The organism is Methylomagnum sp. (assembly GCF_054333355.1).
Genome location: NZ_JBTEKS010000001.1, coordinates 1 through 57,671 on the forward strand (window position 1 = coordinate 1; position 57,671 = coordinate 57,671).

Below are 57,671 nucleotides of genomic sequence, written 5' to 3' on the forward strand. Positions count from 1 at the left end.
CTATGCCGATATTTACAATCACGCCATCCCCCAGCGGGCGCTGGGTCATGTCGCCCCCATTAACGCCCTCGCCGAATGGCGCGAGAGAAAGCCAGAATTATTCGTTTCGGCGGTAGACAATCTCACGGGTCTTGACAGCTACGAAAGCCCCGCATCAGGGGGGAGGCTTTGCTGAAAGGGTTATTCCAAGCGATGGCGCAAGGTGGGGCGTTCGGGGTTGAGGTTATCGACTGCTTCAACGGCGGGTTATTCAATGATGCGGATACTTTGCCGTTGACCGGGGCGGAATTCAAACAGCTTTTGGCGCTTTCGCATTTGGATTTGAGCAATATCGAACCGGCGATTTTTGGGATATTATTCGAGCGGGGTTTGGACCCGGCCAAGCGTTCGCAATTGGGGGCGCACTATACCGACCGGGAATCCATTATGCGCTTGGTTGATCCGGTTATCCGGGAACCGTTGTTAGCCGAATGGGAAGCCGCCAAGATTCAAATTGCCAAGTCCCGTAGATCGGGCATGTACCCATGCCCGACGCCATCGTTCCGTCCCCGAGAATGTTGGGCATGGAATACATGCCCAACCTACGAACTGGGGAAAACCGGCTGAAGCCTGTCCTGAACGGAGTCGAAGGGCCGGGACCACGAGCGACGGCCCGCCAACCCCTCAACTCAATGCTCATCCTCCGGCAGGAAGGCGTTCTGCAAAACGTAGTCCCCGACCTGCTCCCCCAGGGTAATTCCATTGGTGGCGTCGAACGACCAATGAACGCCCAGGAAAATCCGGCTCCGGGCGTTCTCCCACTCGATCTCGGAAATCGACGCATAGCTGCGCGGGATCAAGGGCCGGACCCGGCCCGTGTCGCTCGGCGGCTCGACTGGCAAAGCCGGCGGGAAGGGCGGCGCGAAGTCCAGGGTCTTGCCGTTGAGTTCCGCCGACACATGGCCTATCGAGACCCTGTCCGTGTCATAAAAATCGCGGAGAACCTGGGCCATGGCCGCCCCCAGCGTGGCGTGCCCGGACGGATACGACGGGAACGGCGGGGTGAAATCCGGCGTGTTGGGAAGGTTGCTGGCCTGGGCGCCGAGCGGCGTGTAGTTCGGGTCTTTGCTGGTCTGGCGGTTGCCATCCTCGTCGGCGGCGCGTATCCCTGAGACCGGGCGCCAGAATCGGTAGTAGTACTTTGAATCCCAGGCCGCGATGGCGGCGTCGGCCATCGCGACATTCGCCAACGCCAGCAGGCGGGCCAGCGGCGCCGCCTCCGTGCCTTTTTTATCGGCGATGCGGACGATGATCTGATTGTACTCACGGGGCGGCGTACCCACGTAAGGCGTGCCGTCGTAGGACCAATAAACCCCCACCAAGGTCTGCGGGAGGGTCCGCGAGGTCGGCGTGATGGGCCAACCGACCCCGCCCAGCAGCTTAACCTCCTTGAAGGCGTCGGCGTAGGCTTCACTCGTCAACGCGGGCGGCGGCGGCAGCCGGAACTGGCGGCCCGACCTCATCACGAACGGCTCCACTTTCCCCCAATAGGCGCCCAGCGCGATGGGGTTCATGCTGACCGGGTCCCGCCGCCATTTGCCCGGCCTATCGCTCTCGAACCCCTCGGCGGGCGGATCGGGAATCTGTGACCCGTCATCCTCCCGCAGGGCCAGAATCTCCGCCGCCGCTTCCTGCCCCAGTTCAACGCCCCGCGCCCGCGCCTTCTGGGGGATGCCACGCAGGTCTTCGGCCAGCCAGCGGTCGAAGCGGGTTTCCTGGGAAGGGTAGAGCGCCACCAGCGTATCGTGAGCGGCCTGCGCCACGGCGGCCTCGAAAGACGCGCCGGGCCGGGCAGGTTCCAGGTCCGTGTAACTTTGGTAGCCGCCGACGATGGCGTTCACCGCGTCGAAGACGGCGATCTGTACGATGGCCAGCGCCCGGCTGGTCCGCGTCGGCCCTTCTTGTTCCAGATACCGGGCGTGGTCGATGGCACCAGCATCAATGGCGATACTGTTCCAGCGCCGGACGATGTCAAGGCCGGACTTGGGCTGACTATCCAACAACTCCGAGCGCGGTACGGCGTCGGGATCAAAACTACCGGCGGGGCTGACGATGCTCGATGCCCAGGCCGAGACCGGCGGGGCTAGTCCTAGAAAGAAAGCGGTCAGCATCAACACAACAAGCTTGCAATCTTGTTTCAGGCTCATGTCCTCTCCTCCTGTGAGAGTTGTTATTCCATTATTGAAAATGCGGATGAAACAGAACTCGGGGGTATAGCGGCCAGGCTGATTTATGCTGGGCGGACCTCGGTATCGTTGCTGAATTTTGGGGGTTTCAAATAAGCAACAAAAATCTGGCTTTCATAATATTAACAGGGAGCTGTATAAGTTATTTACGCCCATTAAATCTATACATCGGCGGAGAAGTTAATTCTGACCTGTCAAGCTGTCAATATATTTCCGGCAGCGTAGGGAATACCACTCATGAATCCAGTATCTGACGATTGGATTTTGTTAGGATTTTGGGTGTCGATAACAGCGCGATGGCGCACATGAATACCGATTACCAAGAATGCGCCGGTGCCCGGATAAATCGGGCACATCCGCACGGAGGGCATGGAGCTTGGGATATGGATTCGCCAAACAAAGCGTGGAACGGCGATAAGCGTAAAAATGCGCTGCCACCCCCGCCGCCGCTCATTTAAAATCCCTTCCCCCAATTCAACCGAGAGATTAGCGATGACACACACAGTGCAGTGCGCCCGCTTGGGCGTGGAAGCCGAGGGGCTGGACAAGCCGCCATTCCCCGGCCAGCAGGGACAAAGGATTTACGAGAACGTTTCGAAACAGGCATGGCAGGAATGGCTCAAGCTGCAAACCATGCTGATTAACGAACACCGGCTGACGCCGTTCGAACCGGAGGCCCGCAAATTCCTGGCGGAGGAGCGGGACAAGTTCCTGTTCGGCGGCGCCAGCCAGATGCCGGAGGGCTATAAGCCCCCCGCCAATTAGTTGGTCGGCTCCTCGTCGTCCGGCGCGTAGGGATCGGGTGCCTCGGGGTCCGGGGCGCCTTCTTGGTCGGGCGAATAGGTCTGGGCCGGGGTGGCTTCCGGCGCGGTGCCGTAAGGCTGGGGCGGGTAAGTCCGGGAGGGCGGTGGCGTGGACCCGTAAGGGGACTGGGCCGACGGCGTGGCCGGACGGTTTTCGTAGCGGGGCGCCGCCTGGCCCGTCCCGTAGGGGTATTGCAGCGTTTGGCCGGGCTGGGCCGGGGGCGGCGCGGGCCGGGGCGTTTGGACGCCGCCATAAGCGCCGGGCACAGGTGGCCGGGGCACGGGCTGCCCCGCCCCGCCATAGGGATAACGGGGCGGGGCGGACGGATACTGGCTCGCGGGCGGCGTCGGTGGCGGGCTGACCTGGGTCGGCGGATAGGTCTCGGGGAGGGCTTCCATGGGCGGAGGCGGCGGAGGCTCCGCCTTGCCGATTTCCACGGGCAGGCCGGTCGGACTCGCCACGGCCTTCCGCACCGCTTCCCGGTCCAACAGGATGGGCCGCTTGGCGTGCGCCTTTTGAATCAGGTCCAGGGCCAGCCGTTGCAGGTAAACGGCCCGGATTTGATCCTTCCGCTTCTCTTCGGCCTTGATCTGCTCGGGCGTCTTGGCGTCTTCCCGCGCCAGCTCCGCCTCGGTCATGTCCTCTTCCGGCTTCTCCGGGGGAATGCCCGAGTCCTCGTCCAAGGGGCGGCTGACTTCCATGTACAGCTTGTCGCCCTGCCAACCCAGCTTGACCGGCTGGTTCACCAGATAAACCGGCGTGCCCACGGACACCATGGGGAACAGCCGGGCCACGTCCTCGTTGTACATCCTCATGCAGCCGTGGGTAACGCGGAGGCCAATGCCGAAGGACTTGAAGTTGGCTTCCGTGCCGTGGATCAGATAGCCGGGCACGCCCAGCCGCATGGCGAAGCGGCCCAAGGGATTCTCAGGGCCGGCGGGCACCACGGCGGGCAGGATGTCGCCCTTGGCGGCGTGTTCGCGGCGGATGGATTCGGGCGGCGTCCAGGTCGGGTCTTTCACCTTGGCGGCGATGCGGGTCTTGCCGACCGGCGTTCGCCAGTCCATCCGGCCCATGCTGATGGGGAAGCTAATCACCTCCCCCGCCGGGCCGAGCGGCTCGCCCACCTCGGTGGGTTCGACGGGCTTGGGCGGCGGGGGCGGCGGCGCCTTGACCACGACGGCGGGCTTACCCTTGTCGCCGGGTTTGCCTTTCGCGCCGGGCTTGGCCTTGGCGACGGCGGGCTTGGGCTTCGGGGGCGGCGCTTTCTTCACGATGGGCGCGTACTTGACGGGGTAGAAATACAGCCGCATTTCCGGGATGTTCACCACGATGCCGGCGCGGGGGGCGTCCGGCAGGACGAAGTGCTGCGGAATCAGAACCTTGGTGCCATCGCCCGGCAACCAGTGGTCGATGTTCAAGGGATCGTTGGCGAGGAAGATTTCTTCCACGCCGACGTTGTAGCGGCAGGCGATGTCGTACAGGGAGTCTTTGGGCAGGGCCGGGATGAAGCGGTTTTCCCCCACCAGGTCGCTGCCCGGAAAAATGGTCAGGGACCGCGCCCCGCCATGGGTGCAGAGGGAGTCGCCGCCGTTGGAGAAGGGCTGGCTGGCGGGGGTGTCGTAATCCACGGCGGGCGCGTCCCCTTCGATGGGCACGACCTCGTTGAGCGGGACATCCGCGTAAGTGAACGGGGTGCCCAAGGCCAGCAGGGCGACCGCCCATCGGACTGATCCCCACCAAGCGGCGTGTGTTGGTTGTTTTTGATTCCGCGACATCGTTGGTTTTACCTGCGTGAGATTATTTCGTCGGCGCGTTCTCGCCACCGAATATTTCCACCAGTTTAGGCAAGAATTCGGCCACTTCCAGGCTCATGACGGCGAAGTCGGCGTCGAAGCGCTCCACCGCGTCGCCCGCCTCCACGTCCGCCGCCTCTTCCTGCACCAAATCGAGGAACCGCAGCCGCTTGATGGTCAGGGCTTCGTCCAGCACCAAGCTGACGCGGTCGTTCCAGGTGATGGCGAGTTTGATGACCTCCTTGCCCACTTCCAGATGGTTCTGGATTTCCGGCGCGGAGAGGTCGTGCTTGCGGCAGCGGACGATGCCGCCATCCTCCTCCGGGGAACGTAGCTCGCACTCGCTTTCAAGGGTCACGCCGGGGGGCGGGCCTTCCTCCGTCAGCCATTGGGTCATCAAGGCGCTGGGCCGCTCGCGGGTGGCGAGGGGCGTCACCGGCAACGATCCCAAGACCTGCCGCAGCACCGAGGCGAATTCCTCGGTCTTCTTGGCGCTGGCGCTGTCCACCACCAGCCAGCCGCCCTTCGGGTCAAGGTAGCCGTAGATACGTTTACTGAAGCTGAACGCCCGGGGCAGCAGGTCTTGCAGCACTTCGTCGCGGATGCCGTCCCGCTCCTTCTTGCGCACCTGTCGGCCCTGCGCCTCCTCGATCTCCGCCACCCGCTCGGCCACGATCTCGTTGATCACCTGGCCCGGGAGGATTTTTTCCTCTTTCTGGAGGCAGAGCATCATGAAGCCATTGGTCGTGTGGACCAAGGGAAAGGTGTCCTTGCCCAACGGCGCGCTCCAGCCGACGCTGACCGGCTCCAGGCTGCCGCAGTGGCGGAAGCGGCGTTGTTCCAGGCGCTCCTCAAGTTCCGGCGGGGTCAGGGTGAACGGTTCGGTGATGCGCAGTAAGGCTAGATTTTTGAACCACATAGTGTGCTTAGGGCTGGGTGAAAAAGGGCGGAATTATGGCGAGTGGTGGCGGCTTTGTCATCCGGCGCTGTTGCGTCCCACCGGCTACTTCAGGCGCCATGCCGTCACCGCGAGCATCAGCCAGGCGGCCAGGAAGGCGGTCCCGCCGAAGGGGGTAATCATGCCCAGCCAGGTCGCGCCGGTCAGACACAACACATACAGGCTGCCGGAGAAGACCACGATGCCGCCGAACATCAGCCAGCCCGCCCAGCGGAGCAGCCGGGCGTCCGGGTGCCGCTCCGCCAGCAGGCCCACGAGGCCCAGCCCCAGGGCGTGCCACATGTGGTATTCGACGGCGGTTTTGTAAACCGCCATTTGCGCGTCGGTCAGGAGGTGCTTGAGTCCATGGGCGCCAAAGGCGCCGAAGCCCACCGCGAGGAAGGCGCTCACGGCGGCGAGGGAAAGGAAATGTCGGTGCATGGGGGTAGGGTGGCTTGCCGAAAAGCCGTAGTTTACCGGCAAGCCACCCCGTTGGGCGGGGCCATCACTTCGTCGTGCTGATGAACTTCGCCACGAATCCACCCACGTTCAGTTCCGTGGTCACGGAGGTGCTGCGCTTGGTGGCGCTGCGGTGGCGGACGCAGAGCTTCTGGTTGTTTTTAATGACCCCGTCGGCGGTGGTGAATTTCTTGTTCAAACAGCCGATTGAATATTCCCCGTCGCTGATAAAGACCGGCGCCTTGCCGACCTTGATCTTGGTGATGGTGACCGTGTTGGATTTGACCTGGGCGTTGAGCGCGGCCTTGGCCTTGGCTTTGAACTTGAACGCCTTGGGCAAGGTGTCATTGGCGCTGCCGCCACCCCCGCCACCGCCACCGCCACCGCCACCGCCTCCACCTCCACCTCCACCGCCGGGGGAGGCCACGGTGGTGCTGGAGAACACGGCGGCCAGGCCCGCCACCGTCAGGGTGGTGTCGGTTCGGGTGGCGGGCGTCGAGGCCGCCGTGTGCCGCACGCAGACCGTCTGGCCGTTGCCGATGGTGGCCTCGGCGCTGCTGAACTTGCCGTTGCAGCCGATGGAGTACGAGCCGCCGACCACGCCGATGGGCACCGGGGCCTCGATGCCGTTGATGGTGACGGGGTCGGAGGTCTGCACGGAGGATGTTCCAACGTTGGTCCTGGCCGCGAATGAGAACTCATCGGGCAGGGTGTCCAGGTTGCTGATGTCGTGGGTGGTGTACTGCGCCACGTAAATATCCGGGCCACCGGCGGCGGGTTTGTCCTGATAGCCGCCCTTGGTGCCGGGGTAGAGGGGCGACGGAGTGCTGGTCGTCACGTTGCCGAGGACGTACAAATCGCCGGTCTTGGGGTCCACGGGCGCGATGGCGTAGGCGACGCCTTGGTGTTCCGTGTCGTTGCCGGCGAACAGCGCGGCCTTGCCAGCGAGGCTGCCCAGGTCGGCGGAGAAGCGCAGGAGGCCGGGGCGGGCCATCCTGCCGTCGATGGCGAAGTCGCCAATGGCGAACACATCCCCGGAGATTGGGTTGCGGAGCATGTCGAACCGGGTGGGCGACGCGGCCACGGCGATCCGCGACTGGGTCAGCCGTTTCAAATCGGGGGAGAGCGTGGCCAAGAAGGGCTGGCTGGCTCCCTCTGTGCCCGCATAGCCGGGTCCGGCCAGGACGGGGAAGTCCGTCGAGGCGGTGTCGCCCCACAGGTATAGGATGGAGCCGTCGGTATTGAACAGCAGCTTGCGGCCTTGGTCGGTGCCCGCGCCGCCCAAATAGGTGGCTTGCTTCACCGTGCCGAGGTCCGCCGCCAGCGAGGCCACGAAAGCGTCCGGCTTGGTTTCGGAGGCCGCGCCAGCGGCGAGGGCGGGCTGGAAGCCACCCTCGGTGCCGGTAAAGCCGGTGAAGTCTGTTTGCCCGGTGACATAGACATCGCCGCTGCCGGGATGGATGGCGAGGCTGTTGGCAACGTCCGCGCCGGGGCTGCCGAAGGTCTTGACCTGTGCGAAGACGGTCAGGGATTCGGTCAAACGGACCAGCAGCGCGTCGGCGGTGCCCGGCGCCGGGGCCGATTCCGCGCCCGCGAAATAAAGGTCGCCGCTGCCGGGATGGATGGCGATGCCGTTAATCACGCTGGATTTGGAATCCGCCTTGTCGGGCGGCGCGTGGGCCGCGATGTGGCTGGATTGCTTTAGGCGTCCCAGCCCGGCGGAGAGCCGGGTGACGAAATACACGCTGGCCTCGTCGTTGAGCGCCCGCGCACCGTTCTGCATGGCGGGAATCGCCAGGGGGCTGCCGGTGCCCCACAGGTAGATGTCCTGGGATTTTGGATGAACGACCACGCCTTTGATGTGCAGGGGCGAGCCGTCCGCGCTATCAAAGTAGGTGGCCTGCTCCAATTGCTGCAAGGACTGTATTTGCACGCCGGGGTCGTCGGGATCGGGCCGGGTGATGCTCAATTTGGCGATGAAGGCGGCGTTCTCGTTTTGCTGATCTTCCTGGACGCCGCCATTGGTGCCGGGAAAGGTGTTGGTGAGTCCCGCCGTGTTGCCCAGCACATAAACCCCGCCCAGTTCCGGGTCGCTGTTGATGGTGATGGCGCTGGCCGTTTCCGCGCCCTTGCCTCCCAGATAAGTGGCTTGCAACAGGGGGTCGATGATGACCGGGCGGCGCTGGTCGTAACCACCCAGCGCATAGCCATAGCCATAGCCGGCGCCGTCCAGTCTGTAGCTCACCTTGACCGGCGTCCGGTGGCCGTCCCTTTCCTGCCAGGCCAGCGGGGGGCTGAATCGCACCGGGCCATTGCCCGTGCTGACGAGCAGGCCGCCGTCCCGCGCCACGCTCAGCGATCCCGCGCCATCCACGCCCATGCGGATGCGGGCCGGGTCGGCACCGGGCGCCACGGTGTAAATCTTCTCCACGTTCTTGCCATGGGCGCGCAGTTCCACCCGCACGCCGGGGAAGACCTCGCCCAGCGCCACGCCGCCGAAGGTGTCGGCGTTCCGCGTCACCGCCTCGCCGTTCTTCGTCTTGATGTAGCTCACATGGCTGACGCCGGGCGCCACGCCCGCGGGCCGGGGTTGGCCCCGCTCAAAGCGTTCCACCAGGGTCCAGCCGCGTCCACCCGGCTGGGTCGGCGGCAGTGAGTAGACCATTTCGCCGTTCCGGGTGACGTACACCGTGCCGGCGAAGGTCTGGGCGTAGAACCCCACACGCGGGTCAGTCTGCCCGGCGTTGGCGATGAAGGGTAGGTTCAGGCCATCCAACTGGACGGTGGCCTGGGGGGGAGTGAATTGGGCCTGGCCCGAGCCGGGCGTCAGGGCGGTCAGCGCGGCGGTCGATAGCGCCAGCACCAGGGGTTTAATCCGTCGGATCGGGGGACGGCGAGTGATTGCGGGCATGGTGTGTGATTCCTCGGAATTAGGTAGGAGTGATTGCTGTGGTATCCAAGGTTTAAAGGCACCGCCCTTGTTTATCAGCCGTGCGGTCCCGGTACGAAGCCCCCAGGGATGCATGGATTGAGTGGCGGTTGTTTTTCTTATCGTGGCGGCGCTCAATGGCGCAATCGCCGTGCCCCGGACCCTGTGGGTAATGCCGTTGGCGTCAAGGATGCGCCCGGAGCTGCCGTTAAGAATAGCTTGTGTGACGGGGCAGTGACTACCAGGGTCAGCCGTTCTCGCATCAGTTCGAGCAGCCGGACGGCGTCAGTTGGCTATCCGAATCGGGCCTGACTGATTCAGCAAACTCAGTGTTTTGTATTGGGTGGGGTTCGCTGGGATGGATGGCCCGGCGGCCACCCGCTAGCAGCGAGAGGATTAGGGTGAGGGTCATAAGGATGGGGCCGAAAACAATTTCCCGGAATTAGGCGATTTCCGGGAATAGCTCCCCCAACCAAAAGCCGAAATTTATGGCTCGTAGTCCCGGCTTCGGTCAGTGCTGGACCGGCTGTGGACGTGCCGCCATCCAAGCGGAGAAGCCTTCCGTAGCGCGGCAGCGTATGACGCTCCCGCTCAAGACAAGAAGTTGATGTAATTCAAATCCCCCGCCGAATCCACCAGCAGCACCCGGTCGGCCTTCTTCCGCAGCGCGTCGCTCAGCATGGCGGACGAGGACACCACCGTCACGACCTTGCCCTTCTGATGGACGATCTCCACCGCCGGCACGTAGTCCTCGTCGCCGCTGACGATCATGGCGATGTCGTAGGCGTTCTCGTAGGCCAATGCGACCACCTGGGTGGCGAGATACACATCTACCTGTTTCTCGCGCTGCTCGCCGTATTCGTTGGCCCGCCGCTCGAAGTGCTTCACGTAGAAATATTCCTGACCGTCCAGCCAGTCATAGAAGCGCTGGAGTCCCGAACCGCTGCCAGCGGCACTGGAACAAACGAAGTAGACCTTGATGAGGTCCATGTTCCGCGTCAGGGCTTGGACGAACTTCTGGAAGTCGAAGCGGGCGCGCTCGGGAAACGCCCCGTCGGTGAGCTTCGTCAGGGATTGGTGAAAATTACTGTAATCAAGGAAAACGATGACCCGCTTCATGCTCATTTCTTCTGTAGGCGGAGGGAGTTCATCACCACGGAAACCGAACTCAAGGCCATGGCGAGGGAGGCGATCATGGGGTTGAGCTTGCCGAAGGCGGCAATGGGGATGGCGAGGGTATTGTAGCCGAAGGCCCAGAACAGGTTCTGCTTGATGACCTTGAGGGTGTCGGCGCTGAGTTCCATGGCGGCGGCAACCTTGGTGATGTCGCCGCTGACCAGGGTGAGGTCGGCGGTCTCGATGGCCACATCGGTGCCGGTGCCGATGGCGAAGCCCACGTCGGCGGCGGCGAGGGCCGGCGCGTCGTTGATGCCGTCGCCGATCATGCCCACCTTGGCGCCCTGGGCTTGCAATTCGCGGACGATTTCCAGCTTGCGCTCCGGGCGGGCGTGGGCGATGACATCGGTGATGCCCACGAGTCCGGCGACGAATTGGGCCGTGGCTTCGGTGTCGCCCGTCACCATCAGGGTCCGCACGCCCAGCCGGTTGAGTCGGGCGATGGCCTCGGCGGCGTCGGCGCGGGGCCGGTCGGCGATGCCGAACAGCGCCGCCGCTTCGCCATCGAGGGCGCAGAACACCGGCGTCTTGCCTTGTTCGGCTAGGGTGTTGGCGCGGCCTTGCAAGGGTTCCAAGTCGATGCCGGATTCCTCCATCCAGGCCCGGTTGCCGATCAAAATTTCATGGCCGTCCACTTTCGCCTGCACGCCCCGGCCCGGAATGGCTTCGAAGTTTTCGGCGGCGCGGGTGGCCCCGCCCTGCTCCTGGGCATAGGCCACTACGGCTTTGGCGAGGAAATGCTCGGAGTTCAACTCGGCGGACGCGGCCAGGGCGATGAGTTCCGCGTCGTCCAGCTTCGACACGTTGCGGAAGTCGGTGACGTAGGGTTTGCCCTCGGTGATGGTGCCGGTCTTGTCGAACACGATGGTGTTGAGGTGGGTCGCCATTTCCAGGCTTTCGCCGTTGCGGATGTAGATGCCGCGCTGCGCCGCTTGCCCGGTGCCCACCATGATGGCGGCGGGCGTGGCGAGTCCCAGGGCGCAGGGGCAGGCGATCAACAACACCGTGATACCGGTGGCGAAGGCGACGGTGAAGCCCGCCCCGGCCAGCAGCCAACTGGCGAAGGTTAATGCGCCAATCGCCATGACGCTGGGGACGAACACGGCGGAAATCCGGTCCACGGTTTTCTGGATGGGCAGCTTGGATGACTGGGCTTGGTCCACCATGTGGATGATGCCGGCCAGCACGGTGTTGGCGCCGACGGCGGTCACGCTCACCTGCAAGGCGCCGTTGCCGTTGAGGCAGCCGCCGACCACGCTGTGCCCGGCTTCTTTCACCACCGGCAGGCTTTCGCCGGTGAGCATGGCCTCGTCCACGGTGGACAGGCCATCGACCACCACGCCGTCGGTGGGCACCTTCTCGCCGGGGCGGATCAGGATCACGTCGCCAATCACCAAATCGTCCACCGGCACGGTGACGACTTCCCCGTTCCGCAACAAATTGGCGGTGGCCGGTTGCAGGTCGAGCAGGCGGCGGATGGCGGCGTGGGCGCGGCCCGTGGCTTTTTCCTCCAGGTAACGGCCCAGCAGCACGAAGCAGACGATGCCAGAGGCCGCGTCGAAATAGAGATAGGGGCGGCGGAAGAACAAGGCCGTGGTGCTGTAGACATAGGCCGCGCCCACCCCCAGCACGATCAGGCTGTCCATGTTGGCCGAGCGCTGCTTGGCGAGCTTGATGGCCTTCTGGAAGAACGGCTTGCCCGACCAGAACACGATGGGCGTACTCAGAACCAACTGTGCCCAGCGCCACACCCAACCCTTCCATTCCGCCATGGCGATGATGGTCACGGGCACGCTCAGGACAGCGGCCCAGATGGCCCGGCGCTTGGAATCGGCCAGACGCTTTTCCTCCCGCTCGACGAGGAGCTTGCGCTGCGCCACGGTGTCCAGGGGCAGGGCGCGGTAGCCGAGGCTTTCCACGGCGGCGTAGACCTCCTCCTTCGGTAGGGCGCCGCGCACGGTGGCGGACTCCGAGGCCATGTTGACCACGGCGGAGCGGACGCGAGGGTCGCGCCGCAGCACCAGTTCGATCAGTAGGGCGCAGGAGGCGCAGGAGATGCCCTCGACGGCGAAATTGATGTCCTTCTCCACGCCCTCGCCGTCCACCTCGCCGATATGGCGCGGCTTGGCGCGGGCACGGCCTAGGTTGGGAATCACCGCATCCAGCAAGGCGTAGAGATTGGTCCTGGGCAGGCGGGCCGGGTCGAAATGGATGGTCATGGACCCGATGTCCGGCACCACCCGGATGGCTTTAATGCCGCTGCGTTTCCGCAGCAGGATTTCCAGGATGTAGAGGCGCTCCGCGTCCTTGCGGAGGCTCTGGGCGACGACGCGCACCCGCCGCCGGAGTTGGTGTTCGATGCGGAAATGGCGCGGTTCGAAACCGACCGGCGCGGCGGGGGCGGCGTGCATGGGGGACTCCTAAGAATCAGGCGGGCTTGGGCAAGCGGGCTTGCACCGACAGGTAGATCAAGTAAAAGGTCGCCATCCACTCATAGCGGTGCTGCCAGGGATTCGGCAGCCACAGATAGAGGATGTGGTGCCAGTGGAGCTTGATGAGGTAGAGCATCAACAGGTCGTTGAAGAACTCGGTCATCCAGCGGGGCTTTTGGCTGACGGCCTTGAAACCGCCGCCCGCGAGGATGCCCAGCGCCGTGACGGTCTCCCGCGCTTCTTGCAGCTTCTCGCGCACCCATTCGGCGAGTCCTGAGGCGGCGGCTTGCGGTTGGAGCGAGCGCGATTCTTCCGCGCAGCAAGCGCCGGTCGAGGCGTTGGGTTTCGCGGTCCCGGTGGCTTTGCCCGCCAGTTCCCCGATCAGGGCGTACAGGCGTCGGACCACGGCGGCGAAGTCGCACACGGTGTCGAGGAAACGGATGGAGAGCTTGTTCTGCCGGGCGTAGAGGTCCACCCGGTAGATGCCTTCCATGGATTGCAATCCCGAAACCAGCCGCTCGCCCAGGCCGGGCGTACACAGCACGGCGGGCAGGGCGAAGCGTAGGTGGCCTTCGGATTGGTGGCGGAGTAGGACGTGTTGTTGAAGCGACATGGGCGTGTCTGCAACGGTCAGGGTTTACGAGATTCGCACCCTGTCATCCGGGGGGAAGGTTTGGGCGGGGGCAAAAAGAGCAGAATCCTTTTGGTTCCCGCGCCCCAACCCTCTCCCGGAGGGAGAGGGGGATGGGTTGTCCGGGCGGGCCTTGGCTAACCGCTGGTTAATGGGTCAAGCCGCTCCGGGAGCGTCGTCGGCCAGGTCGGCTTCGTGCGAGCCTTCCGCGCAATCCTTGCATTCGGCCACCAGGTCTTCCAGATTCTCGCGCTGTTGCAGCACGAAGTCCTTGCCCTTTTCCGTGGCGCGGGTGGCGTTCTCGATGATCTCCTTGCGGTACTTGTGGGCCAAATAGCCGACGGCGATGCCGGCGCTGAAAATGAGTAGCGGATGTCTGGCTAATATGCTCATAAGGCTTTTCCCCGATTGTGTGGTGGCTGCAACAGTGGCGGCGCCGACGACGGCGCCCGTGGCGGCGTGCTTGGGCGCGCTCGCCAGCATGTGCCCGGCGTGTTCCATCATCGCGCCCATATTGCTGGCCCCATGGGCGGCATGGGCGGCGTGATGCGCATGGGCGGCATGGGCACCAGCGGTTTTGGCGGCGGCGGCCGCCCCGTGTACGTGTGCCATGGTTCTCTCGTGAATGAGTGGTTAGGGTGAAAGAAACTTGGCCGGATCAGTCCGGCTGTCCAACCGGCGGGATTCTAGTAGAAAGCGCTAATGTACGGCAATCAACCGGGGTCCGGCGTGGGTGGCTCGTCGCGAATCTCGTCCTCGTGCAACATGCGGAAGATGCCCTCGCATCCCTCGCAGCAAAAACGCTTGCGGCCTTCGACGGTGAACAGTTCGAAGCCGGTGGACTCCACGGGCAGTTGGCAAAGATCGCAGTGATAAATCGTGGCGTTCATGGCTTTTGGTGGTGGCAGAAAACACGCCCCTAAGGATAACCGCACATTCAAAAATAGGCGGGACAAAAAAATGCGCCTCCCGGTTAAGGGGGGCGCATTGCCAAGGGGGAAGCGATTATTCGGATTCGGGGCGGGTGGTTAATGGCAATTAAAGCTGTCGGGCGCGGTTTCCCCGTGGCTGTTCTTGCCATTGACCACCCGGCTGGAGGCGCGCATCAGGGCGATGCGCATGGCGCCGGTCAGGGCCGCGTCCAATCCGAGGCGTGCGGCGAAGGCCGGCAGCAGGATGATGGAGGCGAACGCCAACCCCGTGCCGAGTAGCAACGCACCGGAGTTGGACGGTTGGGGGAGAGCCAGAGCCTTACTTGTTGCCATGTTGGAACCTCGCTTAACGACTATTGAAGTGGGCGAAATAAATCATTGCCGACAAGTGGAACAAGCTTCGTGCCAGTTCCGAAACCCGCGTGATTTCATGGCCTTGGCGTTTAGGAGGGCGATGCCTTAGGTTCCGGCAAGGGGAAAATCCACAATGGGTGCGGCATATGCCGCACCCGGCTCTGGCTTGGCTGGCTTCCCTGGTGGGCTGCCGTGAGGCTATCTTACCGGGATGCGCTTGGCCAAGCTTGGCTCAAGTCTTGCTAATTCGCTAGGTTCGACCATGCCGGGCCAATACGCACGGTAAATAACATCCCCGCCATGGATGGCCGGAACAACGATCACAATCATTCCGCCATTTTCCGAACCCATGAGCACCCGCCCCGATTTTTCTTCATCAGCCACCCCTGTGCCGACGCCCGGCTCGTTCAAGCGGTTCAAGGAGATGCTGCACCGCCTGTTCACCATCCTGCTGATCGCCGTCGGCATCCTGTTCTTGCTCAATCTGGACCGCTTCATGAGCGGCCATCCCGAGCTTCCCGTGGACGGCGACCGGCTGAGCTATGCCTTGCTGTTCATCGCCGGGCTGTTCACGGGCTTTCATTGCGTGGGCATGTGTGGCGCCTTGGTGGTGGGCTACACGGTCAAGGCGGCGGGGGAGGGCGGCTCCAAGTACCTCACCCATGCCTACTATGGGGCGGGGAAAACCTTGTCCTACACGGTCATCGGCGGCTTGTTCGGGGCGCTCGGGGCCATTATTACCTTCACGCCCTTCATGCGGGGCATGGCGGGATTGGCGGCGGGGATATTCCTGCTGTTGTTCGGGCTTGCCACCCTCAACCTGTTCCCGTCGCTGAGCCGGTTCCGCATCAAGATACCGGGCTTCGTCATGAAGCGCTTGGGCAAGGCGTACCGGAGCAACAGCAATCCTTTCGTGATTGGCCTGTTGAACGGCTTGATGGTCATCTGCGGCCCCTTGCAGGCGATGTACATCATGGCGGCGGGCACGGGCAATCCGCTGGATGGGGCGAAGATGCTGTTCGTGTTTGGCCTCGGCACCCTGCCGGTGATGATGGGCTTCGGCGTGCTGACCAGCGCCCTGTCCAAGCAGCTCGCGCCGAAGATCGTCAAGGCGTCCGGCGTGGTGGTCATCGCCCTCGGCGCCATCATGCTCAACCGGGGGCTCGACATGGTGGGGCAGGGCTATGATTTCGATTCCCTCGTGGCCCGCTGGACGCCGTCTGCTTTGAGCGGGGCGTCCGAAGAGGCGGTGCCGCCGGAAGCCCAGGTCATCCGCATGGCGGTCAACAAGAACGGCTTCGAACCCAACGAGTTCGTGTTGCGGAAAGGCGTCCCGGTGCGATGGAGCATCCAGGGCGAGGAACTGAGCTATTGCAACCACCGCATCGTCATTCCGTCCTTAGGGCTGGAGTTCGACGTGCAAAAGGGCGAGAACCTCATCGAATTCACCCCCAACCAAACCGGCGTGATCCCGTGGAGTTGCTGGATGGGCATGAACCGGGGCGCTTTCCTGGTCCACGAGGAAACGCCCCACATCGCGACGGCGGCGGCTCATCCTCCCGCCGCGCTGCATGACCACGGCCACAATCACGCGGCCATGGGGCACGGTCACGACCATGGGCATGGTGGCCCGTCCACGCCGCCACCCGAATGGATGAAGCCGTTGCTGGAAAAAAGCGCGGCGGCCATCGAGACCTTGCGGCGCAGCCTGCGTCCTTGAAGGGGCGTGTAAAAAGCTGGATTTCGTGACGTGAAATCTAATATTCCCGTTGGGGAGGTGGGTTTATTTGATTGATCCCACTGGAGCGCGGGCCTCTGGCCCGCGGGCGGGCGGGACGCCCGCGCTCCGACCGTGCTGCCGCCAACCAATAAAACCCACACCCGAAGCTTCCAAGCGCCGCCCCGGTTACGGCAATTACCCCACCCTATATTTGGAGTGCGGTATTTGCCGTATGCGCCTACGTCGAGCGCCATGCCTTCACCGATAAATTCCCCTTGATTTCCGCCATCTCCAAGGCTTTGGTGTGAATTTTGCTAATACGCCAGCCCAAACCCATGCTTAAACCCAGCTTCGCGGATAGGCCGCGCCTTATCGAAGGCGTGAACACGGCGGGGGTGGAAGGCTTGCGGTTGGCTGCCCGGTGATCCAGTCCGGCACCGGGTTGATATTTGCGAAGGCTAGGCCGCTGGCGAGCGCGGTCGGCAGACCACAACAAGGCACATCGCCATGAGGCAAAGTGCCGGTTCATATAACGACAGGAGCATCTTCGATATGAAAAAGAATTACATCACGGCGGTTCTGGGATTGGCGGCGCTGTTTGGCCTCTCCGGCCTGGCCCACGGCTTTGAAGTCGCTGGCGGCGGCGTGCCTTACGTGGCGAAGATCACGCCCGACAAGGCCGATATGAAGAGCGGCGCCGCGCCGCTGGTGTTGAAGACCGGCGACGCGCTGGGCACGGGCGACGCCAATCACCCGGCCAACACCGTGCCGTTCGTGAAATCCATGGGTTGGAAGGACAACGCGGCCAATCCCAAGGGCGATGCTTCCACCGACGTGAACCTGGGCTATGGCTGGACCCACAATTCCAAGTGGTTCCTGATCGACCTGAACAAGCTCTATGACCAGGGCATCCGCAAGGCTTACGTCATGGTGACGCTCAAGCAGTTGAACGACGGCGCAGCTTCGGAGACCGACAGCACGGGCAAAGTCCTGCCCAGCGACGACGACCTGATTCCCGGCCTGACAGTGTTCAAGGGCTACCAAGACCACGGCACCGCGCTCGGCTGGTATCCCAACCAGTACCAAACCAAGGTGCCATTCTGGGCCAACAAGCTGACTCCCTTCACCGAAGGCTCGCCAGCGGGCTTCGCCACCGCCAACGGCACGACCGCCCAGGAAGTCACCCTCTACGGTCAGGTCAAGCTGCAAAAGGGCCGCAACAACTACCTGTCCGTTGCGCTGGGCGGCGATGCCCGCCACGCCACCGCCTCCCTCAAGCACGACGTCAACTTCCAGTTTGAGGTCGAAGTCTTGAAGAGCAAGCCCGCCGACCAAATGCACTAAAACCAAGTAGATCGACTCGGTTTTTAAAACCCAGTCGGTCTTCATCGTGGCGCCACGCCCAATTCCCAAAGCGACCGAAGGTCGAAAAACAAAAGGGCCGGCCCAGAAATTCTGGGTCGGCCCTTTTTGATTCGGGTGAGCCGGAGTGTTACCGCCCGCCATCCCTATCGCACATCGCCGGGGTCTTGCATTGATCGTCGGTGCCCGCGATGGGTTCGCACAGGTCAATGGCCATGCAGTGATTCATGGAGGGGTGCCACTGGGTCTTGCCGATTTCGCAGCCGCACTTGTCGATTTTGGCGCCGCCGCTGTTGTCGGTGCTGGACTTGGGCTTGGTCTTGCTCAGCTTCACGTCCAGTTGGAAGTTGACATCGTGCTTCTCCGCCGCCGTGGCGTGCTTGGCGTCGCCGCCGACCACCAGGGTCAGGTAGTTCTGGCCGCCCGCCTTGAGCTTGACCCGGCCCGTCACGTTGGCCGAATCCAGGCTGCCCGAGGCCATGTATCCCGTGGCCCAGCCGTTGCTCTGGGTCGTGCCGCCGGTGAAGGGCGTCAGCTTCCAGGCCCAGAAATCCGCCATTTGCTGGAACTGGCTGGGGAACCAGTGCAGATGGATGCCCACGTCTTGTCGGCCTTGGAACACCGTGAGGGCGGGCACCAGATCGTCGTCGGTGGCCACCGCGTCATTGTCGTTGTAGCGCTTGGCGGTCATGGAGACCCAGACGTTGGTCAGGCCAGCCTTCTGCAAGGCGTTCAGGTCCAACACGATCCAGCGGGAGTGCATGCTCCAACCATAGCATCCGCTGCTCGGGGTGCTGGACATCAAGGATTTGGCGCCATCGTCGCACCAGGACATGGACTTGAGGGTCGGCATGACCTGGGAATTGCCATTCTTGGCGGCGTCCGCCGCTTGGCGGGGGTGGGTGAGGTTGTCGCCGGTCTTGACGACGGTCAGGGCGTTCGCCTTCAAGTCGTTCTTATCGAAGATGATGTTGGCGACCCAGGGTCCAGTCGGCGACGCGCCCGTGGTCGGGTTGACGTTGCCGTTGCTGAAGCCAATGCCATTCCCGGCATGGACCTCGGCGGCGTTCGCCGTGCCCGACAGGCAGGCCAGGACGACAATCATGGCGGATGTGAGTGTTAGGTTTTTCATCGTTGGCTCCTGGTGGAGTACAGAATCAAGGAATATTAGGTTTTCCTAATTTTCTTATACAGATAACATGCCAAAACATACGCTATGGGATTACCCATAATTTCCATGGTTTGGGGCCACGGTGTTTTTGCGCTCCGGGCGAGCCGCGTCATTTGGCCCATCATGATGCGGGATATGCCGTATTTATAAAATTGGCGGGGTGGGAGACATCAAAGCCGTTCCCACGAAAGCAGATAGGTAGGTCGGGCATGTGCTCGTGCCCGATACCTCCCCATGCAAGCATCGGGCATGGAAATACATGCCCGATCTAGGTGAGCTTCGCGGTTGGAAACCGCTCACACCCAAACAGGTCAGAATTCTAAGTTCACCGAGACGAACACCGAGCGGCCCATGGCGGGCACGGCGGGCAGGTCGGTGGGCGAATATTTCCGGGGCTTGGCCGCGTAGATGTAGACGCCGCCCAAGGGATGGAAATAGTCCTTGTCCAGCAGGTTATCGACGCCCAATTCCAGCTTCAGCGTCTTGTACTGATAGCCGGTGCGTAGGTTCAGCAGGGCGTAGCCGGGCGTTTCCGGCTCGTTGTAGGTCTTGGCGACGGCGGTCTTGCGGGCCACCAGGTCCAGGCCGAGGGCGCTGTTGAACTTTCCCCACTCCGTTTCCAGCGTGTGTTCCAAGGTCAAGGTGCCGTGCAGCGGCATCATGTGGTAGAGGTTCACCTTGTCGGGCGCTTGCAAGCCCTCGCGCGACCAGCCCTCGTACACGCAGGGGTCGTAACCGCCGTTGCTGGCGTAAGGGCAGGCCCGGCCCCGTCCGCCATCCTGGCCGACGCCCCGCACATAGGCCAGCGAGGCCCGCAGGGCAAAGCCGCCCAGGTCGGACGCCGGCACGATGTTATACCGGCCCGAGGCATCCACCCCGTACAGGTCCGCGTAAGGAATGTTGACGAAGTGCATACTGCGGAAGCCGTCGTTCTGGATGGTTTCCGCCCGGCCCCAGATGTAATCGACGATGTGGGTGTAATAGGGCGACACGCTGGCCGACCAGATTTTTTGTTCCGGGTCGTGGAAGGACGCGGTGAACGAGAAGTTGTAGGCGGTCTCAGGCTGAAGGTCCAAATTGCCCTGATAGCCGTTGCCGTCGCCCATCCAGTTGATCATGGATTTCTGCGAGTTGCCGGTCCAGGCGTAGCGCTCGTAGAGGTTGGGGGAGCGCATCTTCCGGGCGAAACCGAGTTCGTACTTATCCCAATCGTGGGGGACGTAGCTCGCCAGGGCGGTCACGTCGAAATTCACGTCGGTGCGGGCGCGGTCGGCGGCGTTGAACGGGTCCGACCAGAAGCGGTCGGTGGCGTCGTTGAAGTAGCCATGCACTTGCCCGGTGTCCATCCACACCGTGTCGTTACGCACGCCCAAGAGGGTGGTCCATGCCTTGTCCCAATCGGCCTGCCATTCCACGAAGGTGCCCATCCGGTTGCGGAAGCCGTTGTTGACGCTGATGAAATCCAGCGGGTAATTCTTTTCGCCCGGCCACCAGTCGTCGAGCGTCTGGCGGAAGAACTCGTTGCCGACGTGCAGGGTGTGGGACTCATCCAAAAACACATGGGCGCGGAGCCGATACCCTAAGTCCGAGCCGTCGGATTTCATCGGCATGGTGGTGCTTTTGCGGTCTTCCAGCATGTCCATCGTGTGCCAGGTCTGGTGGAAATAGACCTTGGCGTCCAGTTGGCCCCAGTCGAAATCGTTTTCGTAATTCAGGCCACCCAGCACCGCGTCGTTGCGGACCATGTCCATGCGCTGGTTGGGAAAGCCTTGATAGGGCAAGTGCTGGCCGGACACGTCCATGGACCACAGTCCGCTGTCCAGCTTGGCCGAGGCGCGGAGGGAATGGTTGGTGGTCATGAACCCGCTGGGAATCACCCGTGGGCCATCGTTGCCCCGGCGGTAATTGCCCGCCTGCACCCAGGAGCCGTTGTAGTCCAGCCGGACGTTTTCATTGGCGTAGCTGGCGCTGGCCGAGGTGCCCACGTTGTCGTTGACGCTGCGGTAAAAGCTGCCGAGTCGGCCCGAGTAAATCTCGCCCTGCGCTTCGGACGCGAATTCTGGCTTGATCGGGTCCACCGCGATGGTGCCGCCCACCGAATCGCCGCCGCCGCTGACCGGGGTGATGCCCGCCATGACCGTGGCCTTGCCGACGGCGGCGGGGGCCACGTAGGACAGCGCCGGGTTCATGTGATTGCTGCACGCCGACGAGATGTTCATGCCATTGACCACCACCTTCACCCGGTCGTCGGCCATGCCATGCACCGCCGGGAGGCTGGACACGCCGCCGCCGGTATTCAGGCTCACGCCGGGGATGTCCTTGAACAGCCCGGCGGTGTCGTTGCCGCGCCCCTGCTCGGACACGAGTCCGGCGGCGTCCAGGGTGTTGGCGCTGAGGGTTTCGGTCATCGCCTGACCGGAGATGGTCAGTTCGTCCAGTTCCACCAAGCCGTCGGCGGCGAAGGTATCCGACAGGCCCGCCAACAGCAGCAGCGAAGCCAAGCATCTCCCTGTGTTGCGGCCTTTCGCATCCTTGCCCAAAGGGGTCTTGTCTTCGTACTGTTTCAGCAAGCGATTACTCCTCGGATTGGCTCGTATGCCCTTAAACCACCGCGTATTGAACTTCCCAAGGCGGTTGGACGTAGGGTGGGTTAGGCGCACACCACGAGAAATTTAATATCCCCGCCGCTGTTGCCGTGCGCCGTAACCCGCCATGCCGATTAGGACGATGGGTTACGGCGCACGGTAGACCGCCAAGAAATATCAAGCCTGACCTAGCGCGTGCGCCTAACCCACCCTACATCGGAAATGTTCAGTCGCCGGAATTCAGAAAACCGAACGCCTAAGCACTAGCCATGCCAATAAGCTCAAGTCGAGGCAGGGGCTTGATTCGAGACGGGATTTCGCGGAGCGGGGCGACGAATGGGGGTTGGATGCGCTGTGGCATTTCACACACCCGCGCTTGGCGTGGCATCCGGGAGCGAACGCCCCCCGTCTTGACTAGCCCTGGCTGACTTGAATCACCAATCACAACGAAATCACGGGTTTACCGGAGCGTCATTGGCCTTCATCGGCAATGGCTTCAAAGGGGCATAAAGCTTGCATTGCTGCGTGGCTTCCAGCATGTTCCAATCCAGAACTAACCGCGCCACGACCGCTATTTTCCGCCCATCGCATGAAACGACATTCCCTTTTTTCCGTCCTCGCCCTGGCGGTTTCATCCGCTATCCACGGGGCGGCAAGCGCCGCTGAGCCGCTCATGGAGGCCATCGACAGCCAGGTGAAATCCAACCAAGCGTCCGCCTCCGCCCAACAGAACATCGACAATCTGAGCGACCAAACCCGGCGGATGCTCGACGAATACCGGGACGCCCTGCGCCGCACCGAAGCGCTCAATGCTTACAACACCCATTTGCGCCGTTTGGTGGCCTCGCAGGACGCGGACCAGGCGTCGCTGGAAAAGCAACTCGGCGACATCGAGGCGACCCGCCGCGACATCGTGCCCTTGATGTTGCGGATGCTGGAAGCGCTGGACCGCTTCGTCCAACTGGACCGGCCCTTCCTGCCCGACGAGCGGGCGCGGCGGCTGGCCGATTTGAAAGACCTGATGAACCGGGCCGACGTGAACGACGCCGAGAAATTCCGCCGCCTGTTGGACGCCTACCGGGTTGAAAACGAATACGGCAAGACCATCGAAACCTACCGGGCCGAACTCAACAGCGGCGGCAATCCCCGCACCGTGGATTTCCTGCGGATTGGCCGGGTGGCGCTGCTTTATCAAAACTTGGATGGCAAGGAGACGGGCGTCTGGAACAGTAAAACCAAGCAATGGCAAACCCTGCCGACCGATTACAACGCCCCGGTGCGGAAGGGCTTGGCCGTGGCCCGCAAGGAGACTCCGCCGGAGTTGTTGCCCATCGCCGTGGACGCGCCGGAGGCTGCCCGATGAACAAGGTTTGGATGGCATTGATTTTGGCGGGACTCACCGGCCCGGCGGCGGCGGGCGAACTGGACGATCTGGTCCGCCAAGTCCAGGAATCCCAGGCCCGTGAGCGCCAAGCCGACGAGGCACGCAAGACCCATTTCCTGGCCGACAAGAACCAGCAGCAAAAACTCCTCGCCGACACCAAGGCGGCGCTGGCCAAGGCCGAGGCGGACAGCAAATCCCTCCGCGAGCAGTTCACCGCCAACGAGGCGCGGATTAAGGAACTCAACGGGCAGATCAAGACCCAGAGCGGCGAGCTAAGCAGCCTATTCAGCGCGGTGCGGGAGTTCTCCGGCAAGCTCAGGACCGACATCGAAAACTCCCTGGTTTCGGCTCAATTCCCTGGCCGCGCCGAGGCGCTGAAATCCCTGGCCGTGGGCAAGGCGCTTCCCGGCATTCCCGAGTTGGAAAAGCTCTGGTCCAGCGCCCTGGTGGAAATGGCCGAATCCGGCAAGGTCGTCAAATTCCCCGGCAAAGTCACTGACGCGGCGGGCGTCCCGCAGCAGATCGAGGTGTACCGGATCGGCGCGTTCGCCGCCCTCGCCAACGACCGATACCTTCGCTATACCCCCGCCGCCGGACTGGTGGAGCCGTCCCGCCAGCCGGATAGCGATCATCTAGCCTTGGCGAAGAATCTGCGGGCCGGGCAAGAATCGCCGGTGAAAATCGCCGTCGATCCGTCCCGGGGCGCCGTGCTGGACCTCGCCACCCGTGCGCCCGAGGGGTTTTCGTGGCTGCCCAAGAGCTTGCAAGGCGTGGTGGCGAACGGGGTTGATTTAGGGATTTTCGGCGTGTTGCTGCTGGCGAGTGTGTGGGCGGTGGCGGTGGCTTGCGAGCGCTGGTTGTTCTATCGCCGGGTCGATGTCGGCCAATATCCCAATACGGCGGCGCTGGAAACGGACCTCACCCGCCATCTCACCGTGATCGGCACCGTGGCGGGCAACGCGCCTTATGTCGGCCTGTTGGGCACCGTGCTGGGCATCATGATGACCTTCCACAAGATGGGCACCGAGAAGAGCGCCATGGATGTGCATAGCATCATGATTGGACTCAGCACGGCCTTGAAGGCCACCGCCATCGGCTTGATGGTGGCGATTCCCTGCGTGGTGCTGAACAACGTCTTGCGCCGCCGCATCCGCGAACTGGTCACAGCCTACGAGGTGCGTCATGGATCATGATTTCGACCAAATCAATGTCATCCCGCTGGTGGATGTCATGCTGGTGCTGTTGGTGATTATCCTCACCACGGCCTCGTTCATTGTGACCGGCGAGGTGCCGGTGGACTTGGCGGAAGCCCAGCAGGTGGAGCAGCAGAACTCTGAAATCCCCGTGATCCTGAGCTTGAAGGCCGACGGCAGCTTGTATCTCGGCAAGACGCTGATTGGCCTGGATAGCGTGGGCGAGGCGCTGAGTTCCTATCCCAAGAGCAAGCAGGTCGTGCTGAGCGCCGACAGCGCCATCATCCTGGACAAGTTCGTCCGGGTGGTGGACGAGACCAAGCGCAACGGTTTCCCCCACGTCAGCCTGCAAGTCGAACACACCGGGCCGGATGCATGACGGAGGCCGGACGATATCTGCGCGGCTTCGGCCTATCCCTGCTGGTGCATGGCGTGCTGGTGGGGACGGCCTTCTGGATGTGGAGCCGACCGCCGCCCAAACCCAAGCCCGAACCCACCCGTTGGGAAGTCAATCTATTCAAGACGGCGGAGCTTCCCCCGCCGCCCGTGGTGGAGGACGCGCCTCCGCCCGAAGCCGATCCCGAGCCGTCCATGGGCGACTTGACGCCGCCTCCGGCCCCCCCCGCGCCCGCCAGTCCCGATCAAGCGCCCGCCTTTGCCGCGCCGAGCTTCGACATGCCCAAGCTGGCCTTGTCGGCGGGTGGCCCGAGCATCGGTGCCATGGCCATTCCCACGACCGGGCTGACCGGCGGGGGCATGGGTCCACCGACGGCGGGCGGTGGGGGCGGGTCCGGCGGGCGCGCGCTGGTCGCGCCCGGTTTCGGTGGCGGCGGCGCGGGGCTGTCGCCCATCGTGCGGATTCCGCCGACCTATCCCATCGAGGCGCGGCGCAAGAAAATCGAAGGCTGGGTGCGGGTGGAAATGACCGTGTTGGAGAACGGCTCGGTCACGGACGTTAAGGTGAGAAAGGCCGAGCCAGCGGGCGTCTTCGAGCAAGCCGCCATCGCCGCGATTGCCCAGTGGAGATTCAGCCCGGCCACGGAAAACGGCAAACCGACGCGGCGGCGGGCCGGGCAGACCTTGAAGTTTGAGTTGGATAAGTAGGGTGGGCATGTACTCATGCCCGCCAGAACGCCCATCAAACCGCGAATCGGTGGGCATGAGTACATGCCCACCCTACGGGAATTCTCCGCACTAAGCCGACACTTCCATTCCGTTACTAATCGGAAACCAACATGCGACGCGCTCTACTGTTACTCCCGTTATTTTCTGCGCTGGCCGTGGCCGAGCCGGAAATGCACGACCATCACCATCATCACCACGAAGCAGCAGCCGCCGCGCCGACGGTGGACCCGGCAATCTTCAAGGAATTCCAGGCCATCGAAGCCCTCGCCGCCAAATCGGCCTACGGGGAGGCCGAAGCCAAAATCCAAGCCTTGCTGCCACAACTCAAGGACAACCCCGCCGCCGAAGCCTTGTTGCGGCGCAATCTCGCCACCCTGCACGGGATGCAGAAGCACTACGTCCAGGCCGCGCAAGCGCTGGAGCAAGCCTTGGCGCTGCGAGCTTTGCCTGCGGCGGACGCCACCCAGGCCCAATTGGAGCTGGCCCAATATCACCTCGCGACGGAAAACTACCCCAAGGCCGCTGACACGCTGTCCGTCTGGATCGAACAGGCGGCCAACCCCACGCCGGAACATTTCCTGTTGCTGGCGGACATCCGCACCCGGCTCAAGCAATACCCCGAAGCCGCCGCCCTCATCGAACAAGCCATCGCCCGCGCCCCCCAGCCCAAGCCGGAGTGGTATCAACGGCTGCTCGGCCTTCACCACGAGAGCCACAATCATCAGGGTTGCGCCAAAGCCCTCGCCGCGTTGATCGACCGCTTCCCCGACAACGCCCTGTACTGGAACCAGTTGACGGGCATTTACCAGGAAATGGGCGACGAGCCGAAAGCCCTGGCTGTCCGGCAATTGATGTATCAGCGGGGGATGCTCAAGTCGTCCGCCGAAATCGTGCAACTGGCGCAGGTGTTGCGTTACCGGGGCTTGTCGGGAAGAGCGGCGGAGCTTTTGCAGCGGGAGATCGAGCGGGGCGGGGTCGAGGGCAGCGTCAAGCATTTGGAGTTGCTGGCCGATGCTTGGACCGAGGCCAAGGATTTGGGCAAAGCCGCCGTTGCCCTGGAAAGAGCGACGGCCCAAACGGACGTCGCCGACACCCGGCACCGGCTCGGCCAGATTTACAGCGAGTTGCATGATTGGAGCAAGGCGCGGCAATCGCTGGACCGGGCCTTGGCGCAAGGCAATCTCAAGAATCCCGGTGGGGCGTGGCTGCTGCTGGGCTTGGCTCACTACCGGCTCAATGAGAAGGAGCAGGCCCGCGACGCCTTCACCAAGGCGCAAACCGCGCCCGCCGTCCGGCAGACGGCCCGGCAGTGGTTGGAGCATATGGACAAGGAGGCGGGGCAGCGCCATTCGTAATTTGTGGGGTAGTGGGAGCGGGCTTCAGCCCGCGACAATCGAGCCTGATCGTGGGCTAAAGCCCACTCCCACCCTAACGGGCGCTCAACCGCGCTTCCGGTGCCACCACTTCCCCGTCCATCTCCAATTCAATCCGCAGCCGCTTCGCCATCGCCTGGGCGGCCTTGCCGTCCTTGAACGGCCCGGCCACCACTCGATAGCGTCCACCGCTCAGCGACATCGCCCGCGCCGGAATCTGTGGACCCATGTGGTTCAGCACCGCCGCCGTGCGCCGGGCGGTCAGTTCGTCGCCGGTTTCCAGCGCCGTGACGAACCAGTTCTCGCCCATCGCCATCAGCGGCGGGGCTGGCGGCTGGCCGTACAACTCATCCGGTGGCGCCAGCGCCACCGCCTCGCGGACGAGCTGGGCCACGGTCGGCGAGTTCGCCAGCACCGGCACCGGAATCCCCCGCGTCTCGGTCAGCGTCGCTTCGATCTTGTTCCAATCCAGCGTTTGCCCCTGCTTCTTCTCGATGTCCTTGAGCTTGGCGTAGAGGTTCTTTTTCAGCGCCTTCTCGTTCAGCTCCTCGTGGGGCGCGTGGGCTTCCAGATAAAGCTGGTCATCTTGCCAACCCAGCAGATAGGGCTGATTGATGATCCGCACCGGCGTCTTGACCGGCGTGGCCTGGAACAAAAGCTTGATGTCCTCCGGGTAGAGCCTGAGGCAGCCGTTGCTGGCCCGGAAGCCGATGGCGTAGGGCTTGTTGGTGCCGTGAATCAGATAGCTGGGCCGGCTCAGGTACATGGCGTATTCGCCCAGCGGATTGTCGGGGCCGGGCGACACCGCCGCTGGCAGGGGATCGCCTTTTCTGGCGTGGTCGCGGCGGATGGATTCCGGCACATACCAAGTGGGCTGCGCGGTCTTGCGGTCCACGTACATATCGCCGGTCGGCGTGGAGCGGCCTTCCCGGCCAATGCCCACGGGATACGTCACCACCCCGCCGCTGGTTTTGCCGGGAAAGGCGAACAGCCGCATCGCCGCCAGATTGACGACGATGCCCCGGCGCGGCGCGTCCGGCAGGACGAATTGCAGGGGCAGCACGGCCCGCCGACCGGCGTCCGGCACCCAGGTGTCGAGGCCCGGATTGGCGGCGCCGATTTGCTCGTGGCCCAGGCCGTAATGGCGGGCGATGTCCGCCAGGCTGTCGCCGTCCCGGACCTCGACCGTCGCCAACTGGCCGACGAGGCTGTCGTCCTTGCCCAACGGGAAGCGGTGGTGTTCGATGTCCTCGGGCGCCGTCGGCAGGGTGACGTGGAAGCGTTCGGCGGGTTGGAACCAGGCACAGCCGGGCAGCAATCCGGCGATGAGTATCAGCCAAGCGAATCGCGCCCGTGGGGGATGTAACGCGAAGCTTTCCTTGCTGGCGAGAAGGGATGTGGTTGGCATAAAAAGCGGACTCTCAGGGCTATTCCATGAATGAAAGACTGCCATCAAAACGCACATCCTATGCCAGCGGCTCAGGGCTTCGCGCCCGACTCCTTGGGCTGGGTGAATTTCCGGTAGTCGATGGCGAGCTTCAACCCGGCGAACTTGCCGGACAGGCGGACCAGTTCGTCGGTGGCCGGATCGAAGAACAGCTTGGCCTCGGCCAAGCGGCGCTTCTCGTAGTCCGGCTCGACCGGCTCGGCCTCCGCCTTGAAGCGGTACAGCAAGATTCTTAGACCCTCGTGGGGGAAATCCTCCGCCGGTGGTCCCATCACATTCAGGATGTCCTGGCGGTGCGGCAATTGGGCGGACAGCTTGGGCAAATCGCCGGGATCGACCTTCAATTGCTTCTTGCCCTGGTCCACTTTGGCGCTGCCCAGGGCGCGGATCGAGGCTTCCAGGAATATCGGCGGGGCCATTTCCAAAAATAGGGGGGAGAAGTCGAACGCGGCCAGTTTGTGTTCGGGGCTGTAGCTCAGCGCGAAGCTGATGGTCTTGGCGGCCTGCTTCTTGGTCGCGGCGGGGTCGATGCGGAAATCCAGAAAGTCCCGGTGGCCTTGGGGGAGCGTCTCGCTCCGGCTGGGCCGCAGCTTGGTGAGGTACATGAAGTCCTCGCTGGTCAGCACTGGGTGGTGCAAATGCAGGATGAAATGCCGGTCGGCGACTTCGACGCGGACATGGTTATCGAAGTCGGCCAGTTGACCCTTGATTTCCAGGAGCCGCAGCCAGACACAGCCGGAAAGGCTCAGGGCGAGGAACAGCGTTAGGAACAAGGCGGGGCGGGGCTTGAATGCTTGCATGGCTGAAAGATTAGTGAGACGGAAACCGCCGAAGCGAGTGCAAGTATGCCATTGAGATAGTCTGAATTCCCCATGCGGTGGCACACCGCCATTAAGTTAAGGGTTTTCCACCTGACAAAAACGCTCGTAGTCCCGCCCCTTTGACTCCGCTCAGGACAGGCTTTAGCCGGTTTTCCCGGTCGGTTTACCGTCTGCTCGCGCAACGATCCTGAGGTTAGGCTATCGAAAAGCAAATAATTGTCCATGGCATATAATGATATGGCTGCATCCCAGGTGAAATCCGCGGTTATATAGAAACCCAGCCTGATTGCATGGTTTTAACGGGGTACACCCTATTAGGTAGATGGGATTTAAACTATGCCAATAATCAATACACTGGTAGATACCTATGCGGTAGAAGCCTGGCGAAAAATATTTACATCAATCTCGCCAACGATCCGGGACGCTTTGAATCAGATACTACAAGCGGAAGGTGCCGCGATTTCGGACGAATTCTACAGGGCGCTTTTTAAAGACCCCTTGGCGAAATCGTTCCTAGCGCATGAGACCGTCAACAAACGCTTGCGTGGCGCCTTGCTGAACTGGCTGGTGCGATTGTTCAGCCTATCCAATGAGGACGAATTTCTAGCGCTGGCAGCGCATCAGTTGCAAATCGGTGCGATTCACGCCCGGATCAAACTGCCTGCGCCGCTGCTGAGTGCGGGTATACGGGTTATTCGCGCCAGTATTAACGCAAGGCTTAAGGCATTGCCACTTAGTACCGAGGATTTTTTCGCCGCCCAAATCTATGTTTTTGAACTGCTCAGTCTGGCCGAGGGCTTGCTGATGAGCGCTTACGCCTGTGACTTGCAACAAGAGGCGCGGGGCGACGAAGCGTATCGAATAGCCGCTACTCGCCAAAATCTTTCGGTGGAACGGGAACGGCAACGGGCGGCCTTGTCGGAATGGGTCAACGATTTTCTTTTCCGCCTGCGGATGACGGGGCGGACAACCAATATGGAGAAACTCGCCAATTCCGAATTTGGAATGTGGTTTAAGCACAAGGGTAAAGTCTTGTTCGATGATATGCCCGAGGCTAGAACCATTCTGGATAGTATCGAACAGATCGACCAAGCGATTCTTCCCCAGTTCAAGGTGGGGTTGGTGTTTGGTCCCAGCGCGGATCGGCTGATAGGGGAACTGCGGGGAATTGTCAATATGCTGCGCTATATGCTCAACGATATGTTTGAGCGGCTAGCGTGTATTGACCAAGGGTTTGATGCGATTACCGGGTTATATAGTCGGCTTCACCTGGGGGCGGTTTTGATGCGGGAGCAACAGCAGCATTTGGAATCGGGACATTCCTTTGGGGTGCTCATCGTTAGAATCGACAAACTCGACGCGGAGCGCTCGGACGATGATTTGAACAATATCCTGCTAAGGCAGGTATCGACCATCATGCTGGAATCCACCCGTGTCAGCGATCACCTATTCCGTTATGGTAACAGCGAATTCTTGGTCTTAGCCGTGGAAACGACCCGCGAGACCACCTTGAATATCGCCACCGCGCTCCGGTCTCGCCTGATGGCCCATGAGTTTTTCCTACGCGGAGACTCGGCCATACGCTTAACGGTGAGTATTGGTGCCGTCCAATACGACGGCCATCCAGACTATATGGAATTACTCCGGCGAGCGAAACACTCGGTCGTCAGGGCTTCGGTGCAAGGAGGCAATCAAGTGGTTGCGGCATGGGAGCATCCAGAGCCGTAGCTTGAATTGGAACGCTGCGGAAATTCCAGGGCAATCGCGCCATCGTCAAAAGCCGCGCTTCATCCATGGCGCGATTGCCCTGGCGGAAATCCACCCGCCATTCCCCATCCCCACCCCCGCCAGTACAATCCCCCACTTTTCGCCGCCCACAACAAGGAGCAACCCATGGCCCTACTGTTCGGTTGTCACGACCCTTCCCTCAGCGCGGAGCGGCTGGAACGCCTGCTGGACGCGGTGGGGGAGGGCGTCCTGTTCCGGGAAACCCTGGCCTCCGCCCAATCGGAAGGAAGCCTCTGCGCCGCCTTCGGTGGAGAAGCCCACCGCGCCGAAGGCGGAATACTCGCCGCCATCATCGGCTTTCCCCGCTGGAAAAATGCCGGACTGGCGGACCTCGCCAAGTCGCACGGCCACGCGGTGGCGCTGGCCGAAGCCTATCGGCGCACGGGCGAAGGCTTGTGCGGCGAACTGCTCGGCGCGTTCAGCCTCGCCGTCATCGACCCGGCCCGGAACACCGTCCTGTTGGCGCTGGACCGCATCGGCCAGCATCATCTTTTCTACGCCCGCACCGCCGCCGGATTGGTGTTCGGATCGAGCGCCGACGCCGTGCTGGCGCACCCAAGCGTGAGCGGCGAAATCGACCCGCAGGCCGTGTTCGATTACGTCTACTCCCACCACTGCCCCAGCCCCGGTTCCATTTATAAGCACATCCGCAAGCTGGACGGCGCCGAATGCCTGATTTACCGGGACGGCGGCTTGCGCCTGACGCGCTATTGGCAACCAGAATTCGACGAGCAAGCCGGATCGCAAGACGCATTGGCCGAACAACTCCGCGCTTCGATCTTCGGTGCCGTGGCGCGGTTCGACGGCGGCGCGAGAGTCGGCGCGTTCCTCAGCGGCGGGCTGGACAGTTCCACCGTGGCGGGTGCCTTGGCGCGGGTCAAGCCGGACGGGGCCGAGACCTTCTCCATGGGCTTCCCGGTGGAGGGCTACGATGAAATGGCCTACGCCCGCCTCGCCGCGCGGCACTTCAAGACCCGCCAGCACGAGTTCTACCTCAGCCCCGACGACGCCGTCGCCGCCATCCCGAAAATCGCCGCCGCCTACGACGAACCGTTCGGCAACTCGTCGGCGCTGCCCACGTATTTCTGCGCCCGGCTGGCGAAGGCGCATGGCATCGACGTGCTGCTGGGCGGCGACGGCGGCGACGAGTTGTTCGGCGGCAACGAGCGCTATGTTAAGCAGCAAATGTTTGAACCCTACGGCGCGCTGCCGCCGTGGGCGCGGGCCGGGCTGGAAGCTGGATTGCGGGGACTGCCGGCGGGATTGATGGAGCGCTTCCCCGTCCGCAAGATCGCCCGCTACATCGAACAGGCCAAGGTGCCGCTGCCGGATCGGCTGCACGACTACAACTTCCTGCACCGGGTCAAGCTGGCCGAGGTGTTCGCGGCGGACTTCCTCGACGGGGTGGATGGCGACGCGCCGCTGGCGAATCAGCGCGGGAGCTACCACCGCCCGCCCCAGGCGTCGGCCCTCAACCGGATGCTGTACCTCGATTGGAAGATCACCCTGCACGACAACGACTTGGTGAAGGTCAACAAGATGTGCGAACTGGCCGGGGTGCGGGTGGCTTATCCGCTGTTGGACGACGACGTGGTGGACCTGTCTTGCCGCGTCCCGTCCCGGCTCAAGATCAGGCGGGGGCGGCTGCGCTGGTTCTACAAGCAGGCCATGGCCGGGTTTTTGCCCGAGGCCATCCTCAAGAAATCCAAGCACGGCTTCGGCCTGCCGTTCGGCATCTGGCTCAAGGACCACGCGCCGCTGCGGGAACTGGCCTACGACAGCGTGAACGCGCTCAAGCGCCGATCCTATTTCCGGGCCGATTTCCTCGACCAGGCCATCGCCATGCACCGCTCCGGGCACGCCTCGTATTACGGGGAGTTGATCTGGATGTTGATGATGCTGGAATTGTGGTTCGCGGCGAAGGCGGGCAAATCTGCCTAGCGTGTCTTTCATTTTGTGGGAGTGGGCTTTAGCCCACGACAGCCGGGCCGTGGGCTAAAAGCCCACTCCCACCCATGCTTGCACTGAACTTTCCATGTCCAAGAACCCCAAACTCATCGTCTTTTCTTCCCTTTTCCCCAGCGCCGCCCGTCCCAGCGCGGGCGTTTTCATCCGCGAGCGTATGTTCCGGGTGGGCGAGCATCTGCCCTTGGTGGTGGTGTCGCCGGTGCCTTGGTTCCCATTCCAGGGCTTGATCCGCCGCTTCAAGCCCCATTACCGGCCCCTGCCCGCCAAGCTCGAAACGCAGAGCGGCTTTCAGGTCCACTACCCGCGCTTCCTCGCCGTGCCCGGCCTGTTCCGCAGGCTGGATGGACTCTCCATGGCGCTGTGCTGTTGGCCGCTGCTGCGCCGCCTGAAGCGGGACGGGCACAACCTCATCGACGCCCATTTCGCCTATCCCGACGGCTACGCCGCCATGCGCTTGGGCCGCTGGCTGAACCTGCCCGTCACCATTACCCTGCGCGGCACCGAAGTCCCCATGGCGAAATCCGCGCCACACCGGAAGCTGATGCTCGCGGCCCTGGCCGGGGCTAGGCGGGTGTTCGCGGTGGCGGATTCGTTGAAACAGCACATGGCGGCACTGGGGGCGGACGCCTCGAAAATCCGGGTGGTCGGCAACGGGGTGGACACGGCGGTTTTCCACCCGCTGGACAAAGCCGAAGCCCGCCGGGCGCTGGGCATTCCCGACGATGCGCTGGCGCTGGTGACAGTCGGTGGGCTGGTGGAGCGCAAGGGCTTTCACCGGGTCATCGAATTGCTGCCGGAGTTGCGTCGCAAATATCCGACGCTTTGTTATCTGGTGGTGGGCGGGGCCAGCCCGGAGGGGGATTGGTCCGGGCGTCTGCGGCGGCAGGTGGCGGAGTTGGGGCTAGGTGATGCGGTGCGGTTTCTCGGCGCGATGCCGTCCGCCGCCTTGAAGGAACCACTATCGGCGGCGGATGTGTTCGTGCTTGCCACGTCCAACGAGGGCTGGGCCAATGTGATTCTGGAAGCCATGGCCTGCGGCTTGCCGGTGATTACCAACGACGTGGGCGGCAATCGGGAAGTGGTGGGCCGGGACGAGCTTGGCTTGGTCGTGCCCTTCGGCGAGCCGGAGGCGTTACGGGGCGCTTTGGACCGGGCCTTGTCCACGACTTGGGATCGGGCGGCGATTATCGACTATGCCAAGGCCAATGGTTGGGAGGGGCGGGTGGCGGTGTTGCGTGGGGAGTTTGGGCGGTTGATGAAAGAGGGTTACTAATCTTTTCTTGAGTGATAAGCCCCGCCATTTCGGCATCCTTGCCGGAAGGACAGATTTTCTGGACTAATGCATCTTGTGATACCGAATCGCGTTAAACTACCCCTTTCTCCCCAAAGATTCATAATTTACCTTTGGCTTACTCGAAACAAAAAATAAAATGACAGCTAAGAAGAAATGGAAAGTGAGTAAAGACCCGCTATACCGGGGTGATGCTAAGAACTCTGTGTGCATCCCGAATCCAACAGCAGATGATTCTATTGTTCGACACATAATGTATTTTGAAGGGCCAGGTCGAGAAACACCATATTTATCTACATCAGAAGAGTATGAGCTTGCTGAAAGCTTTTCAGATGGGGCTGTTTGGCAGACATTCGTAAAATTGGCTCAGAAGGAATCCGTCAGGCACATTAGTCGTGACGAGCTATTGTCGTCAATGAAAGGCAACGGGAAAGGGAAAGCTAAATGGCCAAATGCATTCGAAGTAATGCAAGCCCGCCGGTACGTGGAGCAGTGGGGTGAGCACTTGTTGGATTTTCGAGAGGTTAACAATCCAATTGAAGTAACAAAGAAAATATTTTTAAAATCATGAAACTTCACTCCTGTCAGAATTGCTGGTTTAACGGTCTCCAATACGGGGCACTAGGCTTGCCCATAGGTTATTGTTCTTTGCACAAAAAGATTCTAAATGTTCCAGATAGTAGCACATGCGGTTTGCATCTCCGAAAAGACCTCGTCGTTGGTCGGGCAAAAGAAATATCTGAAATTCATAAGAGACATTATTCTATTGAGTTTGTTGGCCGCATCGTTGATGGTAAAGCCTATGATGGCGATGTTTCTGACAACAATGAAGATATTGAAGTACTAAAGAAGGATTCTGTCGCTGATGCGGTTACAGATTACGGTGAACTCGGTTCAACCATAGAATCATTAGCGCAGTTAAAAGCCACGCCCGGTGCCCGAGCAGAGCTGGCAATGCTTAGTTTGGGCCGGGGTTATATCAATAACTGCATATCAAAAAACGGAAGGTGGACTAGTGGGTTGCATTTGTATTGGTGGAGTCGTCGGAGACTAACAAATATACCAGAAATTAAAGTTGAAGATTTGCGGAGCGTTGGCGCAACTCAGCTATCTCGGCAAACAGATATGACTGCGTGGTCGTTGATTATGCTAAGACTTACTTTTATTGAAGATATTACCACTTATGCCCATCAGCAAGGTGATCCTTTTGGTAAAATTCCAAGCTTAACTGAACAAGCCGCTTTGGCTTTAAATACCTTTAGCCTGCGCAATTTAGCCAAATGGTTAAAGTCAGAGGCAATCCCTCAACTTGATAGGTATCTTCCAAGCAGTCGTTATGCTGAGTTGGCGAAAGAGTTGCATTCAGGACGGGTGGATGCAGAAGCTCAGCAATACATTCCAACTGACCCGCAAACTCGCCGTTAAATTTGGCGTTACCTGAACGGTGGATTCTCGAGTGTTACCGCGAAAACCGCTGATACGGCCTGCGCCGTCCCCGCTGGGATTTGGGATGAAGCTTCCCCCCGATCCTGGCGCGGGCCGACGGGCATGGCGGGCGGGTTGGGACGATGACGGGCACCGCCGCCACGGGAACCACGCCCCGGTAAGTCCACAACGAGTGCAATGTAAAACTGACCGGCGGCACGGTGAGGGCGATGAGTCCGATGCCGACCGGGTACGAATACCCGGCCTGTTCCACAGCGGTGGAAAGGGCGATGGATTGCATCAGGCCTACCCCGCACACCATCCAGAAGCGCAGGAAAGTCCGGCTCGATGCCTGGCAGGCAAAGCTCCAGCGGGTGTTTATCAGATACGAAACCAGGGTGGCGAAAGTGAACGCGAAGCCGTTGGCGGTGGGCGGCGTCCAGCCATTGAGTTCAATCGCCGTCACCGCGTAGGCCGAATGGCAGCCGGTGACGAACACGCCCGACACGCCGAACCGGACGGCCCGCTTGATGAGTGGCCGGTTCACGCGGCCTCAAGCACCGCCAGCAAGGAAATGCCAAACGGCAAATCAAAGCGGCGCAGCAACGCGGCCTCGCTGCCGAACAAGGCGAGAAAGACTCGGTTGATCGGCCCGGCGGGCAACTCTTCGCCCAGACTGCCGCCACTTTCGCGGGGCAGCAGCCGATCCACCAGCCGCGCCGCCACGGCCAGCGGCGCCAGCCATAAATTGAAATAGGACAGCCGCACGATCCGCAGCCCCGCTTCCTCGCCGCATTGCCGCAGCGTCCGCCCGTTGTAGCGCCGGTAATGATGGACGTTGGTGTCGTGACGGCTCCACAGCCAGGCGTGGGCCGGGACCGTCAGCAGGATTTGGCCGCCGGGCCGGATCAAGCCGCGCAAGGCACGCAAGGCGGCCACGTCATCCGGGATGTGTTCCAGCACATCGAACAGGCACACCAAGTCGAAGCTCGGCCCTGCGAAAGGCAGCCCATCGGGCAGATAGCCTTTCCGCACCGGAATGCCGGTCTTTTCCGCCGCCCTGGCCCGTGCGTAATCGTCTAGTTCCACCGCGCTGACCTCGCCGAAGCGATTCAGCATGGCGAGATTGCCGCCGGTGCCCGCGCCGATTTCCAGGATGCGGGCGGCGGGTTTCGGTGCCAAGCCCTCGATCACTTCCGCCAAAATCCGCCGCCGGCCCACGTACCACCAATGCTGGTCCTCGGTGCGGGCCATGGTTTCGTAAGCCGCCGGATTCATCGGGCGGCCTCCTGGCGGCGGCGGTCGTTGATGACGTAGAGCGGACCCCGGCGGCCTTCCAGTTCCACCCCGCGCTTATATCTGGCCCGCACCAGATAGACGGGCCGCTGTTTGGATTCCATATAGATTCGCCCCACGTATTCGCCCAGCACGCCGACCCCGATCAATTGCACCCCGCCCAAGAACAATACCGTCGCCAGCAGCGAGGCGTAGCCGGGCACGTCGATGCCGGACACCAGGGTGCGGCCCACGATGAAGGCCAGATAGCCGAACGCCGCCGCCGCCACCAGCAGGCCGAGATAGGTCCACACCCGCAGCGGCATGGTGCTGAAGCTGGTGATGCCTTCCAGGGCGAAATTCCACAGCTTCCAGCCGGAGAACTTGGTCTCGCCCGCGGCGCGGGGCTGGCGGATGTATTCGATGATCTTGGTGCGGAAGCCCAGCCAGGCGAACAGCCCCTTCATGAAGCGGCGGCGCTCGGGCAAGAGCTTCAAGGCGTCAACCACCTTGCGGTCGAGCAGGCGGAAGTCGCCGACGTCCTCCGGGATGCGCGAGTCGGACACGAGATTGTGAATGCGGTAGAACCACGTGGCGGTTTTGCGCTTTAAGAAAGAATCGGAGGTGCGGTCGCAGCGCTTGGCGAGGACCACCTCGAAGCCTTTTTCCCATTCGGCCACCAGGCGCGGCACGATCTCGGGCGGGTCTTGCAGGTCGGCGTCCATGGGGATGACCGCGTCGCCGCTGGCTTCCTGCAAGCCCGCCGTGAGGGCCGCTTCCTTGCCGAAATTGCGGGACAGGTCCACGAGGACGAGGCGGGGATTCTTTTTCGACGCTTCGATCAGATAATCTAGCGTGCCGTCGGTGCTGCCGTCGTTGACGAACAGGTATTCGAGGTCGTGCCCCGCCATTTGCCCCAGGACGGAGTCAATGGCGGCGAGGAAGCGGGGGATGGCCGCGACTTCGTTATAGACGGGAACGACGAGTGAAATGGTCGCCATGGGCGGGCCTCCTTGCCTGATGTGTCGGAATAATAATGGGCCATGGGGGCACCTTTCCTGTCCGGGAACTTTAAATCATAGGGGGAATGGGGAGTACCCGGTTGAGTTACTTACGGCTTTGGGGGTAGGGCAGGGCTGTTCAATGCTGGGTTTCCGTGTCGGAGTATTGAACGGCCCTGCTTCAAGCCATTCTCGAAGCCAGCGTAGATTGAATTTACAAAACCACGCACACATTAAATGAGTGAAATAACCTTATATTTGCATATCGGAGCCACCAAGACGGGTACGACAGCCTTACAGCGATTCCTTGAGCAAAACGCCTCAAGGCTAGTGAAGGAGTTTGGGGTTTTATACCCCAAGCTTGATGACAGAAGTTTTTTTGAGCGCTGGCGAGACCGCCAACGGCGGTGGCAGGGAAGCTATTTTGAGAATAGCGATGGTTCTGACGACGTTAATATCCTTGCGGGCTGCATTGAATACTGCAAGCGCAAATCCCTCAAGTCAATCGTGATAAGCCATGAGGGCTTCCTGGTGAATTGGCATGAGCGGATGGGGGAATTAGCGGGAAAACTGGATGCCGATATTAAGGTCATTTGTTATGTCAGAAGGCAGGATCATCATTTGGAATCGGCATGGAAGCAATGGGGCCATAAATTCACGTCTTCCCACCGGATTATCGAATCGTTATCCACCCACGAGGCGATGTGGGGGGGATGGCGGCTAACCGACTGGGATGTATTGCTTCTGCCGTGGGCGCGGCACTTCGGGCGCGAAAACATTATTGTGCGCCCCTATGAGAAGCGACAAATGAGCGACGGGGTGTTGTCGGATTTCCTCAAAACCATCCAGGTGGATTGGCCGGGAAAACCGACATTGCCGGAGAATGAAAACGCTAATACGGGGCTGTCCCGCGATGCGGCGGAGTTCTTATCCCTGTTGTCTTTGAATAAAGATGGCGATAAGGACAGCGTGAATCACCGGCTGCATAATATTGTCTATAGGATTTTATATGACCATTATCGGAACCAGCCGTTTGAATCGCATTCCATTCTGTCCCCCGCCGAGCGGCTGGAGATATTGAATAAGTATGAGCATTCCAATCAGCAAGTGGCTAGAACCTATTTAGGGAGGGCGGATGGCCGCTTGTTTTATGAGCCATGGCCCAGTGTTGATGAGGCTTGGGAGCCTTATGAAGGGTTGACTTTGGAGCGGGCTATATCAATAGTCACAACCTTATTGCACGGTATTTATAGTAAATTTGGCTTTTATATTAAGGTTTATTATAAGCTCAAGGCATGGGGTAAAGCGCTTAAGTCTTTATCCCGGATAAATCCCTTTTAGGCGGGGGAGCATAGACGAAGGAGGCGCATCGGGCGGGGTGGGATGATGCGCTTCGTGCCTCAGCGCATATGGCCCTTAATCCAGTAACTCAATGCACCCCCGCCCGCATCTTCCTCAATACCTCGTCCGACACCCGCATCAGCCGACCATCGGGCTGCAATGACAGCCGTCCGGTCTCGACCTGCCCCAGCCGCTCCAAACCCCACTGGCTCAGTCGGCACACATCCCCGTTCTGCACCACCCGCGCCTCGGGCACATGGCAGTCCCGCGCAATCTCCGCATTCGCGGCCAAATGCCGGGGCGTGCCGTGGACCGGAATCACCAGCGGCGGACGCACCCAACCATACAGCCGCCGCAGGTCGTCTTGGGCGGGATGGCCCGACACATGAATGTGGGCCTCGTGGTCGGTGACGAGCCGCACGCCCAGCGACCGCAGCCGCTGGTGGACCCGCTCCACCGGACGCTCGTTGCCGGGGATCATCCGCGACGAAAAAATCACCATGTCGCCGGGGTCCAGCAGCAAATCGGGATGGCGGTCCTCCGCTAGCTTGGTCAGGGCCGAGCGCGGCTCGCCCTGGCTGCCGGTGCAGGCGGCGAACACTTCCTCGCGGGGCAGATGCCCCAGAAACCGGCCATCCACCAGGGCGGGCAACGCCTCCGGCCAGTAGCCGAGGCCACGGGCCACCGCCACCATGCGTTCCATGGCCTGCCCCACCACGCCGAACCGCCGCCCCAGCACTTGCGCCACCCGCGCCAGCGTCACCAGCCGGGCCACATTGCTAGCGAACGACGTAACGACGATCCGTCCCGCCGCCTGCTTGCCCACCTCACGCAGCGGCTCGAACAAGCCGCTTTCCGAACCGGTGTGGCCGGGCACGACGGCGTTGGTGGAATCACAGACCACCGCCAGCAGCGGCTCCCGTTGCAGCGCGTGCAGCCGCCGATGATCGTAGCTCTTGCCAATCACCGGGCGGTCGTCCAGCTTCCAGTCGCCGGTGTGCAGCACCGAGCCGACCGGGGTTTGGAGCAACAGCGCGTTGGGTTCCGGGATGGAATGGGTCATGCCGATGTATTCCACCGTGAACGGGCCGACCGCCACCCGCTGGCCGATTTCCACCTCGATCAAGGGCGCGTCGTCGAGTCCGGCGCGGGCCAGCTTGGCGCGCACCAGCGCCGCCGTGAAGGGCGTGGCGTAGATGGGGCAGCGCAGGCGCGTCCATAGATAGGGGAGGGCGCCGATGTGGTCCTCGTGGCCGTGGGTCAGGAGTATCCCCGCGAGGCGGTCGCGGCGGTTGGCGATGAAGGCCGGGTCGGCCATCAGCACGTCGTGGTCGGGGAAATCGTCATCGCCGAAGGTCAGGCCCACATCGACGGCGATCCAGGCGCCATCGTGGCCGTACAGGGTGAGGTTCATGCCGATTTCGCCGGTGCCGCCGAGGGGCAGGAACAGGACTTCGTTGGTGGCTGGGTGGATGGATTGCATGATGGATTCGATGGCTCAAGGTTCCGGCGTCACGGGGAAACGCCCGCGTCGGTGGCGGGCTTCATGGCTTGGCGATGCGTCGCCCGAACGCTTCGACGTCATTCCAGTCGGTGAATTCCACCACGGTGGCGGGATCGGTCGGCCCGCCGGTCAGCCACATAATCAGCCGGATGATCGAGCGGTCCCAGAAGCCGTATCTCGGATAATCCAGCTTGCCCGCGAACACCGCCAGTTCCTTGGGGTGCCAGGGAATGCGCTTGAGGAATTTCCGCACATAGGGGTTGGTGTCCGGCTGGTTCTTGCCGGGCTTGCGGGCCACCAGATTGACCGAGAAGAAGGCGTTGGGCTTGGCATCCAAGGTGGTCGCGTGGCGCTGGATGAAATCGACGACGTGCGGGCTGTGCTTGCCATAGCGGATGCTCGCGCCGATGACGATTTGATCGAAGCGGGAAAGGTCAAGCCTGGTGGCTTCCTCAATGGGGGCTAGGACGACTGAGTGCCCGGCTGATTCAATGGTTTGTTGCAGCCGATGGCAAATCGTCAGGGTGTGGCCGTCGGTGGTGGAATAGATGATGAGTATGTTGGTCATGGTGTTTCGACGCGCCCGCTTGGTGCGTGGGTTCGTGGTCCCGCCATTGCAGCAAGAGCCGCTTGAAGGCGGGACTACGAGCGTTATAGGTTCAAAATCCGCCCGTGGCTGTCTCTACAAGCCACTGACTACGCCATTCAGGAAACAATCCCGGTTCGACTTTCCGAACCCCGCACATTATTATGCGGAAGTTTACGTATTCCTCATTCGAGAGTTTTGCCCGGAGGTTTGACCCGCTATGGAACCCACGCTTCCTGATCTTCTGCTGTCCGGCGGCAAGCTCATGCTGATTGGCATGGGCATTGTATATCTCTTCCTGGCCCTGCTGGTGTGGATCATCGGCATCACCGCCAAGCTGCTGCGACGCTATAACCCAGAACCCGAGACGCTCCCGGCCCGCGCGGGCGCGGGCACCGCTTCCGGCCTCAGCGAAGCGGACGTGGTGGCTGTCATCGCGGCGGCCATCCATCGCCACCGGAACCGCTGAGCCGCCCGGCACGCATCCCGATCAAGACATAAAGCTCTTAAAGATCATAAAAGATAAGGAGTCCATTCGATGGCCAATCGCTTAGGCATCACCGACGTCGTGCTTCGCGACGCGCATCAATCCTTGCTGGCAACCCGGTTGCGCATCGAGGACATGCTTCCGATTTGCGAGAAGCTGGACCAGGTTGGTTTCTGGTCGCTGGAAGCTTGGGGCGGGGCCACCTTCGACGCCTGCATCCGCTACCTGGGCGAAGACCCGTGGGAACGCCTCCGCGCCCTCAAGCAAGCCCTGCCCAACACGCCGCTACAAATGCTACTGCGCGGCCAGAACTTGTTGGGCTACCGCCATTACGCCGACGACGTGGTGGATAAGTTCGTCGAGCGCTCTGCCGTCAACGGCGTGGACGTGTTCCGCATCTTCGACGCCGTGAATGACCCGCGCAATTTCGAGCAGGCCGTCCGCGCCACCATCGCCGTGGGCAAGCACGCCCAAGGCACGATTTCCTACACCGTCAGCCCGGTCCACACCATCGACATGTGGGTCGATCTCGCCAAGCGGCTGGAGGACATGGGTTCCCACTCCATCGCCATCAAGGACATGGCGGGGCTGCTCAAGCCCTACGTGGCCTTCGAGCTGGTCAGCCGCCTGAAGGAAGCCGTGGCGGTGCCCATCCACATGCAATCCCACGCCACCACCGGACTCAGCACCGCGACCATCCTCAAGTGCGCGGAAGCCGGGATAGACAACGTCGATACCGCCATTTCCTCCATGAGCATGACCTACGGCCACAGCGCCACCGAGGCGGTAGTTGCTGCGCTCGAAGGCCAGCCCCGTGACACCGGCCTGAACCTCCTGCTGCTGGAAGAAATCGCCGCCTATTTCCGCGAGGTGCGGAAGAAGTACGCCAAGTTCGAAGGGAGTCTCCGGGGCGTGGATAGCCGCATTCTGGTGGCCCAAGTGCCCGGCGGTATGTTGACCAATATGGAAAGCCAGTTGAAGGAACAGGGCGCGTTGGACAAGTTCGACGCGGTGCTGGAAGAAATCCCCCGCGTGCGCGAGGACTTGGGTTTCATCCCGCTGGTCACGCCCACTTCGCAGATCGTCGGCACCCAGGCAGTCATGAATGTGGTGATGGGCGAGCGCTACAAGACCATCACCAAGGAAACCCAGGGCGTGTTGAAGGGCGAATACGGCGCGACGCCCGCCCCGGTCAACGCCGAGTTGCGGGAGCGTGCCCTGCAAGGCGCCGAGCCCATCACCTGCCGCCCGGCGGATTTGCTGGAGCCAGAGATGGACAAGCTGACGGCGGAAGTCCACAGCAAAGCCGCCGCCGAGAACGTCACCCTGGCGAGCGACGAAGTGGATGACGTGCTGACCTACGCGCTGTTCCCCCAGGTCGGCTGGAAATTCCTGCAAAACCGGGGCAACGCATCCGCCTTTGAACCGGCGCCCACCGCCAGTGGCGAGGTCAAGGTGGCGGCGGCGACCGAATTCGATGTCACCGTGAATGGCCGGGTCTACCGGGTCAACGCGGCCAACGAAGGCGTGCTGTCGGTCAACGGCCATGATTACAAGGTCGATGTGACGCCCGCCGTCGGCGCCGTGCCGGTGGTCCGCCCCGCCACCGTGGTGGGCGGCGAAACCGTCAAGGCGCCCATGGCCGGCCACATCCTGCGCATTCTGGTCAAGGAGGGCCAACACGTCGCCGCCAACGCGGTGGTGATGGTGATGGAGGCCATGAAGATGGAGACCGAAATCCGCACCCGCCATGGCGGCGTGGTGGCGAATATCGCCGTCAAGGTCGGCGATACCGTCGCCGCCCAAGACGTCCTGCTTGAACTGGAATGAGGTGAGTGATGGAAGCCTTGATTCAACTCTGGGAAAGCACCGGCCTCTCCAACTTTCAGCCCGGCCAGGTCATGATGATGGCGGTGGGTTTCCTGCTGCTATACCTGGCGATCAAGAAGGAATTCGAGCCGCTGCTGTTGCTGCCCATCGGCTTCGGCGCGGTGCTGAGCAACATCCCGGTGGCGGGCATCGCCGACGAGGGCGGGCTGCTGGCTTATCTCTATCTCGGCATCAAGGCGGGTATCTTTCCGCTGTTGATCTTCATGGGCGTTGGGGCGATGACCGACTTCGGCCCCATGCTGGCGAACCCGAAAACCTTGCTGCTGGGCGCGGCGGCGCAGTTCGGCATTTTCGGCACATTGCTGGGGGCGCTGGCGCTTAATCTGGTGCCGGGGCTGCATTTCACCTTCAAGGACGCCGCCGCCATCGCCATCATCGGCGGGGCGGACAGGCCGACCTCGATTTATGTCGCATCCAAGCTCGCGCCGGATTTGCTTGGGGCGATTGCGGTCGCGGCCTATTCCTACATGGCCTTGGTGCCGCTCATTCAGCCGCCCATCATGCGCGCCCTGACCACGCCGGAGGAGCGCTTGATCGAAATGGCGCAGCTCCGTCACGTCAGCCGCATAGAAAAGATTATTTTCCCCGGCGTGCTGCTGATTTTGAGCGCGATGCTGTTGCCCTCGGCGGCGCCGCTCATCGGCATGTTTTGCTTGGGGAATTTGATCCGCGAATGCGGCGTGGTGGAACGCCTGAGCAAGACCGCCCAGAACGAACTCATCAACGTGGTGACGATCTTCTTGGGGCTGTCGGTGGGGTCCAAGCTCAGCGCTGGCCAATTCCTCCGGCCCGAGACGCTCGGCATTCTGGTGCTGGGCGCGTTGGCGTTCAGCTTTGGCACCGCGTCCGGGGTGCTGATGGCGAAGCTGATGAACATCATCACGCCCGACAACAAGGTCAATCCGCTGATTGGCGCGGCGGGCGTGTCGGCGGTGCCGATGTCGGCCCGTGTCGCCAACAAGGTGGGGCAGGAATCCAATCCCCATAACTTCTTGCTGATGCACGCCATGGGGCCGAACGTGGCCGGGGTGATTGGGTCGGCGGTGGCGGCGGGGGTGTTGTTGGCGCTGGTGCGGTAGGGTATTTGAAGTGACGTAGGTCGGGCATGTACTCATGCCCGACATTACCTGTCCGCACCGCAAACGTCGGACATGGGAATACATGCTAGACCTCAGCCCTTTCAAAGTGGTTTACCGGGCTAACGAAGTCGGGTTATGTAAGCCCATGATTTTGCTGTGGCCCGTGTCAATGTTGGCAGCGCCTTACGCTTCGGTACAGAAAAATGGTATTTGCAAGTCGTTGATTTAGAAGCTCTATTCTTGCACTTTGAAAGGGCTGATGCTAGACCTGCAAACTTGCCGCGCCCATTTCAGCCGTAGCGGACTACTATGGAATTCATCCTTTTCATCGGCATTCAGGCCACAGGCAAATCCTCCTTCTACCGGGCACGCTTCGCGGACACGCACATCCGCCTGAATCTCGACATGCTCCGCACCCGGCACCGCGAACGGATTCTGTTCAACGCCTGCCTAACGGCCAAGCAGCGGGTGGTCGTGGATAACACTAATCCGACCCGCGCCGACCGGGCCGTGTATATTTCCGCCGCGCTCGATGCCGGTTTCACGGTGGTGGGTTACTTCTTTGAATCCCGTATGCAGGACACCTTGCGCCGCAACGCCCAGCGACCGGACCCACAGCGGATACCGGAAAAGGGCGTCCGGGGCGCCAGCGCCCGGCTGGAGCTTCCAAGCCTCTCCGAAGGCTTCCACCGGCTGTTCTTGGTCCGGCTGATCGAGGCCACCCACGATTTCGAAATAAAGGATTGGTGCCATGAAATTTGATGATCTGGACAAGAAGATGCGGATCTTCGAGACGGCCCATGACCACTGCGTGCTTCCCGAGCTTTACATGGTGGCGCGGCTCGATGGCCGGAGCTTCACGCGGCTCACCAAGGAAACCCATCGCTTCGAAAGCCCCTTCGACACCCGGTTCCGCGACCTGATGGTGGAAACCGTCAAGCACCTCATGAACGTGGGATTCCGCGTCATTTATGGTTATACCGAGAGCGACGAAATCTCCCTGCTGCTGCACCGCGCCGAGAACTCGTTCGGGCGCAAGCTGCGCAAGATCACAACCATCCTGGCCGGCGAGGCGAGTGCCAAGTTCTCCCTGTTGCTCGGGGATGTGGGCTGTTTCGATTGCCGCGTCTCGCAGCTACCGACCCCGGAACTGGTGGTCGATTACTTCCGCTGGCGCAGCGAGGACGCCCATCGGAACGCACTGAATGCGCACTGCTATTGGACCCTGCGCAAGGAAGGCCAAGACGCCCGGGCCGCAACCAGCCATCTCCTGAAAATGTCCGTCCCCAGCAAAAACGAACTGCTGTTCTCACGGGGCATCAATTTCAACGAACTGTCCGCCTGGCAGCGCCGGGGCACCGGCGTTTACTGGAAAACCTATCTGGCCGACGCCAAAGACCCCCGCACCGATGCCCCCCGTGCAAGCGGAGCGGCGGCGGTTGCGGGTGGACCACGAGTTGCCCATGAAGGACGCTTACGGGGATTTCATCCGATTGACTTTGGGCGACCTGTAAGAGTCGCGCCAAGTTGAGGGGGCGGCACCGGAAAAATGGCGGGATGCGAAGTTGTGTGGGCGGTTATTTCGCCAAAGCCACCGGCACAAACGGACTGGCCGGATTCACCGAAAGGGTTTGCGTCGCCGGATGCAAAACCAAATCCATCATTTCCATCGGCACCGCGCCAAACAAAGGCTCATCGCCGAATACCAAGGCGGATAAATCGCAATACCTTCCCGCGAAATGCACCCGCAAAGGCCCGACCATCGGGACGCTTTTCCGCGTGCCGTCCGCCAATATCACTTCCCGCCGACTCACTTCCTCAAGGTCATATCCCAATTGGATCGCGATATGCTCGGGAATAATCATGAACACCGCGCCGGAATCCACCAAGGCGCGGATAGCCATGCGGTGTTGCGAAAACAGGTTTTCGACTTCGACATTCGCGTAAGTGAGTCCCACGGTTTGTGCGCTCCTTAAAAGTCAGTGTCGGGTAAAAATTATCAGCCGAAATTCTTCAATCCCAACACATCCTGCATGTCGTATAGCCCCGCCGGCCGCTCCATCAGCCAGCCAGCGGCCCGCATCGCGCCCTTGGCGAAGGTCATGCGACTGGAAGCGTTGTGGGTAATCTCGATGCGCTCGCCTTCGTCCGCGAACATGACCGTGTGTTCGCCCACGATGTCCCCGGCGCGGATGACCGAAAAGCCGATGCTTTTGGGATCGCGCTCGCCAGTGTGGCCTTGACGCGAAAACACGCCGTTTTCTTCCAGCGTTCTACCCAATGCCGCCGCGATGACCTCGCCCATGCGCAGGGCGGTGCCGGACGGGGCGTCCACCTTGTGGCGGTGGTGGGCTTCGATGATTTCGATGTCGGTGGTCTCGCCAATGACCTTCGCGGTGATTTCCAGCAGCTTGAGGCACAGGTTCACGCCGACACTCATGTTGGGGGCCAGCATGATGGGGATGTCCTGGGCGGCCCGGTCAATTTCTGCCCGCTGTTCGGCGGTGAAGCCAGTGGTGCCGATCACCAGGCGCTTGCCGCGCTGTCGGCAAAGTTCCAACGTAGCGAGGGTCGCCTCGGGGCGGGTGAAGTCCACGATCACATCCAAGTCATTGATGGCCATGGCTAAATCGTCGATGATCGGAATATCCAGCTTTTGAAAGCCCGCCACTTCGCCGGCATCGGCACCAACCGCTGGGCTACCCGCCCGTTCCACGGCGGCGCTCAGGACCATTGAGGGGGTGGCGAAGCAGGCGCGAAGCAGCGCATGGCCCATGCGGCCAGCGGCGCCCATGATTCCGACTCGGATCATTGTGGTTTCTCCATTTGCCAAAGGTTAAAAAAAGTGGGCGCTTTTGGCGCCCACTGTGAGTTTGAGCCACGCTTGAAACCCCTCATGCTAAGCTCGTGACAATAATCGGCGGGCTTTCAGCAATCTTTAGATTACAGACCAAGCTTGTCGAAGAATTGTTTTACGCCATCCAGCCAGCCATGCGCTTGGGGGCTGTGATGGCTGCCGCCGCCGGTCAGGGATTCGTCCAGCCTGCGGATGAGATCGAGTTGTTCCTTGTTGAGATGGACGGGCGTTTCGATGCGGACCCGGCACAACAGATCGCCCGCCGGGCCACCGCGCACCGGCTTCACGCCTTTGCTGCGGAGCCGGAACAAGCGGCCCGTCTGGGTTTCGCCCGGAATCTTGAGCATCACCTTGCCGTCCAGCGTCGGGACTTCCAATTCTCCGCCCAAACACGCGGTCGGGAAGCTGATCGGTACCTCACAATAAAGGTTGGCACCATCGCGGGTGAAGATGGGGTGTTCTTTCACGCTGATTTGCACGTACAAATCACCGGGAGGCCCGCCCGCGTCGCCCGCCTCGCCCTCGCCACCCAAGCGGATGCGGTCGCCGGTATCGACGCCAGGGGGGATTTTGACCGAGAGGGTCTTGGTTTCCTGCACCTTGCCCTGCCCGTGACAGGCGCGGCAGGGGTCTTTGATTTGCTTGCCGCTGCCCCGGCAGGTGGGGCAGGTCTGCTGCACGGCGAAAAAGCCTTGCTGCATTCGGACGGCGCCGTGGCCTTGGCAGGTGGGGCAGATGGTCGGCGAGCTGCCTTTCTTAGCGCCGGTACCGCCGCAGGTGTCGCAGTTGACTAGCGTCGGAATACGAATCTTGGTCTCGGTACCCGCGACGGCCTCTTCCAAAGTGATTTCCAGGTTGTAGCGGAGATCGGCTCCACGCTGAGCGCGACTGCCACCGCCCCCGCGCCGCCGTCCACCACCTTGGCCGAAAATGTCGCCGAACACATCGCTGAAGATGTCGCTGAAATTCTCGCCGCCGAAGCCATGGCCCCCCGCCGCGCCCATGGAAGGGTCAACCCCGGCGTGGCCGAACTGGTCATAGGCCGAGCGCTTCTTGGGCTCGGACAGGACGTCGTAGGCTTCCTTGATCTTTTTGAATTGCTCCTCGGCCTGCGGGTTGTCTTGGTTGCGGTCGGGGTGGTACTTCATCGCCAGACGGCGAAAGCTCTTTTTTATTTCGTCGTCGCTCGCGTTGCGGGCCACGCCCAAGAGTTCGTAATAGTCTTCTTTCGCCATGTGTTTCAATCCGCAACCGGCCCCCATTCGCCGGGCGATAAACCGTCAGCGAATGGGTCCGGTGGAACAGGGGTCTTGCCGATTAGCAATCGGTTTGAAGGGGGTTACTTGCGGTCTTCCTTAACTTCTTCAAACTCCGCGTCCACCACATCGTCGGCGGACTTGCCGCCGCCCGCCGAGGCGGATTCGCCGCCGGGGGCCGCGCCCGGAGCTTCGCCCGATTGGGCGTACAAGCGTTCGGCGAGTTTACCGGAAACCTCCGTCAAGTGCTGGACTTTGCTGTCAATAGCGTCTTTATCGTCGCCCTTGATGGCTTCCTTCAACTCGCTGACGGCGGCTTCGATGGCGCTCTTTTCATCCGCGCTGGCCTTGTCGCCGACGTCCTGCAAGGTCTTGTTGGCGGCGTGGATCATGGCGTCGGCGTGGTTGCGGGCCTGCACCAAGTCATGCAGCTTCTTGTCCTCCTCGGCGTGCAACTCGGCGTCCTGCACCATCCGCTTGATTTCGTCCTCGGAGAGACCCGACGAGGCGGTGATGCGGATCGACTGCTGCTTGCCGGTGGCCTTGTCCTTAGCGGAGACGTGCAGAATGCCGTTGGCGTCGATGTCGAACGTCACCTCGATCTGCGGCACGCCGCGCTGCGCGGGCGGGATGTCGGCCAAATCGAAACGACCCAAGGACTTGTTGTCCCGCGCCATTTCGCGCTCGCCTTGAAGCACATGAATTGTCACCGCCGTCTGGCTGTCTTCGGCGGTGGAGAACACCTGCTGTTGCTTGGTCGGGATCGTGGTGTTCTTCTCGATCAGCTTGGTCATGACGCCGCCCAGGGTTTCGATACCCAGCGACAGCGGGGTCACGTCCAACAGCAGCACGTCCTTGACCTGGCCGCCCAACACGCCGCCCTGAATGGCCGCGCCGAGCGCGACGGCTTCGTCGGGGTTCACGTCCTTGCGCGGTTCCTTGCCAAAAATCTCCTTCACGATTTCCTGAACTTTGGGCATCCGGGTTTGGCCACCCACCAGGATGATTTCGTCGATTTCGCTGGTCTTGAGGCCAGAATCCTTCAGCGCGGTTTGGCAGGGGCCACGGGTGTTGAGGATCAAGTCCTCGACCAAGGCTTCCAGCTTGGAGCGGGTCAGCTTCAAATTCAGGTGCTTCGGGCCGCTGGCGTCGGCAGTGACATAGGGCAGATTGATCTCGGTCTGCTGGCTGGACGACAGCTCGATCTTGGCCTTTTCCGCCGCTTCTTTCAGGCGTTGCAGGGCCAGCGGATCGTTGTGCAGGTCGATGCCGTTGTCCTTTTTGAACTCGTCGCAGATCCAGTCGATGATCCTAAGGTCGAAGTCCTCACCGCCCAGGTGGGTATCGCCATTGGTGGACAGCACTTCAAACTGATGCTCGCCATCGACCTCGGCGATTTCGATGATGGAGATGTCGAAGGTGCCGCCGCCCAGGTCGTACACGGCCACCTTCATGTCGCCATGCTTGCGGTCCAGACCGAACGCCATGGCGGCGGCGGTCGGCTCGTTGATGATGCGCTTGACTTCTAGCCCGGCGATGCGACCGGCATCCTTGGTGGCTTGGCGCTGGGAGTCGTTGAAATAGGCCGGCACGGTGATGACGGCTTCTCTGACTTCTTCGCCCAGGAAGGCTTCCGCGTCCTTCTTCATCTTCATCAAGACGCGGGCGGAAATTTCCGGCGCGGCCATCTTCTTGCCGTTGACCTCGATCCAAGCATCGCCGTTGTCCGCTTCGACGATTTTGTACGGGACCAGATGGATGTCCTTCTGCACCACCGAGTCCTTGAAGCGGCGACCAATCAGGCGCTTGACCGCGTACAAGGTGTTCTTCGGGTTGGTGACGGCCTGGTGCTTGGCCGACTGGCCCACCAGGATTTCGTTGTCGGAGCTGTACGCGATGATGGACGGGGTGGTGCGGGCGCCTTCGGAATTCTCGATGACGCGGGGCTTGTCCCCGTCGAGGATCGCCACGCAGGAATTCGTGGTGCCCAAGTCGATGCCGATGATTCTTGCCATGTAAATCTCCAGTCTTGTCTAGGTCTTGTGAGTGACGTGATTACGCTTGTTGGTCGATATGGGGGCGGGCCGGTTTATTTCAAGTTGGTTTTTTCGGCGCGGCCCCGTGGGCTTTTCTAGGCTTGGGCGATGACCACCATCGCCGGGCGCAGCAGCCGGTCGTTGAGCAGATAGCCTTTTTGGAAGACCTTGATGACTGTATTCGGCTCGGCGTCCGGCGCGGGCTGCATAGCCATGGCTTGGTGGAAATCCGGGTTGAACTTCTCGCCCACCGGGTCGATGCCCCGCACATTGAATTTCTCCAGCACCGTCAGCAATTGCTTGTGGGTCAGCGTCATGCCTTCGCGGAGCTTCTCGACTTCCGCCGATTCCCCGGCGGCGGCTTGTAGGCCCAGTTCCAGGCTGTCCACCACACTGAGTAATTCTCTGGAGAATTTCTCCAGGGCGAATTTGTGGGCGTTGGTCAGGTCTTTTTCGGCGCGGCGCTTGAGGTTTTCCATCTCCGCCTGGACGCGGACGAATTTGTCCCAGTTCTCCTCGGCCTTGCGGTTGGCCGCCGCCAGTTCCTCGGCAAGCTGTTCGATGGGGGTGGATTCAAGTGCCGATACGTCCGGTTCCTCGGTGACGTTCTCTGGGGTCTCGTCCGTGGTAATCAGTGCCTCTTCGGGCAAAGCGTCGTCTTGGCTCATCTACTGCGGCTCCTGGTCTGCGGATAGTCGAAAAATATAAGGGGCAAACCCACGGCCCCGGCGGGAACGCATGGGCGGGGTAAGATTACGGAAAAATCTTCCGGCTAAGATGGGGACAGGGATTTGTGATTCAAGGCCGCGCCCACCAATTTGGCGGTCAAATCCACCAAGGGAATGACCCGCTCGTATTCCATGCGGGTGGGGCCGATGACGCCCAGCACGCCGACCGCGTGGTCGTTGATGGAGTAGGACGCCGTAACCAGGCTGCATTGGTCGAAGGCCCGGTGGCCGGACTCCTCGCCGATGAAAATCTTCACGCCGGGGGTTTCGATGCAGCGGTCGAGGAGGTGGACGATGTCTTCCTTTTGATGGAAGGTCTCGAACAGGCCGCGCAGCCGCTCCATGCTGGCGAGTTCGGAGAAGTCCATCAGGTTGATTTCGCCGGTCAGCACGAAGGGTTTGCGGCGCGGCTCCGGTTCCTCTTTCAGCGCCAGTTCGGCGATGGCGGCGGCGTCGATGATTTCCTGCCCGAGCCGGTCGCGGGTCTCGGTGAGGTCTTGAATCAGGCTTTCGCGGATCAACTCCATGGCCTTGCCCGCGTAGGTGGCGTTCAGGAAATTGGCGGCGGCTTGCAGGTCGGCGCTGGAGAAGGAGCGGGGCGCGTGGATGATCTTGTTGTGGACCTCCCGCTCGTCCGTGACCAGGATGACCAGGATGCGCTGGTCCGACAGCGGCAGGAATTCGATGTGCCGGAACGACACGCTGTCGCGGCGGGGCAGGGTGACGACGCCCGCCATGTGGGAGACCTCGGATAGCAGTCGGGAGGCGGTTTCCAGGAGATCATCGGGGGTGTCGTGGATGTCCAGGTCGTGGCGGAGTTGGCGGATCACATCCAGATGCAGCGGCTTGACCGTCAGCAGCGTGTCGATGAACAGCCGATAGCCCGTGACCGTGGGCATCCGGCCCGCCGAGGTGTGGGGGGCGGTGATGAGTCCGAGGTCTTCCAGGTCCGCCATGACATTGCGGATGGTGGCCGGGCTGAGGTTGAGTCCCGCGTCACGGGCCAGGGCACGGGAGCCGACTGGCTGGCCGTCGTTGATATAGCGTTCCACCAGCACTTTAAAAAGATGCTGGGCGCGTTCACTCAACTGGGGGTATGTGGGCACGGGTTTCCTGGCGGGAAGGGGGCTTGGCACTCTAGGCCGTTGAGTGCCAAAAATTATCAACCCCTAGATAACGTGTCAAGAAGCTCATACCATAGCAAAAAGGCTTCAAAATCCGTGGGCAGGCCATATTCCATCCCGGAATAGGGATCGAAGAGTTCTAGAATCTCTCAAATTCGGGAGTCCGTTCGGCCACCGCCGACGGACTATCTGGGAATTAACCGTTTCATAGTGATGTCAGCAAAATTCCGAACAGCCGCCCTGATCGGGAAATCCGACGCCGAGCGTATCGCCGAGACGCTCACCGAGCTATACCGTCATCTGGCCCGACGTGGGCTGCGGGTCGTGGTTGAAAATGATTCCGCGCCATTCATCAAGGGTGCCACCCCGGAAACCGGCACTGTCGCCGAGATTGGCCGGGGCTGCGACTTGGCAATCGTGGTGGGCGGGGATGGCACCCTGCTGACGGCGGCGCGGGGACTGGCCGAGTTCGATATTCCGCTGATTGGCGTGAACCTGGGGCGCTTGGGGTTTTTGGTGGATATTTCGCCGGATGACATCGCGATTTATCTGGATGACATCCTGGATGGCAGGTACAGCGAAGAAGAGCGTGTCATCCTGTACGCGAAGATCATGCGGGAGGACAAGCTTTTATATACGCATACCGCCATCAACGAGGTGGTGGTCCGCAGCGGCAATCCGGCCAGCATGATCGAAATCGAAACCTCCATCAACGGCGCGTTCCTGAATTCCCAGCGCTCCGACGGCCTGATCGTCTCCACGCCCACCGGCTCCACCGCCTACGCCCTGTCCGCCGGGGGGCCGATTCTCTCCCCCACGCTCAAGGCCATTGTCTTGGCGCCCATCAACCCCCATACCTTGACCAACCGGCCCATCGTGGTCGATGACGCCAGCGTGATTGGCATCGCGTTTCGATCCAGCAAGCAATTCAAGGCCCAGGTGATCTGTGACAATGTCTCCATCCCTAATGTCGAAATCACCGACCGGATCGAAATCGGCAAGGAAAGCCAGACGTTCCGAATCCTGCATCCCTTGAATTACGACTTCTTTGAAATTCTCAGGGCCAAGCTTAACTGGAGTTCGGGGTATCGGAACTAGTCATGCTGGTAAGTCTGGGAATCCGCGACCTGGCCGTGGTCGAGGCGTTGGACCTTGAATTCGCGTCCGGCCTCACCGTGTTGACCGGGGAAACCGGGGCTGGCAAATCCATTCTGTTGACCGCGCTTGGCTTGGCGCTGGGCGACCGGGCCGACTCGGGCTTCATCCGTCCCGGCGCGGCGCGAGCGGAAATTAATCTTTCCTTTAATCTGGCTGATAGCCCGGCAGCAAGCCAATGGCTGGATGACAATGAACTGACCGAGGAAGGCGAATGCTTGGTCCGGCGCGTCATTGGCCGGGACGGGCGCTCCAAGTCATTCATCAATGGCCGACCCGTGACGCTGCAATCCTTGCAGGAATTGGGCGCGGGGCTGGTGGAAATTCATGGGCAGCACGCCCATGTTCAGCTTTTAAAAGCGGTCGAGCAACGGCGCTTGCTCGACGAGGTGGCGGGGAACGCCGGGTGGCTGGAGAAAGTCGATGGACTTTACCGTCGCTGGCGGAATCTGCATGACGAGTTGGCGCGGCGTGCAACGGCTGCCAGGGATCAAGCCTCCCGCGAGGAGTTGTTGCGCTATCAAATCGAGGAATTGGAGCAGCACGACATTGCCGGGCTGGATTATTCCGCGCTGGTCGAAGAGCATGTCTTGCAGGCGAACATCGGCAGAATCCTTGCCACCGGACAAAGCCAGTTGGAGCTTCTCTACGAGGACGAGCGGCAGTCGGTTAACGCCGCGCTGGCCCAGGCCGTCAACGCGCTGACCGAGTTATGCCAACTGGCCCCCGGACTTGAAGAAACCGTGACGATGTTGGGCGAGGCTCAAGTCCAAGTGAAGGAAGCCTCTTTGCAATTGCGCCGCGAATTGGAGAGCATGGAAGCCGATCCCGCCCGGTTTGACTGGCTGGAGCAACGCTTGGCGGATGTCCATAGGCTGGCTCGCAAACACCAGACCCGGCCCGAAGAACTGTCCGGCCACTTGGATAAGCTTCGGGCCGAACTGAACGCCATGTCCCATGACTCCGAGACCTTGGCGACGCTGCGGGAAGAGTTGGCGCAGGTGGCGGCGGAATATGCCCAGATGGCCGAGCAATTGTCGAAGCGGCGACGGAATGCGGCCACCGGCATGGGGAAACGGATTTCGTCTATCATCCGGGAGCTGGGCATGCCGCAGGGCGAATTGGTTGTTCAGGTCAGTGGCTCGGAACCCAAGGAACCGACGCCGCACGGCTTCGATCAGGTCGAATTGCTGGTCAGCGCCAACCCAGGCTTGCCGCCGCGTCCACTGGCGCGGGTCGCGTCGGGCGGTGAATTGTCCCGCATTAGTCTCGCCATCCAGGTTGCCGCCACTGATTCCAAAACCGTGCCCACCCTGATTTTCGACGAAGTGGACACCGGCATCGGCGGAGGCGTCGCGGAGATTGTCGGGCAAAAACTACGTATGTTGGGACAGCAAGGATGGCAGGTATTCTGCGTGACTCATTTGCCGCAAGTCGCGGCGCAGGGGCATCAGCATTTGCTAGTGGAAAAGACCAGCCAGGGCGGGGTGACTCAGTCGTCCGTCCGTCCGCTCGCTGGTGCCGAGCGGACCCGAGAAATCGCCCGGATGCTGGGCGGCCTTCGGGTGACGCAACAAACCTTGGCCCATGCCGAAGAAATGCTGAATATTGAGGAAGAGGCCGAGCGGTCGGTCTAAGCTGTGGCAGCGTGAGAAATTCATCGCTATCGGGTCGAATGAATAGCTGGGTTGGCCGATAAGCGTCAAAGGGTCACGGAGTCCCGTGGGAAAGGCCAAGAAAGTTTCGTCGCCAGGATGCGCCAGTAAATTGATGTGTGGCCTAATCCTTGCTGAATTTTTCGCCATTCGTTTGGGCGCTGATCCATCGGGAATATCTCGCTGTCCCGTGTCATAAGGAGTTTGCCGCAAGCTTTGGTCCAGCCAGTGATGCTAAGGAATCCATCATCAGGAGAAAGCCTCCGTGATTCCAATCGTGCGGTTTCCCCTATGGGACCGCATTTCGGGCCGGGTACGGGCGAAGATGTGGGCCTGATGATATCCTGATAGTATTACTAAACTATTCAATAAAGGTCGGATTTAGTCCGGCGAGGAAGTGAAACCGTGAACGACATGTTGAAAAACATCATCCTTTGGATCGTCATCGCCGTGGTACTGATGTCGGTATTCAACAACTTCGGTTCCCGCAAGTCGGTAGATTCGACCATGTCCTATTCGCAGTTCATCGGCGCTGTGAAGGAGGGGCAAATCAAGCAAGTGAATATCGAGGGGTCATTGATTCATGGGGTGTTGGACACGGGCGAAAAATTCACGACCTACACGCCGCCGGATGATCCCCACTTGATCGACGACTTGCTCGAAAAGCATGTGGAAATCAAGGCGGCGCCGCCCGAATCGCAGTCCTTGCTGATGCAGATTTTCATCTCTTGGTTCCCGATGCTGTTGCTGATTGCGGTCTGGATATTCTTCATGCGCCAGATGCAGGGCGGGGCCGGTGGCCGGGGTGCCATGTCGTTTGGTAAAAGCCGGGCGCGCCTCATCGAAGAGGATCAGGTCAAAGTCACCTTTGCCGATGTGGCCGGGGTTGAGGAAGCCAAGGAGGACGTGCAGGAAATGGTGGACTTCCTTAAAGACCCAAGCAAATTTCAAAAGCTGGGTGGCAAAATTCCCCGGGGCGCACTGATGGTGGGTCCGCCCGGCACGGGTAAAACCCTGCTGGCCCGCGCCATTGCGGGCGAGGCGCGGGTGCCGTTCTTCTCGATTTCCGGCTCGGATTTCGTGGAAATGTTCGTGGGCGTGGGTGCCTCCCGGGTTCGCGATATGTTCGAACAAGCTAAGAAGAACGCGCCCTGCATTATCTTCATCGACGAAATCGACGCGGTGGGCCGTCATCGTGGTGCCGGTTTGGGGGGCGGTCATGACGAGCGCGAACAGACCCTCAACCAATTGCTGGTGGAAATGGACGGCTTCGAGGGCAACGAAGGTATCATCGTGATCGCCGCCACCAACCGCCCGGATGTGTTGGACCCGGCCTTATTGCGCCCAGGCCGCTTCGACCGGCAAGTGGTGGTTGGATTGCCGGACGTGCGCGGGCGCGAGCAAATATTGAAGGTCCACATGAAGCGGGTGCCCATGGCCGGAAATGTCGAAGTCGAGTACCTCGCCCGCGGCACGCCCGGATTCTCCGGCGCGGACTTGGCGAACTTGGTGAACGAAGCCGCGCTGTTCGCGGCCCGCAAGAACAAGCGCCATGTCGATATGGAAGACTTCGAGAAGGCCAAGGACAAAATCCTCATGGGCGTTGAGCGCAAGTCCATGGTCATGAGCGATGAAGAGAAGCAGCTTACCGCCTACCACGAAGCGGGGCACGCCATCGTGGGGCGGCTTGTGCCGGAACATGATCCGGTTTATAAGGTCAGCATCATGCCCCGTGGCCGAGCCCTGGGCATTACCATGTTCCTGCCCGAGCGCGATCAGTACAGCGCCAGCAAGCAAAAGCTGGAGAGCCAAATTTCCAGTTTATTTGGTGGCCGGATTGCCGAGGAAATTGTGTTTGGCAAAGAAAAGGTTACGACGGGCGCCTCGAACGACATCGAACGCGCCACTGGCTTGGCCCGCAACATGGTCACTCGGTGGGGTCTATCGGAACGGCTCGGCCCCTTGGCGTACAGCGAGGAAGAAGGCGAGGTATTCCTTGGCCGCTCCGTGACCAAGCACAAAATGGTTTCCGAAGAAACGGCCCATTTAATCGACGAGGAGATTCGCTCGGTGATCGACCGCAATTACGAGCGGTCGGAGCACATGCTGCGCGAGAATATGGAAAAGCTGCACTTGATGGCCGAAGCTTTAATCAAGTACGAAACCATTGACCGTTTCCAAATCGACGACATCATGGAAGGCCGGGTGCCCCGTCCGCCACAAAGCTGGGAAGAAACCCCACCCAATGGGGGGACTCCAGGATTTGGACCGAAAGAAACCAAGCCCAAAGGGACCAGCGGCATAGGCAAAACCGCAGAACAGCATTGATATTCGCCCATTAAAAACAAGCCAGCCGGAAGCCCCTGCTC

General features: G+C 61.5%; 48 protein-coding genes. 22 read left to right on the forward strand and 26 right to left on the reverse strand.

All coding sequences use genetic code 11. The annotated features are described in order from the left end of the window. Nucleotides 1–668: 668 nt before the first annotated feature. A complete protein-coding gene (locus tag ACXWUF_RS00005; protein WP_458492585.1) occupies nt 669–2,186 on the reverse strand; it encodes a phosphatase PAP2 family protein in 1,518 nt (505 codons plus the stop codon). 531 nt (nt 2,187–2,717) lie between these two features. Here ACXWUF_RS00005 and ACXWUF_RS00010 point away from each other — a divergent pair. Next, complete coding sequence (locus tag ACXWUF_RS00010; protein WP_458492586.1) at nt 2,718–2,990, forward strand: oxidative damage protection protein; 273 nt, start codon at nt 2,718–2,720, stop codon at nt 2,988–2,990. Here the strand turns inward: ACXWUF_RS00010 and ACXWUF_RS00015 are convergent. From ACXWUF_RS00015 to ACXWUF_RS00060, 10 genes are all read right to left on the reverse strand, one after another. Then, on the reverse strand, nt 2,987–4,807 hold the full coding sequence (locus ACXWUF_RS00015; RefSeq protein WP_458492587.1) for a L,D-transpeptidase family protein: 1,821 nt from the start codon (nt 4,805–4,807) through the stop codon (nt 2,987–2,989). The genes ACXWUF_RS00010 and ACXWUF_RS00015 overlap by 4 nt on opposite strands. Nucleotides 4,808–4,829: 22 nt before the next feature. After that, nucleotides 4,830–5,744 carry a recombination-associated protein RdgC gene (gene rdgC, locus ACXWUF_RS00020; protein ID WP_458492588.1) on the reverse strand — a complete coding sequence of 305 codons (915 nt, stop codon included), beginning with the start codon at nt 5,742–5,744 and terminating at the stop codon, nt 4,830–4,832. 84 nt (nt 5,745–5,828) lie between these two features. Then, nucleotides 5,829–6,203 (reverse strand): DUF423 domain-containing protein, encoded by a 375-nt coding sequence (locus ACXWUF_RS00025; RefSeq protein ID WP_458492589.1) that lies wholly within the window; start codon nt 6,201–6,203, stop codon nt 5,829–5,831. Between the two features lie 64 nt (nt 6,204–6,267). Continuing rightward, nucleotides 6,268–9,132, reverse strand: a complete 2,865-nt coding sequence (locus ACXWUF_RS00030) for a DUF7948 domain-containing protein (protein WP_458492590.1) — start codon at nt 9,130–9,132, stop codon at nt 6,268–6,270. Nucleotides 9,133–9,741: 609 nt separating this feature from the next. Then, nucleotides 9,742–10,269 (reverse strand): LabA-like NYN domain-containing protein, encoded by a 528-nt coding sequence (locus ACXWUF_RS00035; RefSeq protein WP_458492591.1) that lies wholly within the window; start codon nt 10,267–10,269, stop codon nt 9,742–9,744. A 2-nt stretch (nt 10,270–10,271) separates the two neighbouring features. Continuing rightward, entirely contained in the window at nt 10,272–12,737 is a 2,466-nt protein-coding gene (locus tag ACXWUF_RS00040) for a heavy metal translocating P-type ATPase (protein WP_458492592.1), read from the reverse strand. A 16-nt stretch (nt 12,738–12,753) separates the two neighbouring features. Further along, nucleotides 12,754–13,371, reverse strand: a complete 618-nt coding sequence (locus tag ACXWUF_RS00045) for a hypothetical protein (protein WP_458492593.1) — start codon at nt 13,369–13,371, stop codon at nt 12,754–12,756. A 174-nt stretch (nt 13,372–13,545) separates the two neighbouring features. Continuing rightward, complete coding sequence (locus ACXWUF_RS00050) at nt 13,546–14,001, reverse strand: hypothetical protein (RefSeq protein ID WP_458492594.1); 456 nt, start codon at nt 13,999–14,001, stop codon at nt 13,546–13,548. A 101-nt stretch (nt 14,002–14,102) separates the two neighbouring features. Then, a complete protein-coding gene (locus ACXWUF_RS00055; RefSeq protein WP_458492595.1) occupies nt 14,103–14,279 on the reverse strand; it encodes a heavy metal translocating P-type ATPase metal-binding domain-containing protein in 177 nt (58 codons plus the stop codon). A 138-nt stretch (nt 14,280–14,417) separates the two neighbouring features. Further along, complete coding sequence (locus ACXWUF_RS00060) at nt 14,418–14,654, reverse strand: hypothetical protein (protein WP_458492596.1); 237 nt, start codon at nt 14,652–14,654, stop codon at nt 14,418–14,420. A 370-nt stretch (nt 14,655–15,024) separates the two neighbouring features. Between ACXWUF_RS00060 and ACXWUF_RS00065 the strand changes: the two genes are divergently transcribed. After that, nucleotides 15,025–16,395, forward strand: coding sequence for an urease accessory protein UreH domain-containing protein (locus ACXWUF_RS00065; RefSeq protein WP_458492597.1), 1,371 nt, complete (start codon nt 15,025–15,027; stop codon nt 16,393–16,395). A gap of 552 nt (nt 16,396–16,947) precedes the next feature. Beyond that, the gene (locus ACXWUF_RS00070) at nt 16,948–17,739 is read left to right on the forward strand and encodes a hypothetical protein (RefSeq protein ID WP_458492598.1); all 792 of its coding nucleotides are present in this window, start codon (nt 16,948–16,950) and stop codon (nt 17,737–17,739) included. A gap of 148 nt (nt 17,740–17,887) precedes the next feature. Here ACXWUF_RS00070 and ACXWUF_RS00075 read toward each other — a convergent pair whose 3' ends face one another. Both ACXWUF_RS00075 and ACXWUF_RS00080 read right to left on the reverse strand, forming a co-directional pair. Continuing rightward, nucleotides 17,888–18,889, reverse strand: a complete 1,002-nt coding sequence (locus ACXWUF_RS00075; RefSeq protein WP_458492599.1) for a hypothetical protein — start codon at nt 18,887–18,889, stop codon at nt 17,888–17,890. Nucleotides 18,890–19,239: 350 nt separating this feature from the next. After that, complete coding sequence (locus ACXWUF_RS00080) at nt 19,240–21,498, reverse strand: TonB-dependent receptor (protein WP_458492600.1); 2,259 nt, start codon at nt 21,496–21,498, stop codon at nt 19,240–19,242. Between the two features lie 604 nt (nt 21,499–22,102). Between ACXWUF_RS00080 and ACXWUF_RS00085 the strand changes: the two genes are divergently transcribed. From ACXWUF_RS00085 to ACXWUF_RS00105, 5 genes are all read left to right on the forward strand, one after another. After that, complete coding sequence (locus ACXWUF_RS00085) at nt 22,103–22,876, forward strand: DUF3450 domain-containing protein (RefSeq protein WP_458492601.1); 774 nt, start codon at nt 22,103–22,105, stop codon at nt 22,874–22,876. Next, nucleotides 22,873–24,090 (forward strand): TonB-system energizer ExbB, encoded by a 1,218-nt coding sequence (gene exbB, locus ACXWUF_RS00090; protein WP_458492602.1) that lies wholly within the window; start codon nt 22,873–22,875, stop codon nt 24,088–24,090. Before ACXWUF_RS00085 ends, exbB begins: the two co-directional genes overlap by 4 nt. Beyond that, nucleotides 24,080–24,469 carry an ExbD/TolR family protein gene (locus tag ACXWUF_RS00095; protein WP_458492603.1) on the forward strand — a complete coding sequence of 130 codons (390 nt, stop codon included), beginning with the start codon at nt 24,080–24,082 and terminating at the stop codon, nt 24,467–24,469. The genes exbB and ACXWUF_RS00095 overlap by 11 nt, the downstream gene beginning before the upstream one ends. Continuing rightward, nucleotides 24,466–25,194, forward strand: coding sequence for an energy transducer TonB (locus ACXWUF_RS00100; RefSeq protein ID WP_458492604.1), 729 nt, complete (start codon nt 24,466–24,468; stop codon nt 25,192–25,194). Before ACXWUF_RS00095 ends, ACXWUF_RS00100 begins: the two co-directional genes overlap by 4 nt. Before the next feature lie 131 nt (nt 25,195–25,325). After that, nucleotides 25,326–26,570: a tetratricopeptide repeat protein gene (locus ACXWUF_RS00105; protein WP_458492605.1), complete on the forward strand. Its 1,245-nt coding sequence runs from the start codon at nt 25,326–25,328 to the stop codon at nt 26,568–26,570. A gap of 73 nt (nt 26,571–26,643) precedes the next feature. Here the strand turns inward: ACXWUF_RS00105 and ACXWUF_RS00110 are convergent, their stop codons facing one another. Together ACXWUF_RS00110 and ACXWUF_RS00115 are read right to left on the reverse strand one after the other, a co-directional pair. Beyond that, complete coding sequence (locus ACXWUF_RS00110; protein ID WP_458492606.1) at nt 26,644–27,996, reverse strand: L,D-transpeptidase family protein; 1,353 nt, start codon at nt 27,994–27,996, stop codon at nt 26,644–26,646. A gap of 71 nt (nt 27,997–28,067) precedes the next feature. After that, nucleotides 28,068–28,835, reverse strand: coding sequence for a hypothetical protein (locus ACXWUF_RS00115; RefSeq protein WP_458492607.1), 768 nt, complete (start codon nt 28,833–28,835; stop codon nt 28,068–28,070). A 357-nt stretch (nt 28,836–29,192) separates the two neighbouring features. Here ACXWUF_RS00115 and ACXWUF_RS00120 point away from each other — a divergent pair, with 357 nt between their 5' ends. From ACXWUF_RS00120 to ACXWUF_RS00140, 5 genes are all read left to right on the forward strand, one after another. Further along, nucleotides 29,193–30,584: a diguanylate cyclase gene (locus tag ACXWUF_RS00120; protein WP_458492608.1), complete on the forward strand. Its 1,392-nt coding sequence runs from the start codon at nt 29,193–29,195 to the stop codon at nt 30,582–30,584. Between the two features lie 165 nt (nt 30,585–30,749). Further along, nucleotides 30,750–32,585 (forward strand): asparagine synthetase B family protein, encoded by a 1,836-nt coding sequence (locus ACXWUF_RS00125; RefSeq protein WP_458492609.1) that lies wholly within the window; start codon nt 30,750–30,752, stop codon nt 32,583–32,585. Nucleotides 32,586–32,679: 94 nt separating this feature from the next. Continuing rightward, nucleotides 32,680–33,885: a glycosyltransferase gene (locus ACXWUF_RS00130; protein ID WP_458492610.1), complete on the forward strand. Its 1,206-nt coding sequence runs from the start codon at nt 32,680–32,682 to the stop codon at nt 33,883–33,885. A gap of 157 nt (nt 33,886–34,042) precedes the next feature. Further along, a complete protein-coding gene (locus ACXWUF_RS00135; RefSeq protein WP_458492611.1) occupies nt 34,043–34,474 on the forward strand; it encodes a hypothetical protein in 432 nt (143 codons plus the stop codon). A 77-nt stretch (nt 34,475–34,551) separates the two neighbouring features. After that, nucleotides 34,552–35,328 carry a hypothetical protein gene (locus ACXWUF_RS00140; protein WP_458492612.1) on the forward strand — a complete coding sequence of 259 codons (777 nt, stop codon included), beginning with the start codon at nt 34,552–34,554 and terminating at the stop codon, nt 35,326–35,328. A 34-nt stretch (nt 35,329–35,362) separates the two neighbouring features. Here ACXWUF_RS00140 and ACXWUF_RS00145 read toward each other — a convergent pair whose 3' ends face one another. Genes ACXWUF_RS00145 through ACXWUF_RS00155 form a run of 3 tightly spaced genes read right to left on the reverse strand, consistent with a single transcriptional unit; the run spans nt 35,363 to nt 37,604 of the window. Then, nucleotides 35,363–35,875, reverse strand: coding sequence for a GtrA family protein (locus ACXWUF_RS00145; RefSeq protein ID WP_458492613.1), 513 nt, complete (start codon nt 35,873–35,875; stop codon nt 35,363–35,365). Then, a complete protein-coding gene (locus ACXWUF_RS00150; protein ID WP_458492614.1) occupies nt 35,872–36,606 on the reverse strand; it encodes a class I SAM-dependent methyltransferase in 735 nt (244 codons plus the stop codon). The genes ACXWUF_RS00145 and ACXWUF_RS00150 overlap by 4 nt, the downstream gene beginning before the upstream one ends. Further along, nucleotides 36,603–37,604: a glycosyltransferase family 2 protein gene (locus ACXWUF_RS00155; protein WP_458492615.1), complete on the reverse strand. Its 1,002-nt coding sequence runs from the start codon at nt 37,602–37,604 to the stop codon at nt 36,603–36,605. Before ACXWUF_RS00155 ends, ACXWUF_RS00150 begins: the two co-directional genes overlap by 4 nt. 237 nt (nt 37,605–37,841) lie before the next feature. Between ACXWUF_RS00155 and ACXWUF_RS00160 the strand changes: the two genes are divergently transcribed. Then, on the forward strand, nt 37,842–38,945 hold the full coding sequence (locus ACXWUF_RS00160; protein ID WP_458492616.1) for a hypothetical protein: 1,104 nt from the start codon (nt 37,842–37,844) through the stop codon (nt 38,943–38,945). Between the two features lie 88 nt (nt 38,946–39,033). Here the strand turns inward: ACXWUF_RS00160 and ACXWUF_RS00165 are convergent, their stop codons facing one another. Together ACXWUF_RS00165 and hemG are read right to left on the reverse strand one after the other, a co-directional pair. Then, entirely contained in the window at nt 39,034–40,428 is a 1,395-nt protein-coding gene (locus ACXWUF_RS00165) for a ribonuclease J (RefSeq protein WP_458492617.1), read from the reverse strand. Nucleotides 40,429–40,489: 61 nt separating this feature from the next. Continuing rightward, nucleotides 40,490–41,017, reverse strand: a complete 528-nt coding sequence (gene hemG / locus ACXWUF_RS00170; RefSeq protein ID WP_458492618.1) for a menaquinone-dependent protoporphyrinogen IX dehydrogenase — start codon at nt 41,015–41,017, stop codon at nt 40,490–40,492. Nucleotides 41,018–41,255: 238 nt separating this feature from the next. On the opposite strand from hemG, the gene ACXWUF_RS00175 reads away from it, so the two are divergent. From ACXWUF_RS00175 to ACXWUF_RS00195, 5 genes are all read left to right on the forward strand, one after another. After that, nucleotides 41,256–41,504 carry an OadG family protein gene (locus tag ACXWUF_RS00175; RefSeq protein WP_458492619.1) on the forward strand — a complete coding sequence of 83 codons (249 nt, stop codon included), beginning with the start codon at nt 41,256–41,258 and terminating at the stop codon, nt 41,502–41,504. Between the two features lie 69 nt (nt 41,505–41,573). Continuing rightward, on the forward strand, nt 41,574–43,352 hold the full coding sequence (gene oadA / locus ACXWUF_RS00180; RefSeq protein WP_458492620.1) for a sodium-extruding oxaloacetate decarboxylase subunit alpha: 1,779 nt from the start codon (nt 41,574–41,576) through the stop codon (nt 43,350–43,352). Between the two features lie 8 nt (nt 43,353–43,360). Continuing rightward, nucleotides 43,361–44,491: a sodium ion-translocating decarboxylase subunit beta gene (locus ACXWUF_RS00185; RefSeq protein WP_458492621.1), complete on the forward strand. Its 1,131-nt coding sequence runs from the start codon at nt 43,361–43,363 to the stop codon at nt 44,489–44,491. A gap of 309 nt (nt 44,492–44,800) precedes the next feature. After that, a complete protein-coding gene (locus ACXWUF_RS00190) occupies nt 44,801–45,253 on the forward strand; it encodes an AAA family ATPase (protein ID WP_458492622.1) in 453 nt (150 codons plus the stop codon). Next, on the forward strand, nt 45,243–46,022 hold the full coding sequence (locus ACXWUF_RS00195) for a tRNA(His) guanylyltransferase Thg1 family protein (RefSeq protein WP_458492623.1): 780 nt from the start codon (nt 45,243–45,245) through the stop codon (nt 46,020–46,022). Before ACXWUF_RS00190 ends, ACXWUF_RS00195 begins: the two co-directional genes overlap by 11 nt. Before the next feature lie 46 nt (nt 46,023–46,068). Here the strand turns inward: ACXWUF_RS00195 and ACXWUF_RS00200 are convergent, their stop codons facing one another. From ACXWUF_RS00200 to hrcA, 6 genes are all read right to left on the reverse strand, one after another. Continuing rightward, nucleotides 46,069–46,449, reverse strand: coding sequence for a clan AA aspartic protease (locus tag ACXWUF_RS00200; protein ID WP_458492624.1), 381 nt, complete (start codon nt 46,447–46,449; stop codon nt 46,069–46,071). Between the two features lie 41 nt (nt 46,450–46,490). Next, a complete protein-coding gene (gene dapB / locus ACXWUF_RS00205) occupies nt 46,491–47,303 on the reverse strand; it encodes a 4-hydroxy-tetrahydrodipicolinate reductase (protein WP_458492625.1) in 813 nt (270 codons plus the stop codon). A gap of 131 nt (nt 47,304–47,434) precedes the next feature. After that, nucleotides 47,435–48,583 carry a molecular chaperone DnaJ gene (dnaJ, locus tag ACXWUF_RS00210; protein WP_458492626.1) on the reverse strand — a complete coding sequence of 383 codons (1,149 nt, stop codon included), beginning with the start codon at nt 48,581–48,583 and terminating at the stop codon, nt 47,435–47,437. Nucleotides 48,584–48,687: 104 nt separating this feature from the next. After that, nucleotides 48,688–50,619 carry a molecular chaperone DnaK gene (dnaK, locus tag ACXWUF_RS00215; protein ID WP_458492627.1) on the reverse strand — a complete coding sequence of 644 codons (1,932 nt, stop codon included), beginning with the start codon at nt 50,617–50,619 and terminating at the stop codon, nt 48,688–48,690. Nucleotides 50,620–50,735: 116 nt separating this feature from the next. After that, nucleotides 50,736–51,290: a nucleotide exchange factor GrpE gene (gene grpE, locus ACXWUF_RS00220; protein WP_458492660.1), complete on the reverse strand. Its 555-nt coding sequence runs from the start codon at nt 51,288–51,290 to the stop codon at nt 50,736–50,738. 122 nt (nt 51,291–51,412) lie between these two features. Continuing rightward, a complete protein-coding gene (gene hrcA, locus ACXWUF_RS00225) occupies nt 51,413–52,474 on the reverse strand; it encodes a heat-inducible transcriptional repressor HrcA (RefSeq protein ID WP_458492628.1) in 1,062 nt (353 codons plus the stop codon). 231 nt (nt 52,475–52,705) lie between these two features. Between hrcA and ACXWUF_RS00230 the strand changes: the two genes are divergently transcribed. From ACXWUF_RS00230 to ftsH, 3 genes are all read left to right on the forward strand, one after another. Next, complete coding sequence (locus ACXWUF_RS00230) at nt 52,706–53,590, forward strand: NAD(+) kinase (RefSeq protein ID WP_458492629.1); 885 nt, start codon at nt 52,706–52,708, stop codon at nt 53,588–53,590. Nucleotides 53,591–53,592: 2 nt separating this feature from the next. After that, entirely contained in the window at nt 53,593–55,284 is a 1,692-nt protein-coding gene (gene recN / locus ACXWUF_RS00235) for a DNA repair protein RecN (protein ID WP_458492630.1), read from the forward strand. Nucleotides 55,285–55,716: 432 nt separating this feature from the next. Beyond that, nucleotides 55,717–57,630, forward strand: coding sequence for an ATP-dependent zinc metalloprotease FtsH (gene ftsH, locus ACXWUF_RS00240; protein WP_458492661.1), 1,914 nt, complete (start codon nt 55,717–55,719; stop codon nt 57,628–57,630). Nucleotides 57,631–57,671: the final 41 nt, after the last annotated feature.

Coding starts and splice junctions, on each gene's coding strand:
- ACXWUF_RS00005 (WP_458492585.1), bottom strand. CDS start 2,186: ATGAGCCTGAAACAAGATTGCAAGCTTGTTGTGTTGATGCTGACCGCT.
- ACXWUF_RS00010 (WP_458492586.1), top strand. CDS start 2,718: ATGACACACACAGTGCAGTGCGCCCGCTTGGGCGTGGAAGCCGAGGGG.
- ACXWUF_RS00015 (WP_458492587.1), bottom strand. CDS start 4,807: ATGTCGCGGAATCAAAAACAACCAACACACGCCGCTTGGTGGGGATCA.
- rdgC (WP_458492588.1), bottom strand. CDS start 5,744: ATGTGGTTCAAAAATCTAGCCTTACTGCGCATCACCGAACCGTTCACC.
- ACXWUF_RS00025 (WP_458492589.1), bottom strand. CDS start 6,203: ATGCACCGACATTTCCTTTCCCTCGCCGCCGTGAGCGCCTTCCTCGCG.
- ACXWUF_RS00030 (WP_458492590.1), bottom strand. CDS start 9,132: ATGCCCGCAATCACTCGCCGTCCCCCGATCCGACGGATTAAACCCCTG.
- ACXWUF_RS00035 (WP_458492591.1), bottom strand. CDS start 10,269: ATGAAGCGGGTCATCGTTTTCCTTGATTACAGTAATTTTCACCAATCC.
- ACXWUF_RS00040 (WP_458492592.1), bottom strand. CDS start 12,737: ATGCACGCCGCCCCCGCCGCGCCGGTCGGTTTCGAACCGCGCCATTTC.
- ACXWUF_RS00045 (WP_458492593.1), bottom strand. CDS start 13,371: ATGTCGCTTCAACAACACGTCCTACTCCGCCACCAATCCGAAGGCCAC.
- ACXWUF_RS00050 (WP_458492594.1), bottom strand. CDS start 14,001: ATGGCACACGTACACGGGGCGGCCGCCGCCGCCAAAACCGCTGGTGCC.
- ACXWUF_RS00055 (WP_458492595.1), bottom strand. CDS start 14,279: ATGAACGCCACGATTTATCACTGCGATCTTTGCCAACTGCCCGTGGAG.
- ACXWUF_RS00060 (WP_458492596.1), bottom strand. CDS start 14,654: ATGGCAACAAGTAAGGCTCTGGCTCTCCCCCAACCGTCCAACTCCGGT.
- ACXWUF_RS00065 (WP_458492597.1), top strand. CDS start 15,025: ATGAGCACCCGCCCCGATTTTTCTTCATCAGCCACCCCTGTGCCGACG.
- ACXWUF_RS00070 (WP_458492598.1), top strand. CDS start 16,948: ATGAAAAAGAATTACATCACGGCGGTTCTGGGATTGGCGGCGCTGTTT.
- ACXWUF_RS00075 (WP_458492599.1), bottom strand. CDS start 18,889: ATGAAAAACCTAACACTCACATCCGCCATGATTGTCGTCCTGGCCTGC.
- ACXWUF_RS00085 (WP_458492601.1), top strand. CDS start 22,103: ATGAAACGACATTCCCTTTTTTCCGTCCTCGCCCTGGCGGTTTCATCC.
- exbB (WP_458492602.1), top strand. CDS start 22,873: ATGAACAAGGTTTGGATGGCATTGATTTTGGCGGGACTCACCGGCCCG.
- ACXWUF_RS00095 (WP_458492603.1), top strand. CDS start 24,080: ATGGATCATGATTTCGACCAAATCAATGTCATCCCGCTGGTGGATGTC.
- ACXWUF_RS00100 (WP_458492604.1), top strand. CDS start 24,466: ATGACGGAGGCCGGACGATATCTGCGCGGCTTCGGCCTATCCCTGCTG.
- ACXWUF_RS00105 (WP_458492605.1), top strand. CDS start 25,326: ATGCGACGCGCTCTACTGTTACTCCCGTTATTTTCTGCGCTGGCCGTG.
- ACXWUF_RS00110 (WP_458492606.1), bottom strand. CDS start 27,996: ATGCCAACCACATCCCTTCTCGCCAGCAAGGAAAGCTTCGCGTTACAT.
- ACXWUF_RS00115 (WP_458492607.1), bottom strand. CDS start 28,835: ATGCAAGCATTCAAGCCCCGCCCCGCCTTGTTCCTAACGCTGTTCCTC.
- ACXWUF_RS00120 (WP_458492608.1), top strand. CDS start 29,193: ATGCCAATAATCAATACACTGGTAGATACCTATGCGGTAGAAGCCTGG.
- ACXWUF_RS00125 (WP_458492609.1), top strand. CDS start 30,750: ATGGCCCTACTGTTCGGTTGTCACGACCCTTCCCTCAGCGCGGAGCGG.
- ACXWUF_RS00130 (WP_458492610.1), top strand. CDS start 32,680: ATGTCCAAGAACCCCAAACTCATCGTCTTTTCTTCCCTTTTCCCCAGC.
- ACXWUF_RS00135 (WP_458492611.1), top strand. CDS start 34,043: ATGACAGCTAAGAAGAAATGGAAAGTGAGTAAAGACCCGCTATACCGG.
- ACXWUF_RS00150 (WP_458492614.1), bottom strand. CDS start 36,606: ATGAATCCGGCGGCTTACGAAACCATGGCCCGCACCGAGGACCAGCAT.
- ACXWUF_RS00155 (WP_458492615.1), bottom strand. CDS start 37,604: ATGGCGACCATTTCACTCGTCGTTCCCGTCTATAACGAAGTCGCGGCC.
- ACXWUF_RS00160 (WP_458492616.1), top strand. CDS start 37,842: ATGAGTGAAATAACCTTATATTTGCATATCGGAGCCACCAAGACGGGT.
- ACXWUF_RS00165 (WP_458492617.1), bottom strand. CDS start 40,428: ATGCAATCCATCCACCCAGCCACCAACGAAGTCCTGTTCCTGCCCCTC.
- hemG (WP_458492618.1), bottom strand. CDS start 41,017: ATGACCAACATACTCATCATCTATTCCACCACCGACGGCCACACCCTG.
- ACXWUF_RS00175 (WP_458492619.1), top strand. CDS start 41,256: ATGGAACCCACGCTTCCTGATCTTCTGCTGTCCGGCGGCAAGCTCATG.
- oadA (WP_458492620.1), top strand. CDS start 41,574: ATGGCCAATCGCTTAGGCATCACCGACGTCGTGCTTCGCGACGCGCAT.
- ACXWUF_RS00185 (WP_458492621.1), top strand. CDS start 43,361: ATGGAAGCCTTGATTCAACTCTGGGAAAGCACCGGCCTCTCCAACTTT.
- ACXWUF_RS00190 (WP_458492622.1), top strand. CDS start 44,801: ATGGAATTCATCCTTTTCATCGGCATTCAGGCCACAGGCAAATCCTCC.
- ACXWUF_RS00195 (WP_458492623.1), top strand. CDS start 45,243: ATGAAATTTGATGATCTGGACAAGAAGATGCGGATCTTCGAGACGGCC.
- dapB (WP_458492625.1), bottom strand. CDS start 47,303: ATGATCCGAGTCGGAATCATGGGCGCCGCTGGCCGCATGGGCCATGCG.
- dnaJ (WP_458492626.1), bottom strand. CDS start 48,583: ATGGCGAAAGAAGACTATTACGAACTCTTGGGCGTGGCCCGCAACGCG.
- dnaK (WP_458492627.1), bottom strand. CDS start 50,619: ATGGCAAGAATCATCGGCATCGACTTGGGCACCACGAATTCCTGCGTG.
- ACXWUF_RS00230 (WP_458492629.1), top strand. CDS start 52,706: ATGTCAGCAAAATTCCGAACAGCCGCCCTGATCGGGAAATCCGACGCC.
- recN (WP_458492630.1), top strand. CDS start 53,593: ATGCTGGTAAGTCTGGGAATCCGCGACCTGGCCGTGGTCGAGGCGTTG.
- ftsH (WP_458492661.1), top strand. CDS start 55,717: ATGTTGAAAAACATCATCCTTTGGATCGTCATCGCCGTGGTACTGATG.